This window comes from Mesorhizobium sp. M6A.T.Ce.TU.002.03.1.1 (assembly GCF_003997275.1).
Classification (GTDB): Bacteria; Pseudomonadota; Alphaproteobacteria; order Rhizobiales; family Rhizobiaceae; genus Mesorhizobium; species Mesorhizobium mediterraneum.
In genome coordinates, this window is the sequence record NZ_RZTI01000016.1 from 1 (window position 1) to 54838 (window position 54838).

The following is a 54838-nucleotide window of genomic DNA, read 5'->3' on the forward strand; positions in this document are numbered from 1 at the left end:
GACCGCCTACGGCGCCAGGTCGAGCGGCATCCTCATCGACACCGATTTCGCCAGCGGTCCGCTGCTGGCCATGGCCGATGCCGACCATGTGACGCAAGTGGCGGCCAATTTCCTCATCAACAGCCAGCACGCCTTGGCCGGCATCGCCGGCGACCGGCTGATCAAGGTCCGTACGTTTCGCAGCGACCACGGCAATCCCGGATTTTCGGTCGAGGACAACGGGCTGGGCGTGCCGGAAGCGATACGCTCCCGCATCTTCGAATCCTACTTCACCACCAAGCCGGTCGGCGTCGGCACCGGCATCGGCCTGTCGATCTCGAAATCGATCATCGAACGGCACAATGGCAATGTCTGGTTTGAGGAAGTTCTGCCGAGGGGCGCCCGTTTCGTCGTCCAGTTGCCGGCGATCGCCGCCGGCGCGGCCGCCGCCGGCGAAAGCCCGGCGCGCTCGAGCGGATTGCGTCATGCCCTGATCATCGACGACGAGCCGGATGTCGCGGCGTCGCTGTCCGACATTCTGGAGTTGATGGGCATCAAGTCGCGGGTCGTGCCGGCCTGGGCATCGGCCGCTGCGACCTTGAACGGCCATATGCCGCCAGACATCGTTTTTTCCGATCTGCGCATGCCCGGCATCAGCGGCATCGCCATCTATCGCGAGCTGCTCGCCGAAAAACCTGATCTGGCGCGGCGTTTCGTGCTGGTCACCGGCGATCTGATCGGTGCGAAAGCCGAAATCGAGGCGTTGCCTGCGCCGCAGCGGCCGCAGATCCTGGAAAAGCCGTTCAGCACACTGGACGTGCGCGGCGTGCTCTCGGCCATTGCCGAGCAGGCCGCCTTGGGCAGCTAGAACTTCGGACCGGTGGAAACCGGTTTTTGGAAAAATCCGATTCTCAACAAAGAGCTAGCGCCCGAAGAAAAAAGACTCCCGACCGACGATGCGGTGGGAGCCTGCCTGGAGCGCTGGAGGGTCGCTCGGGGGGCATCAAAAAACGTTCGGCGTATCGGTGGCTGGCGCGGCATTGGCGATCACGCGGACCGTGCGAGCCTTGTGGATGCCGGACTGCTCGGCGATGACGCGCAGGCAGTCCGCACTCTCGGCGCCCCAGGCCTGCCCTTTGCAGACAAAATCGATCTCCGGCATCGGCAGGCGCGCGGTCTTGGTCGTGGTCGGCGCGCCGTCGACGATGTTTGCCGGCGGGTTTAGTGAAGCGAAGGCTGGGCCAACGGTCGGCGCGAACGCCATGCCGACGAATGCGGCGGCGGCCAGCACCGCGAACAGCGCCATCGGATGGTCGTTGGCGCGTTGGCGCAGCGCCAGCTTTGGCCGGCGGTCGTTGCGCTCCGGCGCTTGCACACGGCGGTCATTGTAGGCAGTCTGGATTTTCGTATACATCGCCGTTCCCTTCGTTGATTTTCTTTTTCTGTTGAAACGAACGTACTCGCGCTTTGTAACAAGCCAACGATGACGCGCATCCGGCAATGTAACGGGCAAGAAACCGGTTTTTCGGCATCTTGGACAAAACCGGTTCGAGCATCGGCGGACATCGGAATTGCCCTGAAAACAGGCGAGCCCTGGGCTGTTTTTTCCATCTTCGGGAGCCATGTTTCCCACGCGGCTCTCATGGCTCAAGCCGAGATAAGACGTCTATGCGAACCTTGGCTAACACCCGGAATTTTCGAGATTTCTCAAGCCTTGAGCGTTTGGCTTCCGACAAACAACGTCGGAAGATTTCGTAGCAAGAACTTGACCAATTTCGACAAGCCATTGCAATTCAATGAAAAATATGCTTTTATTGAATGAGCATTCAACAAATGAGAGCTTTTATGAACCCGCACCTCCGCGACGTGGCGATCCCCAACAATTGGGACCGGCGGGGCCTGCCGGGTTGGAGTTATCATTCCGACGCCCTGCTCGAACTCGAGAAGGAATACGTCTTCCGCAACCATTGGCAGATCGCCGGCCACATCTCCGACCTGCCGAACGCCGGCGACTATCTGACCATGGACGTGGTCGGCGAGCGGGCGCTGATCGTGCGCGGCAAGGACGGCGTCGTCCGCGCCTTCAACAACATGTGCCGCCATCGCGGCAGCCGCGTCGTCGCCGATAGCCAAGGCACCTGCAAGAATGCTCTGGTCTGCCCTTTCCACGGCTGGGTCTATAATCTCGACGGCACACTGCGGGGCGCCGCCCGTCCGCGTTCTTTCCCCGATCTCGACAAGACTGAATTCGGCCTGATGCCGCTCGACCTCGAGATCTGGATGGGCCTCATCTTCATCCGCTTCCGCAAGGGTGGCCCGCAGTCGTCGGTAGCCGAGCTCCTGAAGCCGATCGAGGCCGAGATCGCCCACTATGGCGTCGCCGAGATGATGCCGTCCTGGGGCATCTGGACCCAGAAGAGCCCGGTCAACTGGAAGTCGGTGCGCGATGTCGACAATGAAGGCTACCACGTTGCCATGGCGCATCCGGCCTTGCAGGATCTTTACGGCGCGACCTATTTCGACGAGCCGTTCATCAACGGCGTGTCGCGTTCCTTCGCCACTTACAATCCGCATGCCGGACGGCGCTGGAGCGTCGGGCAATACATCAAGATCGCGCCCGAGGCGACGCGTCTGCCGGAACACCTGCGCAAGGCCTGGATCTATTACGGCATCTTCCCTAACAACGCGCTGTCGATCATGCCGGAATCCGTGCAGTTCTATCAGGAGTTTCCGCTATCGACCGGCGAGACGCTGCTGCGCGGCGCCATCTACCGCTACCCCGACGAGACCAGGGGGCAGGCAGCGGCACGCTATCTCGCCTACCGCATCGATCGGGACACCATGAACGAGGACGTGCAGCTTTCCGTGTGGTCCAACGAATCCATGCTATCGGAAGCCTTCGGCGGCTTCTATCTCTCCGACCTCGAATATGGCGTGCGCACCCACCACGACCATCTGCGCAAGCAAATCCCCGTGCTCGGGCTGGAAACGGCGCCGGAGGAAAAGGATATGTGGGCGCTCAACGACGCGCTGCGGTCGAAGTCGTAAAGGCGAGACGGAGAAGCTGCCGGCCATCTCCCCCCTTGCGGGGGAGATGGCCGGCAGGCCAGAGGGGGTCGCCCCACATAGAGCGCCAACCTCCATCTACCGCAGTAGGTCGCGTCCGGTCGAACCGACCCCCTCTGTCGCCTTCGGCGACATCTCCCCCTCAAGGGGGGAGATCGGCTGTCACCCTTGCCACACCCCTTCCTTCCGCAAATCGTCCACCGTGCGCGAAATGCCTTCGCGCAAGATCGACACCATATCGTCGATTTGCTCGCGAGTGATGATCAGTGGCGGCGACATCACACACATGTTGATCAGCGGCCGGACCAGCAGGCCAAGTTCATGGCAATGCGCATCGATCCGCTTGCCGACATCCTTGTCGAGCTGCAGCGGATCGTTGCTTTCGCGATCGGCGACGCATTCGACGCAAGCCATCAGCCCCAGGCCGCGCACTTCGCCGACCAGCGGCAACTCCTCCAGCGCCTTCAGTTGCGCCTGGAAGTAGGGCGCGACCTCGCGCGTATGGGCCAGCACGCTTTCTTCCAGGATATCGAGGTTCTTCAGCGCCACTGCACAACCGACCGGATGGCTGGTGTAGGTCAATCCATGGCCGAACATGGCGTCCGGATGGTTTGAGCGGCGCAGCTGCTCGAGAAGCCGTTCCGAGATGATGACGCCGCCAAGCGGGAAATAGCCTGACGTGACGCCCTTGGCAAAGGTGATCATATCAGGATCGATGCCGAACATATCGCCGGAAGCAAAGACATGGCCAAGCCGGCCGAAGGCGGTGACCACCTCGTCGGAAACATAGAGGATGTCGTTGTCGCGGCAGATTTGGCGGATGCGCTTGAGATACCCGTCAGGCGGCACGATGACGCCGCCGGACGCCTGCACCGGTTCGCCGACGAACGCGCCTATCCTGTCGGCGCCAACACGGCCGACAGTATCGCGGAATTCGTCGACCAGGACATCGGTGAAGGCTGAAATACTCATGCCGCGCGGACGGCGGAACGGATCGGGCGACGACAGCTTGACGACCAGATCGTCGGCGCCGTCCATCCAGTCGCGATCGCGCGGGCGCCCGTTGAGCGAGGCCGACAGATAGGTCGAGCCATGATAGGCGCCGCCCCTGCTCAGGATCAGCTTCTTTTCCGCGCGGCCGCGGACATTGTTGTAGAACTGCATGAAGCGCAGCGCCGTCTCAACGGCCGAAGAGCCGCCGGTGGTGAAGAAGACATGGCTGAGGTCGCCGGGCGCATAGCCGGCGATGCGCATGGCGAGTTCCGCCGACGGCGCGTTCATCGTGTACCACGGCGTGTTGTAGGACAGCGCCATCGCCTGATCGTACATCACCCGCGCCAATTCCTCACGGCGGTGGCCGATATTGACACACCACATGCCGGCCGGCCCGTCGATCAGCTTTTTGCCGGTGCCATCGGTGATGTAGATGCCGTCGCCCTCACCGATCAGGGCGCGCGCCTCTGCGCCGACCGAGCCGGCGAACGGCCAGGGCTGGACGAGGTGGCGCTTGGCCAGCTCGACGGCATCGCCAGACCCAGCCGTTTCAGTCGCCTTCAAATCTCTTGCAGCCGCCATCGTCGCCTCGCATCGTTTCATCGCAAATTTCATCGGACACAAAGCTCGGCGCCAAGCACCGGAAAAGCCGGCTTTCTTGGCTCCATTTTGAATGTCTGTTCAATCAACATTGCAGAAATAGCGCTTGATTTCAATCCACGGATGCGCGCATGATGAAAGAAAGCCGGCAAGCTCGGAGCGCGATCAGTGATTGCGCCCTGGGCATAAAATTGGGAACAAACAGCCGGTGCGCTAGCAATGGGACGCTGCATGGCAGGACAATCCGCGCCAGCAACCGAGATCACGCCCAGGGCCCTGCCCGAGGGCCCGCAATGACGGCGGCTGCAGAAGGATCGCCCACGTTTGGCATGACGCGGGCCAGGCGAAACGCCCTTCTGCAGTCCGAACCCGTCCAGGGCTTTGCCCTGATCAGCCCGACCTTTCTCTACGCGCTCGTGCTTCTGGTGCTGCCGATATTGGTCGTCGTCGCGCACTCCTTCTGGACGCAGAACTACCTCACCATCGATCGCACCATCACGCTGGAAAACTACCGAGTTGCGCTGACCGAGCCGATCTATCGCGACCTGCTCTGGCGCTCGCTCTACATCTCGCTGATGGTGAGCTTCTTCACGGTGGTCCTCGCCTATCCGATCGCCTACTTCATCTCGTTCCATGGCGGCCGCCACAAGAGCCTGTGGCTGTTCCTGATCACCATACCGTTCTGGACCAGCTATCTGCTGCGCGTGATGTCGTGGAAGGTCATCCTCGGCTACAATGGCGTGCTCAATTCCGGCCTGATGGGTCTTGGCGTCATCGACGAGCCGTCGACCGCGCTGCTTTACAATTCGAGCGCCGTCATCATCACGCTGACCCACGCCTGGGCGGCCTTCGCAATACTGCCGATCTTCGTCTCGCTGGAAAAAATCGACCGCACGCTGGTCGAGGCGGCCAAGGATCTCGGCGATGGTCCCATTCGCTCCTTTCTGCGCGTGACGCTGCCGCTGTCGGCGCCCGGCATCATCTCGGCGGCGCTGATCGTCATGATCCCGACCGTCGGCGACTATGTCACGCCGAAGCTTGTCGGCGGCAAGGACGGCGTCATGATCGCCAACGCCATCCAGGCGCAGTTCGGCAAGGCCTCCAACTGGCCGCTTGGCGCCGCGCTTTCGGTCACCACCATGCTGATCGTGACGCTGATGGCCGGCGCCACCGTGCTGATCATCCGCGCCGCCCAGAGGCTAGCACGATGACGGCTGGCACGATGAGGCTGGCGCGATGACGGCGATGCGGCGCTTCCTGGCCAGCGGCTGGCTGTCGACCTATGCGTTCCTCTATGTCGTTTTCCTCTACCTGCCGGTCATCTTCCTGCCGATCTTTTCGGTCAACAGCGCCGCGACGCCGAAATTCCCGCTCTCCGGCTTCACCCTCAAATGGTATGAGGACCTGCCACGCACGCCGGCGCTGCTTGACGCTGCCTGGAACAGCCTGGTCGTCGGTGTATCGGCTTCCATCCTCTCCACCGTGCTCGGCATTCTCGCCGCCCGCTCGATCACCCGTTATCGCTACCCCGGCCGCCGCGCCATCAACGGCCTGATCATGGCGCCGCTGGTGCTGCCCGAAATCATCGTCGCCATCTCTATGCTCCTGGTGATACTGCAACTGGGTTTGAGCCTGTCGCTGTTCACCATCGTGCTCGGCCACGTCCTGATCTGCATTCCTTATTCGATGACCGTGCTGACCGCCGGCTTCGAGGGCTTCGACCGCAGCCTGGAGGAAGCCTCCGCCGATCTCGGCGAGAGCGCCTTCGGCACCTTTAGACGGGTGACGCTGCCGATGGTGGCGCCGGCCATCATTTCCAGCCTGCTCGTCTGCTTCACCATCTCGCTCGATGAGTTCATCATCGCCTTCTTCCTGACCGGTACCGAAGCGACGCTGCCGATCTATATCTGGGGCCAGTTGCGCTTCGCCTCGAAGCTGCCTGGCGTGCTGGCGCTGGGCACGCTCTTGCTGGCTGCTTCCTTCCTGCTGATGACCATCGCTGAAATCCTGCGCCGCCGCGCGGCAAGACGCACCCAGAACGAGGGAGGCCTCCATGCCTAAGCCGCCTCAAGCCGAACGATCCCACCAAACCGAACGACCAATGATCGAGATTCGCAACGTCACCCGCAACTATGGGTCGTTCAAGGCGCTAGACGACGCCTCGCTGACCATCAAGGAGGGCGAATTCTTCTCGCTGCTCGGCCCGTCAGGCTGCGGCAAGACCACGTTGTTGCGCATGATCGCCGGCTTCGACAATCCGACCAGCGGCTTGATCTCGGTCGACGGTCAGTCGATGGAGGGCATCCCGGCCAATCGCCGGCCAACCAACATGGTGTTTCAGAGCTATGCGATCTTCCCGCATCTCAATGTCGAGCAGAACGTCGCCTATGGGCTGAAGCGGTTGGGGCTCGAACGGTCGGAAGAAAAGCGCCGCGTCGAAGAGGCGCTGGACCAGGTGTCGCTGACCGGCCTCGGCAAGCGCCTCGCCACCGAGCTGTCCGGCGGCCAGCGCCAGCGCGTGGCGCTGGCCCGCGCGCTGGTGATGCGGCCCAAGGTGCTGCTGCTCGACGAGCCGCTGTCGGCGCTGGACAAGAAGCTGCGCGAGCAGATGCAGGTCGAGCTGCGCCGCCTGCAGCAGGCGGTCGGCATCACCTTCGTCCTGGTCACGCACGACCAGTATGAGGCGCTGGCGATGTCGGACCGCATCGCCGTGATGTTCGGCGGCAGGATCGCGCAGGTCGCTTCGCCCAAGGAGATCTACCAGCGGCCGGTCAACCGTCAGGTCGCCGACTTCCTCGGCGGCATGAATTTCGTCAAGGCCGAGATCGTCGAGGAGAACGGCGCTTCGCTGGTCCTCGACACGCTGGGCTTCGGCCGCGTCAAAACCGACAAGCCTAGGGCTTTCGTCCGCAATGGCGGCGCTGCGACGCTCGGCATCCGGCCGGAGCGTCTGCGCGTGTTGTGGGACAACGCCACGGCGAAGTTCGAGGTGGCCGGCAAGGTGGTGGAGCGCCATTACTTCGGCGAGATCACGCACCTGATCGTTGAGATACCGGGATTGGAAAAGCCGCTTTCGGTGACCGAAACCAACGATTTCGGCGCCGACGACATACCGGTCGGCACCTCGATCCGCCTCGCCTACGATCCCGAGGCGCTGGTGGCGATGGCAGACTGAAGGCCCGAGATGATCTTTCGTGCAGCGATGCGCCCAGCCATAACAGCGCCCTCAATGTAGCCCGGGAATGACGGCGACAGTTCGGACGCGGCGAAATGCAGTGGCTGCGCGCCGGCAAGGATGATGCGTTCGGCATCGGTCGCCGTCGCATCGACGATAAGATCGCTGTAGCCGCCGCCGCTCCAGCGATCATGCGTCCAGTCGCGATAGCTGAAATCGAGCATGTCGGCGGCCTCCGTGCCGAGCGCATCCTTCAGCCTCGTCGTCACCTCGGCGCGCAATGCCGTGTCGCCGAGCTCACGCCAGCGCAGGGCCAGCGGCCCGCCGACGAAGACGACCAGCGCGGCATGGTCGTTGTCCTTGCTCACGTCGCAGGCAAACAGCCCTGGCAGGTCGCGCCACATCACCACGCCGCTCAGACCTCTTGCACGCCAGAAGGCGCTGGGATAGCGCACCAGCACTTTGATCACCGCGCCGCTTTGCCAGACACCGAGCGCCCTTCTCAGGCCAGCCGGCAGCGGCGGTGCAAAGTCCAGCTTCGAGGTCGTCATCGGCGGCACCGCGACCAGGGCCGACCGCGCTTCGACCACACCCATCGCCGAGGCGAGACGAACCCCTTCCGGCCCGTGCTCGATGGTTCCGACCGGCGTGTTCAGCCGCACGCGATCACCGAGGTCGCCGGCCAGATCGTCCGCCAGCGACTGCATGGTTTCACGCACGAAATATTGCAGCTCCGAAACCTCGTTGGTGATGCGACGGTCATTGTCGATCAGGTGCCACAGCGGCAGCTTTTCGAGCGCCTGGCACCACAAGCCCTCGATCATCGAACGGAAGGCCGCCTTGGCCTGGTCGGGATCAGGCTGACGGTCGAGCCATTCCGCGACGGTCAATCCGGCAATATCAGGCTCGTCCGGCGCGATCGCATTCATCCGGTCGCGAATCGCCATCGAGCCCAGGTAAGCTCGGTCGGCTTGCTGAGCGCTCATCCGCGGTTGCGTGATGAATTCCCCCTTTACATAGGTCTCAACCAGCGTCTTGCCGCGAGCCTCGACCAGCGCCATCAGTTCCGGCATGTCCTCGCACAGGAATTGGCCACCGCTGTCAACGCGCTCGCCGAGGCCGATCTCCATTGACTCAACCCGCCCGCCGACACGGTCGCGCGCTTCGAGCAGCAGGAAATCGACGCCGGCCTTCTTTAGTTCCAGCGCCGCCGACAGGCCGGTGAAACCGGCGCCGACGATGACGACATCGGTTCGTTCGATCCCGCTCTTCAATAGCCGGCCTTGATCTTCTCGAACTCCTCGATCATCCGCTGCTTGAACTCCGGCCCCACCGGCTGCTGGAACAAGGTCTTGTCGAGGAATTTGTCGAGATTGTCGAAGCCCCGCTCGGCCAGCAGCTTGGGCTCGATCGCTTCCATGCCGGCGCCGTTGCCATGACCATAGCCGAATGTCGTGACCATGTAGCCTGACACATCAGGCGCATTGACGGCGTTCAGGAAATCATAGGCGTGGTCGAGATTGCCCGGCGCGTCCTTCATCAGCACATAACCGCACACCCAGGTCGACAGGCCCTCCTTGGTGTTGCGGTTCATGGCGATCGGCACGCCTTGGCCCTTGAGCGTCACAAACGTCTCGTTCCAGCCCCAGGCCAGATCGACCTCGTTGCCGGAGAAGGCCTGATTGATGTCGGTATCGTCGGTCCAGTAGAAGCGGATGTTCTTGTGCACCTGGCGCAGGAAATCGGACGCCTCCTTGAACTGCGCATCGGTCATCTTGGTCCAGTCCTTCAACCCGATGACGAGGCTTGCCAGTGCATAGGCGTCGTCGACATTGTCGCCTATGGTGACGCGCCCTTTGAATTTCGGATCAGAGAAGATCCGCAGCGACTGCGCTTGTTCCGCCGTCACGTTGTCGGTGCGATAGAGCAGCGATGTGTTGCCCCAGTCGAAAGGCATGAACCAGGCCTTGCCGTCGGCGGCAGTAGTGAGATCCTTCATCGCCATGATGCCGGGATTGAGGTCTTTCCAGCCGGCGATGCGGCTGGTGTCGAGCGGCTGCAGCATGCCGGCCTCGCGCCACTTCACCACGCTTTGCGAGCAGGGGTGCGCAATGTCGGCCCTGAAGCCGGCCCGCATCTTCTGGAAGGCCTCGTCCTCGTCACCAAAGAAAGCGAAGGTCGGTTCAGTGCCGTATTTGACGACGTAGGCCGGATGGAGCAGCGGATCCTCGTAGCCCGACCAGTCGAACACGACGAGGTCGCCCCCGTCCGCCGCAACGGCGAGGGCAGCTGGGCCGATCGTGCATGCGGCAGCAACGGCAAGGCGGCGAAGCATGGAACCCATGGCGCGAAACTCCTCATCGTGGGAAGTGGCGCAGCGACGTTACGGAATTTCAGTGACCTTGGCGAGCCCGCCTGCCCGCCGGTTTGGTGGGCAGGCGAGATAGGTAAAACAAGCTCAATAGCCGGCTTTGATCTTCTCGAACTCGGCGATCATCTTGAGCTTGAGATCCGATGGAACCGGCGCCTGGAACAGCGTCTTGTCGATGAATTTCTGCACGTCGTCGTAGCCCTTTTCCTTCAGCACGGCCTGATCGACAGCGGCCATGCCCTTGGCGTTGGCCTGGCCATAGCCCCAGTCCTTGACCAGGATGTTGGCGACTTCCGGATCGTTGACGGCATTGAGATAATCATAGGCCTTGTCGGTATTCCCCGGCGCATCCTTGAACAGCACATAGCCGCAGACCCAGGTCGAAATCCCCTCTTCGGTATCCTTCTTGGCCTTGATCGGCACGCCGGCGGCGACCGACTGCACCGTCGCGTCGTTCCACGCCCAGGCAAGGTCGACCTCGCCGCCGCTCAACAGCTGGACGATATCGGTGGAATCGGTCCAGTAGGAGCGAACATTCTTGTGCACCTGGCGCAGGAAGTCCGACGCCTGCTTGAACTGGTCGTCGGTCATCTTTGTCCAGTCCTTGAGCCCGATCGCCAGCGAGGCCAGCGCATAGGCGTCGTCGACATTGTCGCCGATGGAAACCCTGCCCTTGAACTTGGGATTGGCCAAGGCCTTCAGCGACTGGACGTCCTTCTCATCGACCTTGTCGGAATTATAGGTCAGCTGCGAGTTGCCCCAGTCCCATGGCATGAACCAGGCCTTGCCGTCGGCGCTGGTAGCGAGATCCTTCATCGCCATGATACCGGGATTGAGGTCTTTCCAGGCCGATATCTTCGAGGTGTCGAGCGGCTGCAGCAGGCCCGCGTCGCGCCATTTCACCACGCTCTGCGAGCAGGGATGGCCGAGATCGGCCTTGAAGCCGGAGCGGGCTTTTTCGAACGCCTCGTCCTCGTCGCCGAAGAAGGTGAAGGTCGGCGAGTCGCCGTTCTTGTCGACATATTTCTGGTGGAAACCGGGATCCTCGTAGCCGGACCAGTCGAACACGACCAGGTCCTTGTCGGCAGCGATCGCAAGCCCTGCGACTGAGGCCGCCAAGGTTCCGGCTAGTGCCAATGTCAGTGTCAGCCGTCGGGTCATGGTCTTCATTGCTGTTCCATCCTCTTTTTGATTGTTTCATGCAGTCTTGTCGCTGCCGGCTGTTGGCCACGGATAATGCTTTGGAAATGCAGCCGACAGGAACTCGTTCGCCGCCTGCAGCGCGGTTTCGCGGGTGACGTCCTCGGTGCCCATCATCAGCCGCAGCCACAGACCCTCCAGCATGGCACTGAGCGCCAGCGCCATGACTTGCGGCTCGAAGGCATAGCCGCCGCTTTGCTTGAGCGTCGCGCAAAGATCGATGAAGACTTTCTGATAGGCCGCGTCGCGCGCGCCGCACAGCGCTTGATAAGTCGGGCGCGACTTTGCCTCGCCCCAGAAGGCGCACCAGGCGGCCAGCTTGCGCTTGTTGCAGATCGAGCGGTCGAAATCGGCGGCAACCAGAGCCTGCAACTGGCGGGCAGGATCGTCGCCAGCCTTGGTGAGGGCAGCGCGCCAGTGCGCGGCATATTCGTCGGCCATGTATGCTAACGTGGCGACGAGCAGCTTCTCCTTGCTCTCGAAGTGAAAGTTGACGATCCCGCGCGACAGGCCGGCGCCATCGGCGACATCGGCCATCGTCGTCTCCGAATAGCCGCGCTTGGCCAGCGAATCGATTGTCGCCTCGATCAGCTGCAGCTGCCTGACCTCCTTCGACGCCTTGCGACCGCGCTTTTCGGGCTCGTGTCTGCGCGCTGATTCGAGGAGGGCCTCCCTGGCCTCGGCTGTCTTCATGGGCGTGATGGTCTCCAGCATCGCCAGCTATCCAACCGGCTTTCGACCGCGAAGATGAGTGGGACGGTGCTCGCCGCTGTCAAGAACCTTCTGCATGGCTTCCCAGGTTCGTATGTTCTTGTCGACATAGGCCGCACCGACCGCAGCCACAACCGCCGGGTAGAGCGGGCCCTTGAGGCGCTTCAATTCCTCCCGCGCGACGTCGCGATACCAGGTCATGCACCGTGACGTCTGCAAAGCCTGCCCGGCGCATCGCCGCGGCATAGCGGGCCGGCGATGCCATGGCGAAGGACAGGCCTTCCGCGGCGACATAGGCCTTCATCTCAGGCGACGGCTCGCCGTCGCGCGAGATCATCCAGTTCGATGCCGCGAAGACACCGCCCGGCTTCAGCACGCGAAAGATTTCGGCAAACAAGGTTTCCTTGTCAGACACATGCAGCAGCGCATCCTTCGAGAAGACGACGTCGAAGGAACTGTCGGCGAAGGGCAACGGCCCGGGCGGCGTCTGGACGAAATTGGCGCGACCGGAAAGCCCGCGTGCGGCCGCCCTTTGCCTGGCCATCTCGATTACCGGCGGCTCGACATCGAAGCCTGTAACGTGGGCAGCGCCATGGCGCTCGAGCAGATGCAGCGTGATGCCGCCCGAGCCGCAACCTATGTCGAGGATCGTCTTGCCCTTGAGCGCAAGGCCCTCGACAACCCGGTCGACCTCATCCGGCCCGCCAGGCGACAGATAGCCGTCGCCCCACAGCGCCTCGAGGAAGCGGATGGCAGTGTCGTCATACTCCGGCTCGGCATCTACCGTTTCGATCATCAGACCTCAGTCCAAAGCCCATACCGAATGTTGGCAAAGCCTAGCGGATTAACGCGAAAACGCAACATCATTTGTTGAACATTCATTCAAAATGGCTGGACAATATGGCGACAGCCATGCCAGATTTCGCGCATTCGGGATCGATCACACGAAGCGGTCGGGCAGAAATGAAGGCTGAGCCAAGATGAAATCCTGGGATGCGATCGTCATCGGTGGCGGCCACAACGGTCTGGTCAATGCCTGCTACCTGCAGCGTGCCGGGCTCGACGTGCTGGTCGTCGAGAAGAACGGCTGGGTCGGCGGCGCCGCCACCAGCAGGGAATTGACGCCTGGCTTCCTCTATTCCAACTGCTCCTATGTCTGCTCGCTGTTTCGCCCCGAGATCATGCGCGACCTCGAACTGCCGCGCTTCGGCCTGCAGGTGATTTCCTACGAGGGCGGCGCGGTGTTCACCCGCGACGGCGACTACCTCGCCAACTACCGCGACCACGATGCCCACCGGCGCGAGTTCGCCCGCTTTTCCAGGCGCGACGCCGAAGCCTATGACCGTTACGCCCGCGACGTGACGCGGCAATGCCGCTTCATCCAGCCATTGCTGATGCGCACCGCGCCCGATCCGACCAGTTTACGGCCGCGCGATCTCGGCGAACTTCTGTATCTGGGCAGAAAGTTCGCCGGGCTCACGCCTGAGGAAATGGCGCTGACGCTGCGCTTCTGGACCATGTCGATCTCGGACTTCCTCGACGAATATTTCGAGACCGATGTCATCAAGGCGAATTTCGCGCTGTCCGGCATCATCGGCACTGCGCTCGGCCCGATGTCGCCCGGCACGGCCTATGTGCTGCTGCACCACTATATGGGAGAGGTCGACGGCTCGGTCGGCGCCTGGGGCTATGCGCGCGGCGGTATGGGCGCCGTCACCAAGGCGCTCGCCGCCTCCTTCCAGGCCTCCGGCGGCACCATCCGCACCGGCGCCGAGGTCGACCATGTGCTGATCCAGCGCGGCAGGGCCAAAGGCGTCATGCTGGCCGACGGCGAGGAGATTTATGGCAAGCTCGTCGTCTCCAACGCCGATGTGAAACGCACCTTCCTCAAGCTGGTCGAGGAAAAGGAGCTGCCCGACGTCTTCCTGCGCCGAGTCAGGAATTTTAGGATTCGCGGCTCGTCGGGCAAGGTCAATATCGCGCTGGATTCGCTGCCCGAATTCTCGGCGCTGCCGAAGGATTCGCCGGTCTATCGCGGCGATATGCATTTCACCGATTCGATGGAGCGCATGGAGCGCGCCTATGACGACTGGAAGGCCGGACGCTGGTCGGCCGACCCCTTCCTCGACATGGTGATTCCGACGACGCTCGACCCGACCATGGCGCCGCCCGGCAAGCATTTCATGAGCTGCTTCGTGCAGTACGCGCCACCGAAGGTGAACGGCCGCGACTGGACCGACGCCGACCGCGATGGTTTTGCCGAAAGCGTGATTTCGCAGATCGCCGAGTATTCGCCGGGCTTCCGCGACCGCATCGTCCATATGGAGGTGCGCACGCCGCGTGAGATCGAGGCCGAGGTCGGCCTCACCGAAGGCAATATCTTCCAGGGCGAGCTGACCTTCGACCAGCTGCTGTTCAACCGCCCGGTGCCGGGCTACGCGCAATACCGCTCGCCCGTCACGGGGCTCTATATGTGCGGGTCCTCGACCCATCCCGGCGGCGGCGTCATGGGCGCGCCCGGGCGCAATGCAGCGGCCGAAATCCTGCGCGACCTTGCCAAGCCGACTAAGCATATGAGCCCGGCCCATGACGTTATTTGATGTTGTTGTCATCGGCGGCGGCCACAACGGCCTCGTCGCCGCCGCCACGCTGGCGAAAGCCGGCCGCCAGGTGCTGGTGTTGGAAGCCGCCCGAGACGTCGGCGGCGCGGCGCGCACCGAGGAATTCGCGCCGGGTTTTCGCGTCTCCTCAATCGCTCACCTGCTGAACCGTCTTCACCCCGAAGTGGTGAAGACGCTGGAGTTGGAGAAGCACGGCCTGCAATTCGCGCGCGACGACTTCGTGCCGTCCGTGGCGCTGTCGAAAGACGGCCCGTCGCTTGTCCTGCACGGCGCCTATGGCGAGGTGCTGACCGGCGCCAGTTCCTCCGAGCAGACCGCCTGGAAGGAGCTGCGTGCGCAACTGCTGCGCTACGCCGGCATCCTGAAGCCGTTCCTTGCACGCCGGCCGCCCGACCTCGGCAGCATGTCGCTGCTTGAGACGGCATCGCTTGGTCAGACCGCGCTGGCATTGAAGAAGCTTGGTAAGGAGGATATGCGCGATTTCCTGCGCGTGCTGCTGATGAACGTTGCCGACCTGCTCGATGAGCAGCTTGCCGATATCAGGCTGAAGGGGCTGCTCGCCTTCGATGCCACGCTCGGCAGCCATCTCGGCCCGCGCTCGCCGACCTCGCTGCTCGGTCTCTACTTTCGGCTGGCAGGCGAGGCAGGCGGCACTGCCGGCGCGCAGGTTCTGCCAAAGGGCGGCATGGGTGCTGTCATTTCAGCCATCCGCGCAGCGGCGGAAAAGGCAGAGGTGACCATCCGCACGGCGACTCCGGTGGCAAGGATAATCGTCGAGAAAGGCTGCGCCGCCGGCGTTGTGCTGGCCAGCGGCGAGATGCTCCGCGCCAAGACGATCGTCTCCGCCATCAATCCGGCGACCACTTTTTTCGACCTTATCGGACCGCGCGAGATCGACACCGGCTTTGTCCGCAAAGTGAAGAACATCCGCATGAAGGGCGATGCGGCGAAGCTGCATCTGGCGCTTGACCGGCCGCCGCAATTCACCAGCGTCGATGCCGCCGGCCACAAGGGCCGTCTGGTGATGGCGCCCTCGCCCGATCATATCGAGCGCGCCTTCAATCCATCGAAGTACGGCGAGTTCTCGCCCGAGCCGGTGATGGAGATCACGCTGCCCAGCCTTGCCGACTCGTCGCTGGCGCCGGACGGCGCCTGTGTGCTGTCTGCGGTCGTGCAGTATGCGCCCTATGCGCTGAAAGAAGGCTGGAGCGTTGGCAAGCCGAAATTCCTCAAGGCGATCATGGCTCAATTGGAGACCTATGCGCCGGGAATCGGCAAGACTGTGCTTCATGCAAAGCTGCTGACACCGGCCGACATCGAGGCGCGCTACCGGATGCCGGGCGGTCACTGGCATCACGGTGAACTGCAGGCCGACCAGATGCTGATGTCGCGCCCCGTCTCCGGCTGGTCGGGCTACGACACGCCGATCGACGGGCTGTTCCTCGCCGGCGCCGGCTCGCATCCGGGCGGCGGCGTTTCCGGCGCGCCAGGGCTGAATGCCGCGCGGCGCATTATTGGCATGAAGGGGTAGGCATGAATACTCAATCGGCCAAGGCCGTGCTCTACGGCGCCCCCCTCTGTCCTGCCGGACATCTCCCCCACTTGGGGGGAGATTGGCCGTCATCCCGGCTTTCGCCAATCACCAACGCCCGAGGAACAAGAGGAGGCGCCCAAGCTGCCGATCTCCCTCCTCGTGGGGGAGATGTCCGGCAGGACAGAGGGGGGCGCGAAGGAATGCAGTCATGAATCAGCTACCTACCCTCGACGCCTCAGCAGCCCGCGCCGCAGCACAATCCCATTTCCGTACCTTGCGGCTCGGCACGCCGTTCCAGCCGCGCATCGACGCGCTGGCCAGGACCAATGACTGGTACAATTGGGCCGGCTACCGTGCCCCACATTCGCTGTGGGACGAGGAGCTCGAATATTTCGCCATCCGCAGCCAGGCGGCCCTGTTCGACATCTCGCCGATGACGAAATACCGCATCGCCGGGCCGGACGCCGAGGCCTTCCTCAATCGCGTCACGTTGCGCGACGTGACCAAGCTGAAGTCGGGCCGCGTCCACTACACCGCCTGGTGCGACGACGACGGTTTCGTCCTCGACGACGGCACGCTGTTCCGCCTGTCGCCAACACGGTTCCGGCTGTGCTCGCAGGAACGGCATCTGCCCTGGCTGCTGGATAGCGCCACAGGCTTCGACGTGACGGTCGAGGAAGAAACAGAGGCCGTCGCCGGTCTGGCGCTGCAAGGCCCAACCTCCTTTGCCGTGCTGCGCGATGCCGGTTTCGCCGGCGTCGAAAGGCTGAGGGTTTTTGATCTAGCCGAGTTCCCGCATGACCACGGCACCATCACCATCTCGCGAACCGGTTTCACCGGCGATCTCGGCTACGAACTGTTCGTGCCGGCCGACAAGGCGCTCAGCCTCTGGGACCGGCTGATACTGGCCGGCGAATTACGCGGCATCCGCGCCATCGGCTACACCGCGCTCAATCGCGCCCGGCTCGAAGCTGGGCTGATCGTTGCCAATGCGGATTTCACGACGTCCGAGCATGCCATTCGCGCCGACCGCTTGCGCATGCCGGACGAGATCGGTCTCGGCTTCATGGTCGACCTGCAAAAGGGTCATTTCAATGGCCGCCGCGCCATTCAAGGCGCGCGGGCGAAGAAGCGTCTTCGCCATGTGCTGGTCGGGCTTGAGATCGAGGGCAACATTCCCGCCGAACACGCCATCGTCTACTATCGGAAAAGCCAAGAGGTCGGGCTGGTCAGCGCCGCCATGTGGTCGCCTATGGCCAAGCGCAACATCGCCATCGCGTCGCTGGCGCGGCCGTTTGGCGACACGGTCGTCGACGACCTCTGGGTCGAGATCTACGCCATGCGCGAGTTGCAATACCAGAAGCTGATGAAGCGGGCCAAGGTGGTGCAGCGGCCCTTCATCAAGCTCGACCGCCGCACCGCCAGTCCACCGGCGGATTTTTGACCATGACGGATGAGGCAAACAAGCACGACGTCGATGCAGAAGCCAGCGAGCAGTGGGAGCTGGTCAACACGCCGCTCGGCGAAAAATGGTCGGGGCGCACGCGCTATGCCGCGGCCATGTTCTTCTACAAGCGCGGCGAGATGAGCGCCGAGACGCTCGAAGTCTACCGCATCTGCGCGCGGCTGGATTCGACGGATCCGCTGCCGATCATCCGCGATCGCGGCGTCGGCCAGGACTGGCTGAAGCGCATGAGCTTTGAATAGCTCGCCCCAGGGTGTGTTGAGATTCAGGTCAGGCCGCGCCGAGAATGTTGGTTTCCGAGAACCGGAGCGGAGCGTACTTAAAGTACGTGAGCCCGCGCATGACCCCGAAATCGAGATCGATTTCGGAAAGATCATGCGCAAAATCAAAGTTCTACAGCGTCCTTTGCGCGCCCAATAGGGCGCGCGGCGCTGTAGGTAAGCGCAGAAAACCGCCGTTCGCAGGCCGGCATCACCTGAATATCAGCAGACCCTACCCGATCGTCTTTTCCAGCATGCTGATCCAGTTGCGATAGGCGATCTTCTCGATCAGCGCGCGACCGAAGCCGCGCGCGGCGAGCGCATCGATGAGCTTCGGCAGGCCGGTGACATCGCCGATCACAGCCGGGATCATGGCGCCGTCGAAATCGGACCCGAGGCCGACGCCGTCTTCGCCCAGTGCTTGCAGCAGCGAATCGACATGGCGCGCCATGATGTCGAGACTGGTGTCGGCATTCATCCTGCCGTCTTCGCGCAAGAATCCGGTGGCGAAATTCAGCCCGACCATGCCGCCCGAGTCGCGGATCGCGCCGAGCTGCCAGTCGGTGAGGTTGCGGGAATGGCCGCAGATCGCATGGACATTGGAATGGGTCGCGACCAGCGGTGCGTCGCTGATCTCGGCGACGTCGCGAAACCCCTTTTCGTTGAGATGCGAAAGGTCAACCATGATGCCGAGCTGGTTGCAGGCCTTGACCAGCGCCTTGCCAGCATCTGTCAGGCCAGGTCCGGTGTCGGGTGTCGACGGAAAGCGGAACGGCACGCCGTGGCCGAAGGCGTTCGGGCGGCTCCAGACGATGCCGAGCGAGCGCAAGCCGGCGGCATACAGCACGTCGAGCATCGTCAGTTCGGGGTCGATCGCCTCGACGCCTTCGATATGGAACACCGCAGCGATCGATCCTTGCGCCATCGCGTTTCGCACGTCGCCGGCGCTGCGGCAAACGGTGAGCGCCGACGCCCGCTCCAGCCTGTACAGGATCGAGGCCATGGCGATGGTGGAATCGAGCGCGTCGGCATGGGAGAGTTCAGGCGGCAACGGCTCGTTGTCGCTGGGTGCCGGCGGCACCGCGCTGCGCCTGGATTTCTCAGCCGGCGGCGGGAAGATCGCGAACATGCCGCCGGCAAAGCCGCCCTTCTTCGCGCGGGGCAGGTCGATGTGGCCGCCCTGCGTCCCTTCGATGAACAGCTTTTCGACATCGGTGTCTTTCGACTGATAGAGCCGGAGCAGCGTATCGTTGTGGCCGTCGAAGACGGGGACGAGATCGGATTCGGTCATCAGGGAGCCATTCGGTTAAGGGGGTGTGCCTCAGACGCAGCCAGTCTGCAGGCGATATGCCTAATTAGGCAAGATGTGCGAACTGCGCAAATGCCAGAGACGTTATCCCGTTGTGGCCACCCGCTCTTCCACCGTCATCCCGCGCGCTCAGGTGGCCGAATTGAGCCGAACCTACTGTTTCAGCACGTCGGCCCATTCCTTGTGACGATGGAACTGGGCGTTGGCGAACGGGCATAGCGGGATGATCTTCTTGCCCGCCGCGCGCGCGTCCTCGACGGCGCGGGTGACGAGGCGAAGCCCGGCACCCTGGCCGCGAAATGCATCCGGCACCTCGGTGTGGTCGATGATGATCTGGTGCTCGCCGATCTTGGTGAAGGTCATCTCCGCCTCGGCGCCGTCCGGCCCGCGCAAGAGATAACGGCCCTTGGAGCCGCGGTCCTCCAGTTCGATCTCCGGCAATTGGTCAAGCATTGCTTACGCTCCTTCTACCGGCGTAGCGGACAGAAATCGCCGCGCCGCCTCGATCTCGTTCGACTGCACCTCATGGCCGCCGTCATGCCACTCCACTGTGACATCGGCGCCATCGGCGCGCAAATACGCCTCCAGCCGCGACGTCAGGTTGGGCGGGCAGATCGGATCGCGCCTGCCGGCGGTGACCAGGATGCGGCGGCCGGCAAGGCTGCCGTGCACCTGCGGCTCGAACGGGATCAGCGGATGCATCAGCACCGCCGCATCGAGAAGCGTCGGCGCAGCGAACACCACCGAGGCCAGGATGTTGGCGCCGTTGGAATAGCCGAGGCCAAGCACCGACGAGGGTTTTGCCGCCTCGACATGTGCCCTGATAAAACCCACCATCTTGTCCGTCGCCCGCGCCAGGTCGCCCATGTCGTAGACGCCCTCGCCGGTGCGGCGAAAGAAGCGTCCCGCACCGTGTTCCGAGACATCGCCGCGCGGCGAGATGATGGTCGCCTGCGGCGCGAGATCGCGCCCGAGCGACAGAAGCTGGCTCTCGTCGGCCCCGGTGCCGTGGAAGACGAAAAGCAGCGCGCTGCCCGGCGAACCGGGCAGCACCTTGTGGATGTAAGCGTCCTTGCTCATGGCCCTGTCCTCAGTCTTCGAGCTTCTGCAAATGCTGTTCGAGATAGGGCCTCAGATGCTGGTGCTGCGTCGGCAGCTTCAGCGCCTCACCGAGATGGGCCGTATCCTCGTCGCGGTCGAAGCCCGGCTCGTTGGTCGAGACCTCAAACAGCACGCCGCCAGGCGTGCGGAAATAGATCGCCCAGAAATAATCGCGATCGATCACCGGCGTCACCTGATAGCCGGTGTCCATCAGCGCCTTGCGCACTTCGAGTTGCTTGGCGCGGTTTTCGACGGCGAAGGCGACGTGGTGGACGGATCCCGCGCCGAGATCAGCAAAAGCAGCGCCCGGCAGCGCTTCGATATCGACGAAATTGGCGCCATTGCCGTTCTTCACTGCCAGCCGTTTTACGTTGCCGGATGTGTCGACTTCCTCATAGCCCATGAATTTCAGCAGCTCTTCTGTGGCGCCGCCATCCTTGAGTCTGAGCGACACTGAGTGAAACCCGCGGATCGCCTCGTCGGAGGGAATGCCAGCTTTCGCCCATGGCGCACGATGGTCGGCCTTGTTCTCGACCAGCGCAAACCCGTCGCCATCGGGACCGGCGAAGGCAAGCCGCTTCTCGCCGAATGTTTCTTCGCGCGACAGCCCCATGACGCCCTCATCGGCAAAACGCTTTTCCCAATAGGCGAGCGTGCCTTCGGGCACCGAATAGACCGTGGTGCCGACCTCGCCGACGCCGTGGCGGCCCTTGCCGATGTTGGGGAAGGGGAAATAGGTCATCACCGAGCCGGGCGTGCCGACCTCGTCGGCATAGTAGAGGTGGTAGACATCCGGCGCGTCGAAATTGACGGTTTTCTTGACCCGGCGCAGGCCAAGCTTTTTTGTGAAGAATTCATTGTTCTGGCGTGCATCCCTGGCCATCGAGGTGACATGATGCAGGCCCTTGATCTGGTCGAGCATTTTCCTGCTCCTTCCCTTGTCCTGTGCGGCCCATGCCGCGGTCCACGCCAATATGAGGACCCGCCAGCCGGCGGCAAAGGCCGCAAACGCAGAATAGACTGTGCTGGAAAAGTGAACAATAAGGCGATTTCTGTTCACTATTCAGAAAACCCGTCAGGCTTGCGTCATCGCCAAAATTCGGCTCCATGAGCGGCACGGACACATGATTGGGAAGGATACAGCGATTGGCCGAAAAAGGCAGACGCCAGAACATTCTCCTGATCACCTGCGACCAGTGGCGCGGCGATTGTCTGTCGGCTGTCGGTCATCCGGTGGTGCGGACCCCGAACGTCGACGCGCTCGCTGCCGAGGGCATACTGTTCAGAAAACATTATGGCGGGGCGGCGCCCTGCTCGCCGGCGCGCGCTTGCCTCTACACCGGCCTCTACCAGATGAACAACCGCGTCTGCCGCAACGGCACGCCGCTCGACGCCCGCCACGGCAACATCGCGCTCTCGGCGCGCAGCCTCGGCTATGATCCGACGCTGTTCGGCTATACCGACGTGTCGCCCGACCCGCGCGCTCTGGCGCCAGGCGACCCGCGGCTGAAAAGCTACGAAGGCGTGCTGCCCGGCTTCACCGTGCGCCAGCTCCTGCCGGAGCATCAGAAACCGTGGCTGTCCTGGCTCAAGGCGCGCGGCATCGATAGCGGCGCCGGCTTTCCCGATATCCATCGCCCAGCAGACGAGGCTGGAGGCAGGATCGAAAGCGCGGTGACCAGCGCACCGCCCGTCTATTCGAAGGACGAGACCCCAGCCGCTTTCCTGACCGGCGAATTCGTCCGCTGGCTTGGCGAACAGGAGCGCGACACACCGTGGTTTGCGCATCTCTCCTTCCTCAGCCCGCATCCGCCCTTCATCGTGCCGGAGCCTTACAATACGATGTATGATCCGGCCGACGGCACAGCCTTCAGCCGCGCCGCGAGCTGGCAGGCCGAGGCGGAGAGCCACCCCTACCTTGCCTATGATCTTGACCAGCAGCAGCGGGCAAAATTCCGCCCCGGCGCCGAAGGCAAGGTGCGCGATTGGGGCGACGACGATTTTCGCCGCATCCGCGCACTCTATTACGGCATGATCTCGGAGGTCGACGCGCAGCTTGGCCGCATCTGGCAGGCGGTCAAGGCGGCGGGTGCATGGGATGACACCATCATCGTGCTGACCTCGGACCACGCCGAGATGATGGGCGACCATTACATGCTGGGCAAGGGCGGCTTCTTCGACGGCAGTTTTCATATTCCGCTGATCATCCGCGACCCGCGTCGCCGCAATGCGGCCGGCGCCAGCGTCGACCGCTTCAGTGAGGCGGTGGACATAGCGCCGACATTGCTCGATCTGCTTGGCGAGGAAACGCCGCCGCATCTCGACGGACAATCGCTGAAGCCGTTCCTGGATGCCGGGGAGCCGGACAACTGGCGCGAGGCCGCGCATTGGGAGTTCGATTTCCGCTCGGTAGCCGACGGTGATGCCGAGCGCCACTTCGGCATCGGTCCGCGCCAGTGCAATCTGGCCGTCATCCGCACGGAAAAATTCAAATATGTACATTTCGGCGGCGGCCTGCCGCCACTGCTGTTCGACCTGGAGAAGGATCGAGACGAGCTAACCAATGTCGCTGGCGACCCGGCCTATTTGCCAGTCCGGCTGGAGCTTGCCGAAAGGCTGCTTGCCTGGCGGGCCGAACATCTCGACCAGTCGCTGGCGCTTGCCGAACTGACCGAGGATGGCGTTGCCGGCCACGTCGCAGGCCTGCCACCTTTCCAGTCATGAAAAGGCCCGCGCCGTTGCCGGCACGGGCCTTTTTCATCGTTGGAGCGAACTACCGCATGATCATGCGCTGTGTGTCGCGGTTTTGCGCATATGTAGCCTTGTCATAGGGGGCCTGCGCCTCGAGCTGCTCCTTGGTGAAGTTCGTGTAGAGATAGCGCTTGCCATCCTTGTCGGTCATGAATTTGAGGTTGTCCATGCCGATCGCCACCTCCTTCTCGCCAACGCCAAGGAAACCGCCGACGTCGATGATGACGGCGTCGACCTTCTTGTCGCCCGTCAGCACGACGTCACCAATTTCACCGACATTGACATCATTGGCGCCATAGACGGTGGTTCCAACCAGATCCTCGGACCGGATTTTGTCGACCGGCATTTCGGTCAGCGCCGACTTGTCGATCGCAGCGGTCTGCGTCTGGTCGGGGGCGGAGGCGTCAGGCGTTGCTGCAGCCGGAGCCTCGGCTGTCTTGTCCATTGGGGCCGGAGCAGCGGTGTCAGGCGTTGCCGCGGGGGCTTGCGCCGTCTTGTCCGCCGGTGCTGGAGCCGGAGTGACGGTAGGGGTGGTAGCTACCGGCGCCGCCGCGTCAGTGGATGCGGTAGTCACCGGGGCGGGATCATAAGGCCCGCGGTCGAACTCCGGCAACGCCTCCAGCCCCTCCTTCGTGGTCTCGGCCACCAGCCAGCGATCACCGTCCCTCTCCGCCCACTTGGCCTTGTCGAACTGATAGGCCACGTTCTTTTCGCCAACCTCAAGGAAGCCGCCGACGCCAATGATCAGCGACTCGGCCATGCCATCCTTGGCCAGGACGATGTCGTTCACGTCGCCGATGTTTTGAGCATCGTCGCCAGTGCCGTTGTAGACGGTTTCACCGATGATGTTGGTGGCAAGGTTCCCATCGGCGCGCTTCACGGGTTCGGCAGGAGCCGGTTCAGCCGGAGCCGCCGGAGCGTTCTGTGCGGTGGTATCGGTCGCGCCAGAAGGGGCTGGAGGAGCCGTGGCCGTGGTGTCGCTGGCCGCAGGAGCCGGATCATAGGGCTTGCGATCGAAGTCCGGCTGAGCCGTCAATTCATCCTTTGTGGTTTGGGCAATCAGCCAGCGGTCGCCATTGCGTTCGGCCCACTGCAGCTTGCTGTAGTCGAAAGTGACATTCTTGGCGCCGACGCCAAGAAAGCCGCCGACGCCGATGACGACGGATTTCGCCTGACCGTTTTCATCGAAGATGACATCACTGACATTGCCGATGTTCTCGGCATCGTCGGCTGTGCCATTATAGACAGATTCACCGATGATATTGGTTACCAAGCTGCCTTCGGCGCGCGGAATGGGAGCAGCCGGAGCGGTATCCTGGACTGCTGGATCCTGCGTCTGCGCCGGGGTTGTGGCCGTCTGCGCGTATGCGCCGGTCGCAATCAACGCTGCGAGTGCGGTGGTGGTTAAAAGGGTGCGGATCATTGTAATCTCCTCGTGCGTTATTTCGTTCACGCCACGGGCCGCCGGTGGGAGATTGGTCGCGGCGTTACATATTCACAACGTCGTGACCGCGCCGTTGTTCCGAAACCATGGCGAGCGTCGTGAAAAAACCCTCCGAACCGCGCCAATCAGGCAGTCGGCCGGTGAGATTCGCGCCTGTATTTTCGTTAGAGCTGCGGAACTTTTTTTCAGCCGCCCCGTTTCAGCCTGTGGCTGGGTCTGTCCTGGTCGATGATTACCCAATGGCTGACAAGAAAAAACGGAGCGGGGGGATGCGATTTGCGGCGGTGCTGAACCAGGAGGGCGGCACCTTGCGCACGATTGATCTTTCCGCGTTCACCGACCGGATGCGCCAGACATTGGAGGCAGCAGGTCACTCCATCGATATCGACATCGTTGCCGGCAATGACATAGTTAGAGCGCTGGACCGCATCGCTTCGAAGCACAGCATCGACATTGTTCTGGCCGGTGGCGGCGACGGCACCATTTCGGCCGCGGCGGCTCGGTTGATGGGCAAGAAGAAGGCACTTGCCATTTTGCCGGCTGGCACGATGAACCTGTTCGCGCGCGGGCTCGGCATCCCACAGACCCTTGACGCGGCAGTGAAATCCTTTGCCGACGGCGAGGTGATCGCAGTCGATATGGCAACCGCCAATGGCCAGCCATTCGTGCACCAGTTCTCGATCGGCATGCATGCCAGGATGGTTCAACTTCGCCAGACCATGGAGTTTGGCTCGCGGTTGGGAAAGATGCGGGCCTCGGCGAAGGCTGCCTGGGCGGCGATCAACAATCCGTCGGCAATGAAGGTGACGCTGACTATCGGCGAAGCCGAGATCGTGACGCGCACCACCGGCATCGGCATCACCAACAATCTGTTCGGTGAGGGTCATCTACCCTATGCCGACAATCCCGCCGGCGGCGTGCTCGGCATCTATGTCACGGTGGCGCGGCGGCGTGGCGAACTGATCAGGTTCCTCTTCGACATGGCGCGCGGCAAATGGCGCGACAGCGAGCACGTCGAAATCCACCAGGCCGACCGGGCCGTTTTGAAAGTCCACTCGGCAACCAAGAAATTCCGAGCCGTCATGGATGGCGAACTGGTCAGGCTTGACCGCGAAACGACGATCGAAATCCGTCCTGGTGCGCTGAACGTTCTCGTCCCGGCGCGCGCTGTCCAAGCGAAGGCCGCGTGATGCAGGCCGGCACAGTCGATCGGAAGGCTTCAGCCTTTGGGAATCTCGCCCTGTTCGTTCCTGGGAAGCTCGCCCTGTTCGGTTGTCGACGTCTTGTCTATCATGTTGCCGTAAATCTCCGCGATGCCCCAGGCGATAAACGCCAAAAGCAGTGCGGCGATCAAGATACGGAAAGTGTGCCACCCCCAGCGTCCCTGGCGGGCTTTGTCTTCAGGAACGATCTTGGGCATGATCGGCCTCCATGTTGTTTGGCGCAAGCATGTCGTTTGGCGCCGGCGCGCGCCGCTGGCAAAACGTGGTTGGGTAACGGTTCCTCAAGGCGAAGGTTCCGGTTTCAGAGCCAGGCAACTGGCCTAGCGCGAATGGCTGCAAGCCGATGCATTTGGGGGCCTTGTGGATAGCAGGGTAGTGAAAAAGCCGACTCTGCCGGTCGATGTGCTTGGCGCGGTTGGCGCCGCGGACCGGCTTGCCGTGCTCCACGGTCTCGATGCAATCGACACGACGGCCGATCCTGACTTCGACCGTATCAGCGCTCTTGCCGCCGCGGTGATGCAAGCACCTATCGCGCTCGTCACGCTGCTCGGTGTCGAGCGGCAATGGTTCAAGTCCTGTGTCGGCCTGGATGAGACCGAGGCCGCGACCGATACATCTTTCTGCGCCCACGCCATTGCCGCCGGCGACGAGCCGATGGTGGTGACCGATGCGAGCACGGATTCACGTTTCAACGCCAGCCCGCTGGTCACCGGCGAGCACCATGTCCGTTTCTATGCGGGTGCGGTGATTGTGGTAGCCGGCGCCCGGATCGGCACGCTCTGCGTGCTCGACCGCAAGCCGCGCGCGTCGCCGTCTACCGCCAAGCTCGAACAATTGACGGCGCTCGCCAGTCTCGCCGCCAGCCTGTTCGCATTGAAGGACGCCACCCGCAACGGCGCCAGCGCCGCTGCGGCGCTGGCGCGTGAGGAAAAGCGGCGCGCCATAGCGCTCGACGCCGCCTCGCTCGCTAGCTGGGCATGGGATATCCCCACCGATATGATCGAATGCGATGTCCGGCTGTCCGAGCTGTTCGACCTGCCGCGCTCGAATCGGCTAAGGGCGCGCGATATCCTTGCTGCCATCGACCCGCGCGATGTCTACCAGACCGAGACGCACTTTCGCGACGCGCTGGCCAGCGGTGACGACTATTTTGGCGAATACCGCGTCAAGGGCTTCAGTCCGCCGCGCTGGCTCGCTACGCGCGGCCGTGTCATCGAGCGCGACGGCGACGGCAAGCCGACGTTGATCTTCGGCGTCAATTACGACGTCACCGAACGCAAGCTCGGCGACGAGCGGCAACGGCTCTTGCTGCGCGAGCTGAACCATCGCGTCAAGAACACGCTGGCGACCGTGCAGGCACTGGCGACGCAAACCGTTCGCCATGCCCGCCAGCCGAGCGAGTTCCTCGAAGCCTTTAGCGCCAGGCTTCAGGCGCTAGGCGCCGCCCACAGCCTGCTGTCCGACCGCGAGTGGCGCGGCATCGGCATTCGCGAACTCGTGCAGATCGAGGTCAAGCCGTTCGACACCGCCCAACAGCCGCGCATGACGATCTCAGGCGCCGATCTCCTGCTTTCGCCCGACCAGGCGGTCGGGCTCGGCCTGATCCTGCATGAACTGGCCAACAACGCGCTGCAATACGGATCGCTGTCGGCGGCTGCGGGCAAGGTCGATCTCGACTGGAAGGCACAGGGCCGGAAAGGCGCACGGCGCCTTGTGCTGACCTGGCGCGAAAGCGGCGGGCCTGAAGTTGCCTCGCCCGAACGCCACGGCTTCGGCTCGATCCTGATCCGCCGCAGCCTGGCTAAGGTCATCTCCAGCGAAGTGACCCACGAATTCCGGCCGGAAGGCGTGTTTGCCGAAATATCGATGCCGCTGGAGGATCTGTCGAAGTGACGGCTCGACCCTGATCCCGAACCGAAGGTCCTGGTCAGCGAAAAGTGGGGTTCGGTTTTCGGATAAGATCATGGTCGAACAAGAAGAATCGCTTCGAGCTATTTCACTTCGCCGGCATCCGGATCGTCGGCATCGGACTTTATATTCTCGCGGTAGATGGCGTAGGCGGCGAGTGCGATCGCCGGACCGAGAATGGTGGCCAGGCCACCTTTCCCCTTGAGCAGCGTCGGCAGTATGGCGAGCGCAGCCGTGATGCCGACCGCCTTCATGTCGGCATTGCGCCTCCGCGCCCTGCGTCGGGCGCGCGCGCCGGCCGACAGCTGATAAATAAGCAGGAGGAACCCTGCGATCACCAGGAAGCCGATTCCGAAACCAAAGCAGGCTGCCATCGGCCCGTAGCGGCCCGCCACCCAAATATAGGCCGCTCCGACGAGGAAACCGAGGCCGCATAGTGCTGCAAGTGCCGCGAGCGCATAGACGATTGCAGCCGTGCGTGCGCGACGCACGGCTGCAACGGTTTCACCCGAGGCGAGGCCCGAGATCAGCGATGCCAGCATTCCCATCTGGGCTGAGGCTAGCGGCGCGCGAGAAGCGCGAACAGAAAGCCGACGCCGGCGGCGATCGCCAGCGACGTCACCGGCTTTTCGCGCACGCTCGCCGCCACTTGCGCTTCGAGGTCCTTGGCGTTGCTGCGCAGGGTGTCGAAGGCCGCTTCGCCCTGGGCGCGCAGTTGCTCGACGCCTTCGGTCGCGGCGCGGCGGGCCGTCCCGTAACCATGTTCGCCGGTCTTGGCCAATTGCTTGGTGAGTTTTTCGATATCGGCTTTCAATTGCCTGATGTCGGCCTCGAGATCCGAATTCGCCCGGCTTGCGTTCGCGGTCTTTCCTGCGGCAGTCGCCATTGCTTAACTCCTTGCGCTTGCTTGGTTTCAAACGCTCGATACACGCCAAGGTTCCGAAATCGGAACAAGGTCCATGAAAGGGTGTTTCCGCGTATGAGTCCAGCCCGATCCGAACATCTCAGGACCGGCGTCAGATCAGCAGCCGGCGTTCCTCGCTCAACCCTCCCAGCGCGAGTTAAACCTGCGGATCGTCTGTTGAAGGATCGAGATTCCGTCGTCTGCGACGGACGTGTTTTTTTACATAACAGAATGCCAAATAACTTTAGATGACAGGACACCAAATAGCGATCATGACTCCTCTGTTCCCTGCGCTTCCCCTTTTCCCTGCGCGCCACGGAGACATTGCCACGTGCCACCCCTGCTTGACGGATTGCGGATTCTTGTTTTGGAGGATGAATTCCTGATCGCCATGGATGTCGAGCAGCTTTGCCGCGACTATGGCGCCGGCGACGTGACCATCGCCCGCGATCTGGGTGAGATCGATCGCAAGAACGTTGCCTTGCGATTCGACGCAGCCATCGTCGATCTCATGCTGGGCGGCGCTTCGACGCTCGATTTCGCTTCGCGGCTGCGCGAATCGGGCGTGCCTTTCGTCTTCGCCTCGGGCTATTCCGACATGGACGAAATCAAGGTGTCCTTTCCCGATATCAGATTGGTCACAAAGCCCTATTCGGGAGACGATCTCGTGCAAGCAGTGGCGGCGGCGTGCGGGCGCGGACCTCCTGTTTGAGGGTCCGGAAACGGGGGCGCGGATTGCCGGGTCAGTGTTCAGGCGGCGTTCGACCCCGTCACCTGAGCCGAGATTGCGTCCGGGCCAAACTCGTCATCGCCGGAAATCTTCAGGATTTCCTGCAACCGCGTGCGGGCGCGGCTGACGCGGCTCTTGATCGTTCCGACCGCACAGCCGCAGATCTCGGCGGCTTCCTCGTAGGAAAAGCCCGAAGCGCCGATGAGGATGATGGCTTCGCGCTGGTCCTCGGGCAATTGCTCGAGCGCGCTACGAAAGTCCTTGAGGTCGAGTTGGCCGTGCTGGGCCGGATGGACGGCTAGCCTGGCCGTCATGATGCCATCGCTGTCCTGCACCTCGCGGCCGCGCTTGCGCATCTGCGAATAGAATTCATTGCGCAGGATGGTGAACAGCCATGCCTTGAGATTGGTGCCCGGCTCGAAGCTTTCATGCTTGTCCCAGGCCTTCACCAGCGTTTCCTGCACCAGATCGTCGGCCTTGTCGGCGTTTTGCGTCAACGATACGGCGAAGGCCCGCAGGCTCGGAATCGAGCCGAGCAGATCGGTCTTGAAGCTCTGGGAGACAGCCGCCATGCCTCAGTCCTTTTTCTGTGCAGGTTGGGCCCGTTCCAACTGGCTGAGCAATTGGGCGAAGCGATCCGGCACATTGTCGGAGACCAGCTCGTCGTAATATTGTTTGAGTTTGCGGCCGATTTCCGAATTTGGCCCGAGCGGGTCGCCGGAAGCAGCCCGGCGCCTGTTTGCAGCGCCAGCCGTGGTATTTTTCGTCATGTCTTCATTTCGCCCTTTGTTCCCAGCACCCGGCCGCCCCTAAACACAAGACGCAAAGCAAGCGGCCCCCTCGTCGGGTTGCCCCATCCCGACCTCAAACGCCGACCCATTATATTAGTTCCACAACCATCGGAACTTTTTCGGAAATCCGGCGTTTGTGTTTTCAGGGCTATTTTCGGGACTTGTAATCAGCTTAGCCTGCAATCTATGCATTTACGTCAGAGGGAGACGTCCGTCATGAGCCTATCCGCAACCATCGCTCCACACCTGCCGTTCCTGCGCCGCTTCTCGCGGGCGGTTTCCGGATCGCAGGAGAGTGGCGACGCGCTGGTCGCCGCGATGCTCGAAGCCATCATCGCCGACGTCGACATCTTTCCGAACGCGTCGAACGACCGCATCGCGCTCTACAAAGTCTTCGCCAGGCTGTTCACCTCGGTCGCCATCCGCGTTCCGCAAGAGCACCCGCAGTCGGCGTGGGAACAGCGCGCCGCCGCCAATCTGAACGCGATCTCACCGCGCCCCCGCCAGGCCTTCCTGCTGGTCGCCGTCGAAGGTTTCAGCGAAGACGAGGCGGCGGAGATTCTCGACGTCGACGATGAGGAGTTCTCCGAACTTCTCACCGAGGCCAGCAACGAGATTTCCCGCCAGGTGGCAACCGATGTGCTGATCATCGAGGACGAGCCGCTGATCGCCATGGACATCGAGCAAATGGTCGAAAGCCTGGGTCACCGCGTCGTCGGGACTGCGCGTACCCACGCCGAGGCGGTGGCTATGTTCGCAAAGACGCGGCCAAAAATGGTGCTGGCCGACATCCAGCTTGCCGACGGCAGCTCGGGCATCGAAGCGGTGAACGAAATCCTGTCGTCCACGCCGGTGCCGGTGATCTTCATCACCGCCTTTCCCGAACGTCTCCTGACCGGCGAGCGGCCGGAGCCGGCCTTCCTCGTCACCAAGCCGTTCAATCCGGAGATGGTCAAGGCCCTGATCAGCCAGGCGCTGTTCTTCGACCGGCATGCGAAAGCCGCTGCATAGGACCGGATAGGCCCAGCCTAGCGCCGCTCTGTTTTCCACAGATCAAACGACGCTGGCCCTTTGCGGCTGGCAAACGTCCTTTGCGCCTAGAACTTTCCCTGCTCGTGACGATTCAATTCGGGCCGGAAAGATTTCCAGGGATCGTCTTTTTCGGGAAATGGTGGAACAAACGGCAGCGAAAGGCGTTTTTGCCACACCATTCGAAGGAGATGGACCATGCTTTACTGGGCGCTCGTATTTCTCGTCGTCGCGATCATTGCAGGCGCTCTTGGTTTCGGCGGCATCGCCGGCACCTCTGCCGGTATAGCGCAGATATTGTTTTTCATCTTTCTCGCTTTCCTGATCATTTCGCTTATCGCGGGCTTGTTCAAACGGGCGTCGTGAACGCTAGGTGCGATCAGACACTGGGAGCCGCACCCCTCAAGCGGTTTCCAGCTACCGCCGGGCGGTGTCCTTCAACGGGACGTCGCTCGGCGGACCTGTTTTGGGAACCCATTTTTCCGTCATCCGTTCAGCCTGGACTGGGCGGGTGAAGTGCGATGCAATCCAGAGCCGGAGACATGAAAGACAGCGGACGAAGTGATGAGATCATCGCTTTGCATTCCGCTGAGAGTGGAATGCAGCTTGGCCGGGCCCTTCTCCATGCGCTGCACAATGCCGGCATCTCGGTTCTCTATCAGGATCGCGAGATGAAAACCGTCTGGGCCCGCAACATGCGCCCGCCATGGGCCTCCGATACGGCCGACAGCAACGGCAACCTGCCACTGGCGCAGGCGGAGCGTATCGGTGCGGCCAAACGCAACGTCATCGCATCCGGCAATCCCGAACATCTTGAGCTCAGCATTCCCGCCGACGATGGCGTTCGCTGGTTCCAAATATGGGTGGATGCCGATCACGACGACGGCGGCGCCGTGCAGGGCGTCGTCACCACCATGGTCGAAACGACCGAGCAGAAACGTCGCGAGCAGACCCTGAAGACGCTGCTGCGCGAGGTCAGCCACCGCTCGAAGAACCTTTTGGCCATCATCCAGAGCATCGCCACCCAGACCAGCCGTTATTCAGACACGCTCGGTGATTTCCTGACACGCTTTCGCGGCCGGCTGCAGTCGCTTGCCTCATCCCAGGATCTGGTGACCTCGTCCAACTGGCGGGGAGCGGCACTGCGCGAACTGGTGTCCGGTCAGGTTGGCCGCTATGGAGCCGACCCCTCGCGCAGCCTGCGTTTCCAGGGTGCAAATCCATACCTCAACCCCAATGCCGCCCTGCATATCGGCTTGGCCATGCACGAGCTAGCCGTCAATTCGGTCAGCTACGGCGCGCTGTCGCGAGCCGACGGATTCGTCGAGGTGACGGCCGATCTGACGGCTGCTTCCGCTGGTGAGACCGCCCTGTCGCTGACATGGGCCGAAGCCATCGGAGCCAACGACAATCAGCCCAGCGAGAAGCGTTTTGGCAGTGTCGCGCTCGAGCGCGTCGTCCCTGCGTCGCTGAACGGCACGGCGACACTTGAAATCACCAGGGACCGCCTCGAGTATCGCCTTATTGTTCCTCGCGGCAATTTCGAGACCGATTGAGCGGACAACAGCCGAGCCAAAGTGGACTGATACCGGCCGCCCCGGCTTTAACCACTTGTTCACCATAAAGTCCGATGCTGTTTTTCCCAGGCACCGCGACGCATGACGTTTTCGATCGCAGTTTGCTGCGCAGCACGGGAGGAGTGGCTTTGACGGTTGCCGACATCAACAGGCTGGAACAGGCCGCACGCGTTTCGATGGGCGGGTTTCAGGATCTCGAAGCATCCGCGATGCCATCGCCCCGTGCTTCCCTCCCGATCCCCGGCGTCGCCGCAATTGCGCTGGCCGCGGCGGTCGTCCTGGCCGCCGCGTTCCAGTTGATCTAGAGCATCGGAACCAAAGTGGCCGGCGGGTTGTGCTTGCCTCATGTTGACCTGTTTCTCGAATCAATCGCGGCCAGCCTGCATCGCAGGAACTTTGGCGAATGTGGCCCGTTTCTTATGGCGAGAGGACCGTCGCCATGGAACACATCGCTGCCGGTTGTTCGAACACAATGACCGAATGCCGCGAACTGCCCGCATCGGTGAGCGTGTTCGAAACCGCTCAGGAATGCACCGCCGAGCGTCCGTTCGCCCTGGGCGATGTACAAGGTCAGGCCCCGCGCGTAATTGCCAAATGCCTGCCCGTCGATCCGGCACTGGAGGATGATTACGACCAGATCGTCTGGAATATGCGTCCAGACGGTACGCTCGACGCTTCCGTTGAGATTTCCAACGTCGAGGTTGTTTCGAACGGCGCGCGCCCCGTAAAAGATTCTCTTAGCCAACAATAAAATCGAGCAGGCAAAACCCTTTTTCGCATGATAAGTGACGGGTGGAGCTACAAGTGAGGCCAAAGCGAGGAGTGACTCTATGCGGAAGATGATTATTGCCATGGTTGCCGTGGTCGCAGTCAGCGGTTGCAGCACCACCGAGCGGGATGTCGGCGTCGGCGCCGGTGTCGGCGCTTTGGCCGGCGGCCTGATTGACGGAGGCAAGGGTGCGCTCGTCGGCGCAGCCATCGGTGCCGGTTCCGGCTTGCTGGTGCGCAACCTGCGCAATGGCTATTGCCAGTACCGAGACAACCGTGGCCGTCTCTATACGGCTCGCTGCTGATCCGTTCAAACGCACGAGGCAATAGAAGCAGAGACCGGCTCGTCCGGTCTCTGCTTGCTTGCGCCTTCGAAAACGGTCGGTTTGCGGCAGCGTTTCAGCCCGACAGTGGAATCCTGATTTCCACGCTCAATCCGCCATCGTGAAAATCGCGATTGATCGTACCGCGCAATTCGCGTGTCACGTTCAAATCGATCAGCTTGGTGCCAAAACCGGTTTTGACAGGTGCTTCGAGCTTCTTCTGGCCAACTTCGCGCCAGTTGAGAACCAGCGTCCTGTCGCGCCTGCGACCTTCGACCGACCAGTCGACCTTGAGCGAGCCGACTGAGTTGCCGGTTTCGCCATATTTCAGTGCATTCGTCGCCAGTTCGTGAAAGGTCAGGCCGAGCGCTTGCGTTGTCGTCTCGTCGAGCAGCACCTCTGGCCCCGACAATATCCCCTCGGGAAGCTCCTTGCCGAACACCTGGCCAAGCTCGATGCGCAAGAGATCGCCGAGATCGGCCTTCTGCCAGCGCGAGCGCGTCAGCATGTCCTGGGAGGCCGCCATCGCTTGCAACCGGGCCGAAAAGGAGGAGGAGAACTCGTGGACGTCGGTGGCGTGCGACGCCGTCTGGCGCGCGATCGCCAGCACCCGCGTGATCGAGTTCTTGATGCGGTGCTTCATTTCCTGCAGCATCAGGTCTTTTTCGAGCAGGCTCTTTTCCGTCGTCTCGTGAAGCAGCGAGACCGCGTCATAGGCCCGCTCCTGATAGCGTGCCACCAGCGCGATGGTGCCTGCGAGCAACAGCCCGAACAGGCCAAGCATCACCGGAATGGCGCGCGAGGAGGGTTGCGAGAAGGCGATTGTCGGCCTGAACAGGATGGTCCACGGACGTCCGGCGATGGTGATCTTGCGGGAAGCCAGCAGCCTGTCGCCGAAGGTCGACACCGGCGGCGTTTCCGACTGGAACAAAAGATGGTCGGCATCCACCTTGCCGTCATAGATTTCGATGTTCACCGGCAGCAGCGGCGTCCGGCTGAGCGCGGTTTGGAACAGATCGCGGGCGCGGAAGGCCGCATAAAGAAAGCCTGATGTCGAGGATCTGGACGCATCGATGCCGTCCGGCGCGGTTTCGACGTTGAGCCGCACGAAAACCAGGAAGCCGGTGAAGGTTTGCGCAGCACCTGTCTCCTGGCCTAGCTGCACGCGCCCGGTCGCGTGCTGCTGGTCGTCGGCCATCGCCTTTTCGATCGCCTCGCGCCGCACCGGGTCGGTGAACATGTCGTAGCCGATGCTGGATTGATTGGAAGCGTCGAGCGGCTCGAACAGCATGATGGGCGTACGCCACGGCAATGTCGTATCCGGATAGACGGCATGGCTGGTGCCATAGTCGTGCAGGATGGCACGCTCGACCGCTGCCTCGTCGCCGGCTCTCGCCAGTCTGAGAAAGCCTATGCCGCGCAGGCCGGCGAAATTGTCGTTAATGCCAAGCGCATCGAAAAACGCCTTGAACTCGCCCCGCGAAATGCCGCCATTGCGAGCGTCGAACAGCGCCTGGGTCGATCGCAGCAGCGACAGATGCAGGTCAATGCGGCTATCGATCCGGTTGAGCGCGTCGTCCGCCGTCGCCTCGAACTTGATGCGCGCCGCTTCCTGCGTCGCGAAATAGGCGAATCCCGCCATTGTCAGGCTGATCAGCGCGACGGCGATGAAAGCGACGGTCGGGAAGAACTTCTTCAATTGCTGCTGCGGCCCTTGGACGGTTCCCGACCTTTATGGGCAAGTCCCCGCGCCAACACAATGGCGCGGCCAAACCATCATGACGGCTGGCATATCATGTCGCAGATATTTAGCCGGCTATTTAAAGCCTCAGGCTGCGATCTTCAGCGCACCTGGCCCCGGAATGGCACCGGGCGGACACTTCCCCAGGATGATCATGCCGAGCACCTCGTCCTGGGTCACGTCGCTGGTGCGCGCCGTGCCAACGACCTGACCGTTCTTCATCACGCAGACGCGGTCGGCAAGCTCGAACACATCGTGGATGTCGTGGCTGATCAGGAAGATGCCGATGCCGTCGGCCTTGAGCTGCATGACCAGTTCGCCGACCTGCGCCGTTTCCTGCGGCCCCAATGCCGCCGTCGGCTCATCCATGATCAGGATGCGGGCGTTGAACAGGATGGCGCGCGCGATCGCCACCGACTGCCGCTGGCCGCCCGAAAGCTTGACCACCGGTTCCTTGAAGCGCTGGAAGCGGGGATTGAGCCTGCCCATCACCTTGCGCGCCTCGGCCTCCATGGCGCCATCGTCGAGCGTGCCCCAGCCGGTCATCAGCTCGCGGCCGAGGAAGAGGTTGGCGGCGGCGTCGACATTGTCGGCGAGCGCCAGCGTCTGGTAGATCGTTTCGATGCCGTATTTCTTGGCATCGCGCGGATTGGAGATCGAGGCCTCCTCGCCATTGACGAATATCTGGCCCGAGTCGCGCTTGTAGGCGCCGGACAGGATCTTGATCAGCGTCGACTTCCCGGCACCGTTGTGGCCGAGCAGCGCCACCACCTCGCCCGGGAAAAGGTCGATCGACGCGTCGTCGACCGCGCGAATACCACCAAAGGCAATCGAGATGTTCCGCATATCGATCAACGGCGTGCCTGTGCGAGCAGTTGTGTCAACCATGATCGCTCTTCCCTAAACGCGCTTGCGGTAGACGGTGTCGAGCCAGACGGCGATCACCAGGACGGCGCCGACGACGACGCTCTGAAGCGGTGAATCGATGCCGAGCAACACCATGCCGGATTGCAATGACTGCATCAGAAGCGCGCCCAGCATGGCGCCGAGCACCGTGCCGGAGCCGCCGGCCAGCGACGTGCCGCCGATGACGGCTGCGGCGATGACCAGCAACTCGTCCAGCGTACCCAGCGCATTGGTCGAGGCATTGAGGCGAGCCGACGCAATCGCCGCGCTGATTGCGGCCAATATGCCCATGATCATGAACACCTTCATGGTCACCCAGCGCGTGTTGATGCCGGCGAGTTCCGCCGCTTCCGGGTTGCCGCCAATGGCAAAGACATAGCGGCCGAAACGGGTGCGCCTGGTGATGAAGGTCATGACGATGCCCACTGCGACCGCAATCAGCACCGGTATGGCGATGCCATGGGCGATGAACAGCCCGCCTTCGGGGACGGTGATGCCGTTCCGCTGCGCGTATTGGCGCACGATGCCGATTGGCCAGGGATAGGAATTGGCGATCCACACGGCGCCGAGGATGGCGGCGCAGGCGACAACACCAAGCAAGCTCTCCGCCCAGACGGGACGCAACGGAAACTTGAACCGCTTGCGCTGCGACCGGCCGTTGAGCAGCATGAAAGCAACGGCCACACAGGCGAGAACGCCGACGATCCAGCTTGCGGTTGCCCCGATCGAGCCACGCGGCCCGCCACCCATGAGCTGGAAGGTAGCGTCGAGCGGCGCGACGGTGCGCCCGCTCGTCATCAGCCACGCCATGCCACGCCAGATCAGCAAGCCGCCCAGCGTCACGATGAAGGCCGGAACCTCGAGATAAGCGATGATGAAGCCCTGGAGCGCGCCTATCATGAGGCCGAGCACCACACCGGCAGCCAATGCGATAATCCATATCCAGGGATTTCCCACCTGGAGCCCCATGACGCGGATCAGGAATTCGGCCTGCGCCACGCCCATCACCATGCCGATCACGCCTTCGACGGAGCCCACCGAAAGATCGATGTTGCGCATCACGATGACCAGCACCATGCCGGTCGCCATGATCGCCACCGAGGAGGTCTGCACCGACAGGTTCCAGAGATTGCGCGGCGTGAGGAAAAGCCCACCCGACAGGATGTGAATTCCAACCCAGATGACCAGCAGAGCGCCGACCATGCCGAGCATGCGTATATCGAGCTCGGTTGCCTTGAGGAACCGTCCGATGGCGCTGAGCTCGGATTCGCGCGCCCGGTCTTCGGCCGTGTGGGCGACCGGTGGGTTGGATGCCGTGTCGGTCATGATGTCCTCCGACCGGGTTGCCGTCTGGCGCGGATGCCGGAACAGAATGCTATTTGCTTTCCACGGTCATTTGAAGCGGAAAGCCTCTCGAAAAACGCCGCGGCCTGACAGCCGCGGCGTTCGTTTCCTTGCGAAATGATCCAGATCAGTTGCAGGCCGCAACGCTGCCCGCGGCGACACCCGCGCAGACTTCGTCCTTCTTGATCCAGCCGGCGTCGATGACGACGTTGAGATTGTCCTTGGTGATGGCAATCGGCGTCAGGAACAGCGACTTGACGGCATTGCCGCCCGGCGTGGTGAAGTCCTTGACGCCCGCAATGTCGGTCATCTGCTTGCCATCGGCAAGCTGCGAGGCGATCTCGGCGGCGTTCTTGCCGAGCTCTCGCGCGTCCTTCCACACCGATACGGTCTGTGTGCCGAGCGCAATGCGGTTCAGCGCTGCATGGTCGCCGTCCTGGCCGGACACCGGGACGGATCCGGCCAAGCCTTGCGCCGTCAGCGCCGCGACGACGCCACCGGCGGTGCCGTCATTGGCGGCAACCACCGCATCGACCTTGTTGTCGTTGGCGGTCAGGAACTGTTCCATGTTCTTCTGGGCGTTGGCGGGAAGCCAGCCGTCGGTATACGCCTCGCCGACATTTTTGATCTTGCCGCTGTCGATGGCATCCTTGAGCACTTCCATGGAGCCGGCGAACAGGAAATCGGCATTCGGATCGGCGCCCGAGCCCTTGATGAAGACGTAGTTGCCTTCCGGCGCCACCTTGAACACTTCGCGGGCCTGCATGCGGCCGACTTCCTGGTTGTCGAAGGTCAGATAGAACACGTCCTTGTTCTCGATCAACCGGTCATAGCCGACGACCGGAATGCCTTCGTCCAGCGCCTTTTGCACCGCCGGCCCGATGGCCGACGCATCTTGCGCAAGGATGATCAGCGCGTTGGCGCCCTGCGAGATCAAGCTCTCGACATCGGTCAGCTGCTTGCCGGGATTGGACTGCGCATCGGCGGAAATATACTTGTCGCCGGCAGCCTCGATCGCCGTCTTCATGGCGGCTTCGTCGGTCTTCCAGCGCTCTTCCTGGAAGTTCGACCACGAAACGCCAATGACCTTGTCCTTCGCCTGTGCGACCGACGCGAGCGTCAGCGACATGGCGACCCCCGCCAGGATGGCGGCTGCGAATCTCTTCATGATAGTCCTCCCTGCGCCGCGTACGGCGCGACCAAACTGGCCCGAAGGCCGACACAAAGGCTCTATTTTTTCGAGCCTCGAAAAAATACTGGTCCAACGCCGAAGCGCTGTCAACATCATTTCTGATGGATTTTGATGTCCCTGCCGACTTTTTTCGAGCCCCGGAATAAACAATGACAGGGCCTTCTGCTTCTGCCAGTATTTGTTGGACGCTGCCGACGGCTTCCGGTTCATGAGCGGCCGCGGCAAGAGGGAGGAAGCAAAAGAATGTCGGTTGGAATCCGTCATGACGATTTGCGTCGGCGCAACCGGGCGATGGTGATTTCGGCCGTACGCCGGGCAGGCCAGCCGTCGCGAACCGAGATCGCCGCGACCACCGGCCTCAGCCATTCGACCATATCGGCGATCTCTTCCGACCTCATCCAGGAAGGCATCCTGACCGAGAGCAAGGCGAGCGAGACGGTTTCGCTGAAACGCGGCCGGCCGCAGGTCGGCCTCAGCCTCAATCCGGAAGCGGCAGCGGTGTTGGCCGTCGTGTTGTCGCTGAATTTCCTCTCGGTCGCCGTCATCGATTATGCCGGACAAGTGGTCGCCGAGGAACAGCGCCGGCTGGACACGCTGACCATGTCGCGCAACGAGCTGATCGACGAATGTGTCGCCATCGTCCGGCGCCGGCTCGAAGATCCCGATCTCGATGTCCAAAGCGTCGCCCGCATCGCGCTGGCGATCCAGGGCATCACCGATTCCCATGCGCGCGCCATGTTGTGGTCGCCGATCACGCCGCAGACGAACATTGCCTTCGCCGACATTCTGGAACGTGAGTTCGGCATCCCGGCCATCATGGAGAACGACTGCAACATGATGGCCGTGGCGCTGCGCTGGCGCGACCCGGATCGCTACCGCGACGATTTCATCGCCATCCTGCTCTCCCACGGCATCGGCATGGGGCTGGTGCTGAAGGGCGAACTGTTCACCGGCACCCATTCCTCAGGCGGCGAATTCGGCCACATGATCCACCGGCCGGGCGGCGCGCTTTGCCGCTGCGGGCGGCGCGGCTGCGTCGAGGCCTATGCCGGCAACTACGCCATCTGGCGCAATGCAAGGCAGTTGAGCGAGAACGCCGAGCCGGTCGCCGATGTCAGCGACGCCGAGATGCGGGCACTGGCGGCCCGGGCGCGCCAGACGGACGGACCGGAGCGCGAAGCCTACCGCAAGGCCGGCGAAGCGCTCGGCTTCGGGCTCGGCAGCCTGTTCGCGTTGATCGATCCGGCGCCGGTCGCCATGGTCGGCGCCAGCGCTGCCGCTTTCGACCTGATCGAGCCGGCCCTGCGCGAGGCCATCGCTCAGACCGCCGGCGGTCAGCATTCGGGTTCGATTTCCTTCGACACCGAGCCGAACGAGCTGCCGCTGATCCGCGAAGGCTGCGCCATGCGAGCGCTGAGCTTCGTCGACCAGGAGATTTTCGCGCCGGGCGCGCAAGGGAAGTCCGGCACGGCCAGGAAGCACGTGGCCTGAACGGAAGAACGCAGCTTGAATTTAGGCAGTCTGTTCAGTCTTCCCTGATCGCATAGCCCGCGCCGCGGATGGTGCGGATGACATCGGGCATGCGACCATTGTTGACCGCCTTGCGCAGCCGGCCGACATGGACGTCCACCGTGCGCTCGTCGATGTAGATCGTCTCGCCCCAGACATTGTCGAGCAACTGGCTGCGCGAGAACACCCGACCCGGGTGCCGCATCATGAATTCGAGCAGCCGGAATTCGGTCGGCCCGAGCCGGATCTCGCTCTTCTTGCGATAGACCCTGTGCGATTCGCGATCGAGCATGATGTCACCGACCTTCAGCACGCTGGACAGCACTTCGGGCTTGGCGCGGCGCAGCAGCGCCTTGACCCTGGCCATGAATTCCGGTGTCGAGAACGGCTTGACCAGATAGTCGTCGGCCCCGGTCGAGAGGCCGCGCACCCGGTCGCTTTCCTCGCCGCGCGCGGTCAGCATGATGATCGGCAGCCGCTCGGTTTCGGGACGCACCCGAAGGCGACGGCAAAGCTCGATGCCCGAAACCGCCGGCACCATCCAGTCGAGCACCAGAAGATCGGGCACGTTTTCCTGAAGCCGGATTTCGGCCTCGTCGCCGCGCGTCACCACCTCGACCTGATAGCCTTCGGATTCCAGATTGTAGCGAAGGAGGACGCCCAGCGGCTCTTCGTCCTCCACCACCATGATGCGCGGCGCGATCATCGGCCGGTTACCCCTGTCATGTCGCCGACGCCGACATCGTCGTTTCGTCGAGCTTCGGTCGATCCGCCGGCAATTGCTGCCCGGTCACGACATAGTAGGCGTTTTCGGCGATGTTGGTGACATGATCGCCGATACGCTCGAGATTCTTGGCGCAGAACAGAAGATGCGTGCAGGCGGTGATGTTGCGCGGGTCCTCCATCATGTAGGTCAGGAGTTCGCGAAAAACCGCCGTGTATTTCACGTCGATCTTCTCGTCGGCGGCGCGCAGCTCTTTCAACGCGCCGGCGTTGCGCGACACATAGTGCTCGACCACGCCGCGGAGCTGCTCGAGAACGAGATCCGCCATCGCGTCGATACCGTGCGAGAGATTACGCGGCGTGGCGCTCTGACCGACGGCGTTGACCCGCTTGGCTATGTTCTTGGCCAGGTCGCCGATGCGCTCGAGATCGCCGGCCATCCGGATTGCGCCAACCACGGCGCGCAGATCTTGCGCCATCGGCTGCCGCTTGGCGATCAGCGTGATCGCGCTGTCGTCGAGTTCACGCTGCCGCGCATCCATGATGGCGTCATCCGAGACGACGCGCTGCGCCATCGCATTGTCTGACGCGAGCAACGCGCGGATCGACGCTGCGACCATCGCGGCGGCGAGCTCGTCCATGTCGCGGATCAGCCTGTCGATGTGCTCCAATTCCTCGTCGAAAGATGCGACGGTATGTTCACCCATGATACTGTCCTCGTGCTCGAAATTCGCCGGACCGCTTAGCCGAACCGGCCGGTGATGTAGTCTTGGGTGCGCTTGTCGTCGGGGTTGGTGAACATCTTATCGGTCGCGCCCTCCTCGACCAGATAGCCGAGATGGAACATCGCCGTGCGCTGCGACACGCGCGCTGCCTGCTGCATCGAATGGGTGACGATGACGATCGTGTAGTTCTGGCGCAGTTCGTCAATCAGTTCCTCGACACGGGCGGTGGCGATCGGATCGAGCGCAGAACACGGCTCGTCCATCAGGATCACTTCCGGTGACACAGCGATGGCGCGCGCAATGCACAGACGCTGCTGTTGGCCACCGGAAAGGCCAGTGCCCGACTCGAGCAGGCGATCCTTGACCTCGTTGAACAGGCCGGCCTTCTTCAGGCTCGATTCGACGATGCCGTCCAACTCCGCCTTGCTCCTGGCCAGACCGTGAATGCGCGGACCGTAGGCGACGTTTTCGTAGATCGACTTCGGAAACGGGTTCGGCTTCTGGAACACCATGCCGACGCGAGCTCGCAGCTCGACGACATCGATTTTCGGGTCGTAGACATCCTCGTTGTCGAGCGTGATCTTGCCGCTTACCCGCGCGATGTCGATCGTGTCGTTCATTCGATTCAAGCAACGCAGAAAGGTCGACTTGCCGCAGCCCGATGGGCCGATCAACGCCGTCACCTGGTTCTCGCGGACATCGAGATCCACGTCGAACAGAGCTCGCTTCTCGCCGTAATGAACGGAGACCTTTTCGCCCTTCATCTTGATCGAAGGCTCGTTGGTTCCGCTACTCAGTTTCTGCTCGACGCTGGCTTCCGTCATGATGTTCATATCCTCTACTCCTTACCAGCGCCGCTCGAAGCGCCTGCGCAGTATCACCGCGATGGCATTCATGATGACCAAAAACACCAGCAAAATCAAAATCGCCGCCGAAGTCTTCTGCTGGAACCCCGCTTCAGGAAAATCGGCCCACATGAATATCTGCACCGGCAGGATCGTCGCGGGATCGGTGAAGCCACCGGGAATGTCGACGATGAAGGCGACCATGCCGATCATCAGCAACGGCGCGGTTTCACCCAGCGCATGCGCCATTCCGAGGATGGTGCCGGTCATGATACCCGGCATCGCCAGCGGCAGGACGTGATGGAATACGGTCTGGACCTTGGACGCTCCGATGCCAAGCGCCGCCTCGCGGATCGACGGTGGCACGGCGCGCAGCGAAGCGCGTGAGGCGATAATGATGATCGGCAGGGTCATCAGCGCCAGCACCATGCCGCCGACCACCGGGGCCGAGCGCGGCAGGCCGAAGAAATTCAGGAATACGGCAAGTCCAAGCAGGCCGAAGACGATCGAAGGCACCGCCGCCAGATTGTTGATATTCACTTCGATGATCGTCGTCAGCCGGTTCTTGGGCGCAAATTCCTCAAGATAGATCGCCGCCGAAACGCCGATCGGGAAGGCGATGGCGAGCGTTACGATCATGGTCAGGAACGATCCGACGACCGCGCCCCAGATACCAGCCAGTTCCGGCTCGCGGCTTGCGCCGGTGAAGAAGAAGATCGAGTTGAACCGGCTTTCGATCAGGCCGGCGCTCTTCAGCGTATCGAGCCAGACGATCACCTTGTCCGAAATCTTTCGCGATGCTTCCGGCGTGTCGATGACCCGCAGGAATGCCTGGCCGCTCGCGGCTGGCGCCGTGCTGTCCAGCGCCTCGATCACCGTGCCCTTTGCGACCGCCGTTCCGTTGGCCCCAGGCGACAGCGCGGTCAGCTTGACCGTGCCGCCATTGAACGCGACCAGCAGCGACGACGCGCCGCTCGTCAGCGTGAGCATGCCGTTTTCGCCCTCGGTCGCACCATGGCCGCGCGCCAACGCCAGCATGGCATCGTCGCCGAAGGTCAGATCGATGTCGCCGCTGCTTTGCGAAGGCGTGACGCTTGTCGAAATCGCCTCGTCCGAACCGACGTCGGCAAGCAAACCCTTGAGATAAAGGTCGGCAAAATCGTCAAGTGGAACCGCGTAGTCCACAGTTCCTCCGAGCATCCCCGGATCAGCAGCGATATCTTTGCGCAGGAACACGCCTGTGCCCGTGGAAATCAGTCCGCGCAGCAGGCGCTTGTCCTGACGGCTCGTCACATCCGGAAATTTTGCCGTAAGCGCTTCCTGGGCGATGGCGTCGTAGTTGACGGCGTCGAGTTTCGCCGGGTCTACCTTGGCCGCCGAAAGATCGATCGGCAGCGTCAGATAGTTCTGCCGCAGCGCCGGGATCGCCTGGGTGACGATCGTCGACAAGAGCAGCACAAGGAACAAGCCGGCCAACGCGACGGCTGCGGCGCCAAGCCATTTGAACCACGTTTCCGCGCGGTAACGGCCCTTCAGCCGTGCCTTCGCGGCATCGTCGGTATGAATGCTGACCGGCCGTCTGCCGGCGCCGAATGACGCGATCGCATCAGTCATATTGCTCTCGGTATTTCTGGACGACGCGCAAAGCGACGATGTTGAGGGTAAGCGTGATGCAGAACAACACCAGGCCGAGCGCGAAGGCTGCAAGCGTCTTGGCGCTGTCGAATTCCTGATCGCCCACAAGCAGCGTCACGATCTGCACCGTCACTGTTGTGACCGCTTCGAGCGGGTTGGCCGTGAGGTTTGCCGCCAGCCCTGCGGCCATGACCACGATCATTGTTTCACCGATCGCGCGGCTGACTGCGAGCAGCATCGCCGAAACGATGCCCGGAAGGGCCGCCGGAAGGATCACCTTGCGGATGGTTTCAGACTTGGTCGCGCCGAGGCCGGCGGAACCGTCCCTCAGGGATTGCGGAACGGCGTTGATCACATCGTCGGAAAGCGAGGAAACAAAGGGAATGATCATGATGCCCATGACCACGCCTGCGGCGAGCGCGGATTCTGACGCAACGTTGAGACCCAGGCTTTCGCCCAGACCACGGAAGTAGGGCGCAACCGTCAGCGCAGCGAAGAAACCGTAGACGACGGTCGGAATGCCAGCAAGGATTTCCAATACCGGCTTTGCGACCGCGCGGACGCTTTTGGAGGCGTAATCCGAAAGATAGATCGCAGCCATCAGCCCGATAGGCGCAGCTACCAGCATGGCAATGAAGGTGATGAGCAACGTGCCGGCAAAGAGCGGCACCATGCCAAAAATGTCCTGGTTGACCGCTCCGGCTTCCGCTCCGGCGCCGGTGAAGGCGCTCTGCGGCGACCAATGTGTGCCGAACAGGAATTTATAGAGCGGCACCTGTTGGAAGAACCGCAAGGATTCGAAGATGAGCGACAAGACGATACCGATCGTCGTCAGGATCGCGACCGCCGAACAGGTAATCAAGAATGCGCGAAGAACGCGCTCGACAACGTGGCGCGCTCGGTAGGCCTGCGCGATGCGCGAATAGGCCCAGTAAAATCCGGACGCGGAAAGCATGAGCGCGACGGCCCAGATGATCCAGCTGCTGGTCGTATGGATCGATTTGTAGACGGCCGCGGCCGCCTCTTTCGTGGGATCGGCGAAGCCGACAAGCCCGCCAAATGCCATCGCACGAGCGTCGCGGATGAAAGCTTCGACCTGCGGAACGCCCATTCCCGACAGCTCGGCGGAGAAGCGGTCGGCGATGATCGACGATTCAATTCCCGGCGTAACCATCGACCACAACACGATCGCAAGCAGCGCGGGACCGGCAGCAAAAAGCGCCAGAAACATGCCATGTTGGCCAGGCAGCGAATGCAACCGCGCGACGTCGCCATTGACACTGGCGATGGCGCGTGTCCGACCTATCCAATAGGCCGCAGCAGCCAGAACTAAGAGAAGAACAACGAGATAACCGACCATGATTCAGGACGTCCCCTCGACCGCCGGCCATTCACCGGCTCAAAGCACGGGACGTTAGTCCCGCGCTTTGTGCTTTAGAGCATGAGGGTCAGAGCGGATATTTGCCCGGACCCCGAAAAAAATCAGGAGCCCATGCCCTTCAGGGCCTTGGCGTTTTCGGCCCACGTGGCGCGCTCGGCGTCCGGCAGCGGGATCAGGCCCTTGTCGGCCAGATAACCCTCAGGACCCCATGCACCCTCCGAGGTATACTCGGCGATGAACTCTTGCATGCCGGGGATAACGCCGACATGCTCTTTCTTGGCATAGATGTAGAGCGAGCGGGAAACGCCGTACTTGCCGGATGCGATGTTCTCGAAGGTCGGCTCGACGCCGTCGACCTTGTGGCCCTGCAGCTTGTCGGCATTCTGGTCAAGGAACGAGAAACCAAAGATGCCGAAGGCATTGGGGTTGGCTTCCAACTTCTGGACAATCAGATTGTCGTTTTCGCCGGCCTCGACAAAAGCGCCGTCTTCGCGGATTTCGCCGCAGCCCTTTTCATTAGCCGCCTTCACTTCTTCCTGGCAGGCCGCATCCATGACGAGTTCAACGAACGCGTCGCGCGTGCCAGACGTGGGCGGCGGGCCAAGCACTTCGATCTTTGTCGCGGGAAGCGACGCATCGACATCCGACCAGTTCTTGTAGGGGTTGGCGACGACCTTTCCGTCAACTGCGACATTCTTGGCGAGCGCCTTGAAAACCTGTTCCTTGGTCAGATCAACGACAGTCCCTGCCTTCGAGTTGGCGAGCACGATGCCGTCAAAGCCGACCTTGATCTCGACCGGCGTCACGCCGTTTGCCTTGCAGGTTTTAAGCTCGCTGTCCTTGATGGCGCGCGAGGCATTGGTGAAGTCGGCGGTATTTTCGCCGACGCCCTGGCAAAACAGCTTCATGCCGCCGCCGGTGCCGGTCGATTCGACGACCGGGGTCTTGATCTGTCCGCTCTGGCCGAGCTTTTCGGCGACAGCCGTCGTGAAGGGGAACACTGTGGACGAACCGACGATTTGAATCTGGTCGCGCGCGGCGGCATAACCAGCCGACGCGGCGAGCGCAAGCGCCGCGGCCGACGCCGTAAGGAGGAATTTCTTCATGTGGCCTGCTCCTGTTCGGAATATGGTCTCTCGGCGCCATTCCTTCGGCGCCCGCTGAGGCCAATAGCCCCCGATTATAACAGTCGCATGACAGTTTGATGTCAGCCCGATAACGCCGCACAGCCATGTCGAAAGGGAAGCGCCGCGGATCTCGCCGGCACAGCCGTGGTTTGCCGCTAGAATCAGCAGCTTGCACGGTTTCCAGCCGGCATTTCCTCGGACAGGCGGTGCAAATTTGCGTCGAAAAAGAAAATCCGGACGGGAGCGCGTTGCATGCGGCCAAAGGAGGTCATGGCCGCGCCATCGCCGAAACAGGTCCGTTGGGGTAAATCTGATCCTGTTTCTTGCCGGCGGTCGCTGCTCCCGCCCGTAACTGGAGGGGCGGAACTCGAATGTGCTTATTGTCCCAACCCGGCGCACGCTTTGGTATGGTGCGATCGCACCATAGTCTCGTCCGCAATGCGTCGCCGAATCTCAGCTGAATTTCTTGCAGCCTGACCGGATGCCTATCCCGCGTTGCGCTGGATTTCGCCGTCCGCGCCGAGCCAGCGCTCGACCTTTTCGAGCAAGGCCCTGGGGCTGATGGGCTTGGGCAGGTAATCGTCCATGCCCGCCTCCAGGCACCGTTCGCGATCACTCTTCAGCGCGTGCGCGGTGACGCCGACGATCGGGACGTGCGTGCCGGTCTCTTCTTCCAGCCGCCGAATAGCGGCGGTCGCGTCGTGGCCGTTCATCTCAGGCATCGAAACATCCATCAGGATCATGCGCGGATTGAGCCTGCCGAAGGCATCGAGCGCCTTGCGGCCATTGCCGACGATCTCGAAGCCGTAGCCGGTTTGGCCGAGAATCTGAGTGAAAACCATTTGGTTCACCTCGTTGTCCTCGGCAACGAGGACATCCAGCCGATGCCCGGTGCGGGGACGAACCGGTGGCGGCTGCAGCAGCGCCCGCCCGGACGCGGCTCCGTATACGGGCAGCGGCGGTTGCACCGGCGATGACTGCGCCATGTCGTTCTCGGAACCGCCGGCCGGCGGCTCGTCGGTGGAATGTGTCCCACAAGCATTAACGTTCCGCTAACCTTAACGGACCGTGACCAGTGCATCGGATTTGGAATTCGCTCGTTGCGCCGCTCCAAGCTGGGGCGAATTCGCATTCGCCACACTGCAGCGCCGCGCCTCGTTTCGGGCGCGCTACGGACGCTGCGGCCCTTTGATTTTGCCCGCGATATTCCGACGGTTGCCGCTAGAACCGAAGCGGCGTTACAATCCCGCAAGGGTGTTGCCGATGTTGGGACGGATTCTGCCTTTTTTGCTGTGCCCGATGCTGCTGTTCGGGAGCGGCTGCTCGCGCAGCTATGACGGCACCGTCGTCATTCCAAGGCCGCTCGATGTCCGGCGGTTCTGGGACAGGCCGCCGCAGCAGGCGCAAGCCGAACAGCCGCAGTTGCAGACCGATGTCTTTCCTGTCGCGCCCGAAACGCCGACAAGAGCCGCGGTCCGCAGAACCAACACCCCCGTGGCGCCGAGAAGGCAAATCACCAGGATTTCCAAAGATCCGCCGACGCCGTCATCCGAGCCGGCAAAACCGCTCACCTGCAGGAATGTCAGCCAACCCGGAAAACGGGTCCGCATGGTCTGCGAATAGCCGACCGGCATTCAAACGGTGATCTAAATTAAGCTCCACGGGGTCAGTTTTCGGGGAAGAAAGCCGGTCCGACCACCCTTACCGGCCGCGTTGCGGTCAATTTTTCGATCGACTGATGCTGGGCGGCGCCCTTGGCTTCGGCAGTGGGAGCCCCGAGATCCGGAGCTTTGGCATCGGGTCCGAGAATTTCCGCAACGGCGCCAAGATCCGGCTTTGTCGTCGGCAATGGAATGATGGCGTTGGCCATGTTGGCGGGTGTTACCGTCCGCGCCCTGAGTTCGGCGACCCGCCGGGAATACCGCTTGACGCTACAAGCCTTGAAATTGGCGTCGTCGCGGTACCGGAAAGCGGCCGCAAGCTCCGTATAGGGTTTTCGCGTCTCGAGAGCGACCATCGCCTCGGTCTCGAGGCTGGCATCCTCCAGCGTATAGAGGTCGACACCGGGATCGTCGCAAATGTAGCGGCACTGATCGACGGTCTCCTTCAGATCGTCTCTTTTGGCGAACTGCGATTTTGGCGCGGGGAAGAAATATCCGTCCGACAGGCGCACGCAAAACAGCATCGGGCTGCCAGCATATTTCAGGCCAGCGGACTGGGTTTTGGCTGCCGAACGCTGGTCCTGCTGCTGCTCTTTCTGCCGATTCTGTTGCTTGGCGGTGGGCGCGCAGCCCAGGGCGGCGAACCTGGCCCGCAGGCCGGCTGTATTCCTGCCCGCATTCGATGCGGCCGCGATCTGGCGTTGCACCTCTGCCTTGCTCCTGACGAGATCGGCACAAGGGTTGAAGAAGAACCCGACCAGCGAACTTTTGGCCGAACATTGGCGCTGTTTCTCCAACCGTTGGATCGCAACAAGCTGCCGGCGAAACTGCGCAAGCTGCGGGCTCGACCCGCCGCCGCGTTCGGCCGAACGCATTTGGCTTTTGATCGCGCTGCAACTATCCGCGTATGAAGAGGAAGTGCCGAGCATAAATGCCGTCACCAATACCGGCACAAGAAACATGTCAGACCAGAAGCGTGTCATTGGAGCGACCATTGCCATTGTTTCTGCCGATAACCTGGAACCGCATTCTTTGTTGATGGTGAATAAGGGTTCTCTAATGAGCACCACCTAATTCCAGCGAGATTGCAGTTTCAAGAGACTTTAATACTAGTGTATTACATGTATTCGCGTAAATTCAATATTGCACTTTTGTTTCAAGATTGAGACGAAACCAAAAACAACGCCGGCTACCCGCGCCACTGCCGAAAATTTGACCTGACTGGCAGGTTTCAGACTCCTCGATCGACCGGTGAATCCCCGATCAATCCGGCGTAACCGGCAGTTTCGCACTGAAACCTTTGTCCCGTCTTCGGCGTTAAATGGCCATTGCAGCCGCGCGTCCCTTTGGATGCACAAAGGACGCTGATTTGGCGCATGGTCCTTTCCGGTCTTGGGCCATGCGCCGGGCGGTCAAAAGGAGACTCGCATGTCGATTCACTTCACTGTCTCGGGCCTGACCAGAAATCTGTTTCATTCGCTTGGACTGGACCATGAGCGCGCGCCGAGACCTCTCAGTCCTGAGCAAAATCTTTTGCTGGAATGCTATCTGTCCGGCCAGATTCCGGAATCGGCCTGGAGCGACTACGTCTTCGAGACACCGGAATTGGCACGCCATGTCAACGCGAGGCGCGGGCAGCACTAGTGCATGTCGCCCAAAAGTGCGCAGCGGTTTTGGGATAACGACATGCATAAAAACAAAGGCTTAAAGCGCGTCGATTGAATCCGTTTCAACGCGACGCGCTTTAACATCTCGTACCGGATTTCGGCCCGATCGCTTTGGGATGGCGCCACCGGACTACGCGTGGCTGAATGCGCCCGCCCGGAAACGAGCGGGCTTTTGCTTGGGGTGACGCCCGATTACTGTTTGGGCGAGCTGAATTGCAGGGTGAAGATGTTGCCTGCAATCCCTTGGGCGAGCGCCGGCGAAAAGCTCAGCGGCAAGCAGTCTTCCACGGCGGCGATCGCGGCATCGACAAAGGATTGCCGTGCCTTCGCGTCGCCGGTCACGTTGATGGCAGCCGGCCTGGGCGGGCCGATCAGCGTGCCATTGCGCTTGAAGCTGAAGCTCAACGTGACGGTTGAATTCCCGGCATCTGCCGGCGGGGTCCAGCACGCCTGGATCGCAGCCCCGACATCATCCATGGTGTTGAGCGATGCGGCATTCGATTGACAGGTGGCGCCTGCCAATACCGCGCCCGCAATCACCCACAGCCCTGCAGCGCGTTTCATTGCAAGTCCTCGTCCTTCCGCCTTGCCCGCACAGCGATATGGTACGGACAATGGTGACGATGACAATATGTTTTGCGAAGGCTTGATGCCCGGCAATTCGCGAAGTCAGGCCGCAGTTTCCCGGGCGAAATGGCCCTTGAGAGCAAAAAGGCCGGCACATGGCCGACCTTTCCTTTTCACCTCGCCCGCGCCAGTACATCCGTGGTCACGGATTGGGGGTGAATTGCCGATCGGTAGATAGGGCTTTGGTTAACAAATCCTTAGCTGGCGGGCTGCTCACCGACGCGTCCTGGCCAACCTTGATCGGCGTTTTCGTGATGAATGCGGAAAGTCGTTTTTAAAACCAGCACAGACTATTAATCGTTGTGCACCAACATGTTGGCGCGTGAGACATATCGAAGTAACTATCGTATTCTGGAAGTCGTTTTATGGCCGTGCTTGGCGCCCTCCCTCCCGACGTTCTCTGTCGACCAATTCGCGAAGCTGATTGGGAAGGGGTGGTTGACTGCCTGTGCCGGGGCTTTCCGAAGCGTGACCGGAATTACTGGATACAGGCGCTGACCCGTTTGTCGCAGCGGCCTGCCGTCGCCGAGTTCCCACAATACGGCTTGGCTTTGGAGAAGGCTGGTCGGATCGTTGGCGTTGTGCTGACCCTATATACCCGTTATCGCGGGCAGGAAGGGGACGAAGTCCGCTGCAACCTTTCAAGCTGGTCCGTCGACGCGGAATCCCGTCCCTATGGCGCCAAATTGGTTACGACGATTCTCAAGCAAAGGGACGTGACGTACACGAATATTTCGCCGGCGCCCGCGACATTAAAGGCTAACTGGGCGCTCGGCTTTCGCCCCTTTTCCACCGGACAATTCGCCTTCTTGCCGGCTTTGAATTCAGTGCCGCAGTCATATCGCGTGCTCGAGGCTCGTCCCGATCTTGCGGAAATGGCGATGCTGCCCGACAGTGAGAGATACATACTCTCGGAACACTCCGCGCTGGGCTGCATGTCATTGATTTGCATTTGCGACGGCGTGGCGTTTCCTTTCGTATTGATGCCGCGCCGAATATTGCGCGGTCTTGTCCCGTGCTATCAGGTCATCTATTGCCGCTCCCTCGCGGATTTGAGCCGGTGCGCCGGCGCTGTGGGGCGCTTTCTCTTGCGAAGCGGCATCCTGCTTTGCGTCGTCGACGCCAAGGAGCCGATTGCAGGTCTGCACGGGCGGTACCGCCACAACAGGGGGCTGAAATATTTCAAGGGCCCCAAACCACCCTCGCTTGGAGATCTGACGTTCACCGAGCTTGTGATATTCGGTCCCTGAACGACAAGCGCAACAACCTGTTGGGCTCTGGCGATGCCGAAAGTGAACCCCCGCCTTGGGCGAGGGTTCCATTTTTGAAGCTACGATCTGCTACTGAACAGGGGCGGTCTGAGCTGGCGGGGTTGCGGGTGCCGGCGTCATCGTGTCGGCTGGAGGTGGCGGCAATTGGCCAGCGGTCGTCGCCTGCGTTCCTCCTGATTGAGTTTGGTCACACGCCGCCAGGGCAGCAAGCGCCAAACCGAACGCGGCGAATAAAGGTAGTTTGCGGGTCATGTACAGTCCCTTCCATGGACGCCACCCGCGCGGCCCCATCATCGGGACCTATGCCCCCAGGTCAACCGTCGCTTCTTCGTCGACGCTTCAAACATTCTTACGTCCAGTAAAAGGCAGGGCTTTCGCCCTCTGTTTTAGGTCGGCTTAGGAAGCAACCGTTAGAGCGAAAGCCTCACGCCTCGGCCTGTGACTTCACATAGGCGATATAGCCGCGCACGTCGCTGGCCGGCTCCGCGTAGGCCTTGCCGAGCTTCTTCTCGATCGCCGCCATATATTCCTTTGCCCATTGGGGCAGCGCGTAGTCGATGACGGCGAGGAATTCCAGCGTCGCCGCCAGGCGGATGTCGGCGATCGATGGGTTCTTGCCGCCGATGAACGGCTTGCCGTTCCTGAAGAAGGAGTGAAAGACCTCCAGCGGCTCGGCAATTGCGGCCGCCGCGGCCTTCTGGGCTTCCGATTTCCTGTCAGGGTGGGCGTCGCTGTGGCCGACCTCGCCGGCATATTGCGGAAAATTCAGCGCAGGATAGGTGGCGCGCGCCACATAGGGGTAAAGCGTGCCGATCAGATAGAACATGGCGCTGTCGATCATTGCCCGCTTGGCCGGCGCCTTGGGATACAATTTCTCCAGCCCATGCTTGTTGGCGAGATACTGCATGATGGCGCAGCTCTCCCACAACACGCCTCTCGGCAAGCCCTTGTCCTCGATCATCGGCGTCAGATGGGCTGGGTTTCGCGCCATGTATTCAGGCGAGCGCGTGTGGCCCCATACGTCGGTCTCGGAATGATCTAGCCCCGCCGCCCGTGCAAACACCCGAACGCTCATGTTATTGACGCTCGGCTTCAGCATGCTGAGCGTCAGCGCGGACTTTTTCGCTGATTTCGCTATGGCCTTCCGCGCGGACTTCGCGGATGCCTTGGCTGCAGGTTTTGCGGGGGCTTTCGTTGCCGACTTGGCGGAAGCTTTCGACGTTTTGGCTGCAGGCTTTGTCGCTGCCTTGGCAACTGGTTTTGTGGCGGCCTTGGCAGCCGGCTTCGTCGCACTCTTCGTTGTCGTCTTTGCCATTGTGTTCCTCCCTCGGGGTGCTGTCGTCAGTATGGATTTTTCGGCGCCCGATCGTCCGACAAGGTGGCGCGTGAGCGCTCGACAAGCGCCTGGATCGCGTCGGCAAGATGCACCTCGGCTATTGCGTAGTCGCCGCGCCCAACGCGGATTTTGTGCGCCTGCATCAGAACGTCGGCGTGGGTGAAGCCCGCCGGCGGCTCGAAACGGTAGGAGGCGAGCTCGATCAGCAGGCCGAGCGGATCCTCGAAATAGATCGAATCCATAAAACCGCGATCCTTGACGCCGCTATGCTTGATGGCGCGCTCGTCGAGCCGGGCGACCGCCTGCAGAAAGGTAACGCGCGACACCGCAAACGCGATGTGATGGACGCAGCCCGGATCGGTCGGCGTGCGCCGTTTCTCCGGCGTGCGGCTCTCATCGGTGAAGATGGTGATCAGCCGGCCGTCGCCCGGATCGAAATAGAGGTGGCTTTCGCTGGCCTTGTCGAGGTTGGGCTGCTCGAAGATGAAAGGCATGCCAAGCACGCCTTCCCAGAAGTCGATGGAGGTCTGGCGCCCGGCGCCGACCAGCGTGATGTGATGGACGCCCTGCGATTGCAGTTTCTGCATTGGCCCTCTCTCCCTACGATCTCCTCGTCCCCAGGACGAGCGTCGATCTATTCGCTGCGCGACAGATTCGTCCCGGCGGCGTTCTGCGCACCGTCCTGGACCCTTGGCCCTTCGGTTACATGAAGCGATGCTAATTCAATTGAGGGCGCCGCACCAGAAGCGACGGCTCCGGCTTTGACCGACGGCGATACCCGTGTACGCAAATTTGAAATCCTTGGTACGCCCAAGGGGAATCGAACCCCTGTTCCCGCCGTGAGAGGGCGGTGTCCTGACCGCTAGACGATGGGCGCGTTCAAGAACCGGCGATATAGGCTGACGGCTGGGAAAAAGCAACTGGCCTTCGGACAGTCTCTAGTGCCGGGAAAATATCCGTTGCAGGCTTACCGTTTTGGCTGGATCAAGTCCCAGAGATTTCCGTGGAGATCGGCGAAAACCGCTACAGTGCCATAGGCCTCGTGTCGGGGCGCCTCACGGAATTCGACGCCCTTTTCGAGCATCAGCGCGTGGTCGCGGGCAAAGTCGTCGGTTTCGAGGAACAGAAAGACCCGGCCGCCGGTCTGGTTGCCGATGCAGCTTGCTTGCAAGTCGCCCGACGCTTCTGCCAGAAGCAGCCGCGCGCCGTGTCGGTCTGCCGGCGCCACCGTGACCCAGCGCTTGCCGCCGCCAAGATCAACGTCTTCGGTGAGTACAAAGCCCAGCTTGCCGACATACCAGGCGATCGCCTCGTC

General features: G+C 62.1%; 58 protein-coding genes, 1 tRNA gene and 1 pseudogene (1 of these 60 cut by a window edge). 25 read left to right on the top strand and 35 right to left on the bottom strand.

Annotated features, from left to right (window positions below; translation table 11 throughout):
• A partial coding sequence (locus tag EOC93_RS07500; RefSeq protein ID WP_127204255.1) for an ATP-binding protein occupies nt 1-847 on the top strand: 847 nt, incomplete at its 5' end.
• Between the two features lie 135 nt (nt 848-982).
• Here EOC93_RS07500 and EOC93_RS07505 read toward each other — a convergent pair.
• A complete protein-coding gene (locus EOC93_RS07505) occupies nt 983-1393 on the bottom strand; it encodes a hypothetical protein (RefSeq protein WP_095487107.1) in 411 nt (136 codons plus the stop codon).
• A gap of 69 nt (nt 1394-1462) precedes the next feature.
• Here EOC93_RS07505 and EOC93_RS07510 point away from each other — a divergent pair, with 69 nt between their 5' ends.
• Entirely contained in the window at nt 1463-1801 is a 339-nt protein-coding gene (locus EOC93_RS07510; RefSeq protein WP_127204256.1) for a hypothetical protein, read from the top strand.
• Nucleotides 1802-1824: 23 nt separating this feature from the next.
• On the top strand, nt 1825-3027 hold the full coding sequence (locus tag EOC93_RS07515) for an aromatic ring-hydroxylating dioxygenase subunit alpha (RefSeq protein WP_127204257.1): 1203 nt from the start codon (nt 1825-1827) through the stop codon (nt 3025-3027).
• A 180-nt stretch (nt 3028-3207) separates the two neighbouring features.
• On the opposite strand, the gene EOC93_RS07520 is transcribed toward EOC93_RS07515, so the two are convergent.
• Together EOC93_RS07520 and EOC93_RS07525 are read right to left on the bottom strand one after the other, a co-directional pair.
• The gene (locus EOC93_RS07520; protein ID WP_127204258.1) at nt 3208-4620 is read right to left on the bottom strand and encodes an aminotransferase; all 1413 of its coding nucleotides are present in this window, start codon (nt 4618-4620) and stop codon (nt 3208-3210) included.
• Between the two features lie 29 nt (nt 4621-4649).
• Nucleotides 4650-4871 carry a hypothetical protein gene (locus EOC93_RS07525; protein ID WP_127204259.1) on the bottom strand — a complete coding sequence of 74 codons (222 nt, stop codon included), beginning with the start codon at nt 4869-4871 and terminating at the stop codon, nt 4650-4652.
• Between the two features lie 60 nt (nt 4872-4931).
• On the opposite strand from EOC93_RS07525, the gene EOC93_RS07530 reads away from it, so the two are divergent.
• From EOC93_RS07530 to EOC93_RS07540, 3 genes are read left to right on the top strand one after another with little or no spacing between them, the layout of a single operon-like run.
• Nucleotides 4932-5849: an ABC transporter permease gene (locus EOC93_RS07530; protein WP_127204260.1), complete on the top strand. Its 918-nt coding sequence runs from the start codon at nt 4932-4934 to the stop codon at nt 5847-5849.
• A gap of 25 nt (nt 5850-5874) precedes the next feature.
• On the top strand, nt 5875-6699 hold the full coding sequence (locus tag EOC93_RS07535) for an ABC transporter permease (protein WP_095487113.1): 825 nt from the start codon (nt 5875-5877) through the stop codon (nt 6697-6699).
• A gap of 40 nt (nt 6700-6739) precedes the next feature.
• The gene (locus EOC93_RS07540) at nt 6740-7813 is read left to right on the top strand and encodes an ABC transporter ATP-binding protein (protein WP_127204261.1); all 1074 of its coding nucleotides are present in this window, start codon (nt 6740-6742) and stop codon (nt 7811-7813) included.
• Here the strand turns inward: EOC93_RS07540 and EOC93_RS07545 are convergent.
• The 5 genes from EOC93_RS07545 to EOC93_RS07565 form a co-directional block, all read right to left on the bottom strand.
• The gene (locus EOC93_RS07545) at nt 7777-9087 is read right to left on the bottom strand and encodes a flavin monoamine oxidase family protein (protein ID WP_127204262.1); all 1311 of its coding nucleotides are present in this window, start codon (nt 9085-9087) and stop codon (nt 7777-7779) included. The genes EOC93_RS07540 and EOC93_RS07545 overlap by 37 nt on opposite strands.
• On the bottom strand, nt 9084-10157 hold the full coding sequence (locus tag EOC93_RS07550; RefSeq protein WP_127204263.1) for an extracellular solute-binding protein: 1074 nt from the start codon (nt 10155-10157) through the stop codon (nt 9084-9086). The genes EOC93_RS07545 and EOC93_RS07550 overlap by 4 nt, the downstream gene beginning before the upstream one ends.
• A gap of 114 nt (nt 10158-10271) precedes the next feature.
• A complete protein-coding gene (locus EOC93_RS07555) occupies nt 10272-11354 on the bottom strand; it encodes an ABC transporter substrate-binding protein (RefSeq protein WP_095487120.1) in 1083 nt (360 codons plus the stop codon).
• 27 nt (nt 11355-11381) lie between these two features.
• On the bottom strand, nt 11382-12098 hold the full coding sequence (betI, locus tag EOC93_RS07560) for a transcriptional regulator BetI (RefSeq protein WP_126104641.1): 717 nt from the start codon (nt 12096-12098) through the stop codon (nt 11382-11384).
• Between the two features lie 58 nt (nt 12099-12156).
• The gene (locus EOC93_RS07565) at nt 12157-12891 is read right to left on the bottom strand and encodes a class I SAM-dependent methyltransferase (RefSeq protein WP_245461393.1); all 735 of its coding nucleotides are present in this window, start codon (nt 12889-12891) and stop codon (nt 12157-12159) included.
• A gap of 184 nt (nt 12892-13075) precedes the next feature.
• Here EOC93_RS07565 and EOC93_RS07570 point away from each other — a divergent pair, with 184 nt between their 5' ends.
• The 4 genes from EOC93_RS07570 (at nt 13076) to EOC93_RS07590 (ending at nt 17957) form a co-directional block, all read left to right on the top strand.
• Entirely contained in the window at nt 13076-14695 is a 1620-nt protein-coding gene (locus EOC93_RS07570) for an NAD(P)/FAD-dependent oxidoreductase (RefSeq protein ID WP_127204264.1), read from the top strand.
• Complete coding sequence (locus EOC93_RS07575) at nt 14682-16247, top strand: NAD(P)/FAD-dependent oxidoreductase (protein WP_127204265.1); 1566 nt, start codon at nt 14682-14684, stop codon at nt 16245-16247. The genes EOC93_RS07570 and EOC93_RS07575 overlap by 14 nt, the downstream gene beginning before the upstream one ends.
• A gap of 211 nt (nt 16248-16458) precedes the next feature.
• A complete protein-coding gene (locus EOC93_RS07585) occupies nt 16459-17694 on the top strand; it encodes an aminomethyltransferase family protein (RefSeq protein ID WP_127204266.1) in 1236 nt (411 codons plus the stop codon).
• 2 nt (nt 17695-17696) lie between these two features.
• A complete protein-coding gene (locus EOC93_RS07590) occupies nt 17697-17957 on the top strand; it encodes a hypothetical protein (protein WP_095487132.1) in 261 nt (86 codons plus the stop codon).
• 250 nt (nt 17958-18207) lie between these two features.
• Here the strand turns inward: EOC93_RS07590 and EOC93_RS07595 are convergent, their stop codons facing one another.
• The 4 genes from EOC93_RS07595 to EOC93_RS07610 all read right to left on the bottom strand — a co-directional run bounded on the left by EOC93_RS07595 (nt 18208) and on the right by EOC93_RS07610 (nt 21307).
• Nucleotides 18208-19266, bottom strand: coding sequence for a dipeptidase (locus EOC93_RS07595; RefSeq protein ID WP_127204267.1), 1059 nt, complete (start codon nt 19264-19266; stop codon nt 18208-18210).
• Between the two features lie 171 nt (nt 19267-19437).
• Complete coding sequence (locus EOC93_RS07600) at nt 19438-19737, bottom strand: GNAT family N-acetyltransferase (RefSeq protein ID WP_029348700.1); 300 nt, start codon at nt 19735-19737, stop codon at nt 19438-19440.
• A gap of 3 nt (nt 19738-19740) precedes the next feature.
• On the bottom strand, nt 19741-20364 hold the full coding sequence (locus EOC93_RS07605; RefSeq protein WP_127204268.1) for an alpha/beta hydrolase: 624 nt from the start codon (nt 20362-20364) through the stop codon (nt 19741-19743).
• A gap of 10 nt (nt 20365-20374) precedes the next feature.
• A complete protein-coding gene (locus EOC93_RS07610) occupies nt 20375-21307 on the bottom strand; it encodes a VOC family protein (protein ID WP_095487140.1) in 933 nt (310 codons plus the stop codon).
• Nucleotides 21308-21531: 224 nt separating this feature from the next.
• Here EOC93_RS07610 and EOC93_RS07615 point away from each other — a divergent pair, with 224 nt between their 5' ends.
• Nucleotides 21532-23109, top strand: coding sequence for an alkaline phosphatase family protein (locus tag EOC93_RS07615; RefSeq protein ID WP_127204269.1), 1578 nt, complete (start codon nt 21532-21534; stop codon nt 23107-23109).
• 49 nt (nt 23110-23158) lie between these two features.
• Here EOC93_RS07615 and EOC93_RS07620 read toward each other — a convergent pair whose 3' ends face one another.
• Complete coding sequence (locus EOC93_RS07620; protein ID WP_127204270.1) at nt 23159-24559, bottom strand: PRC-barrel domain-containing protein; 1401 nt, start codon at nt 24557-24559, stop codon at nt 23159-23161.
• A 290-nt stretch (nt 24560-24849) separates the two neighbouring features.
• Here EOC93_RS07620 and EOC93_RS07625 point away from each other — a divergent pair, with 290 nt between their 5' ends.
• Nucleotides 24850-25770: a diacylglycerol kinase family protein gene (locus EOC93_RS07625; RefSeq protein ID WP_126104630.1), complete on the top strand. Its 921-nt coding sequence runs from the start codon at nt 24850-24852 to the stop codon at nt 25768-25770.
• A gap of 29 nt (nt 25771-25799) precedes the next feature.
• Here EOC93_RS07625 and EOC93_RS07630 read toward each other — a convergent pair whose 3' ends face one another.
• A complete protein-coding gene (locus tag EOC93_RS07630; RefSeq protein ID WP_095487148.1) occupies nt 25800-26000 on the bottom strand; it encodes a hypothetical protein in 201 nt (66 codons plus the stop codon).
• A 178-nt stretch (nt 26001-26178) separates the two neighbouring features.
• Here EOC93_RS07630 and EOC93_RS07635 point away from each other — a divergent pair, with 178 nt between their 5' ends.
• The gene (locus EOC93_RS07635) at nt 26179-27696 is read left to right on the top strand and encodes an HWE histidine kinase domain-containing protein (RefSeq protein WP_245458149.1); all 1518 of its coding nucleotides are present in this window, start codon (nt 26179-26181) and stop codon (nt 27694-27696) included.
• Between the two features lie 98 nt (nt 27697-27794).
• Here EOC93_RS07635 and EOC93_RS07640 read toward each other — a convergent pair whose 3' ends face one another.
• Both EOC93_RS07640 and EOC93_RS07645 read right to left on the bottom strand, forming a co-directional pair.
• Complete coding sequence (locus tag EOC93_RS07640) at nt 27795-28259, bottom strand: hypothetical protein (RefSeq protein WP_127204271.1); 465 nt, start codon at nt 28257-28259, stop codon at nt 27795-27797.
• Between the two features lie 11 nt (nt 28260-28270).
• Nucleotides 28271-28597: a DUF883 family protein gene (locus EOC93_RS07645; RefSeq protein WP_095487154.1), complete on the bottom strand. Its 327-nt coding sequence runs from the start codon at nt 28595-28597 to the stop codon at nt 28271-28273.
• A 349-nt stretch (nt 28598-28946) separates the two neighbouring features.
• Between EOC93_RS07645 and EOC93_RS07650 the strand changes: the two genes are divergently transcribed.
• Nucleotides 28947-29327 (top strand): response regulator, encoded by a 381-nt coding sequence (locus tag EOC93_RS07650; protein WP_126104627.1) that lies wholly within the window; start codon nt 28947-28949, stop codon nt 29325-29327.
• A 38-nt stretch (nt 29328-29365) separates the two neighbouring features.
• Here EOC93_RS07650 and EOC93_RS07655 read toward each other — a convergent pair whose 3' ends face one another.
• Both EOC93_RS07655 and EOC93_RS07660 read right to left on the bottom strand, forming a co-directional pair.
• Nucleotides 29366-29917, bottom strand: coding sequence for an RNA polymerase sigma factor (locus EOC93_RS07655; protein ID WP_029348707.1), 552 nt, complete (start codon nt 29915-29917; stop codon nt 29366-29368).
• Nucleotides 29918-29920: 3 nt separating this feature from the next.
• Complete coding sequence (locus EOC93_RS07660) at nt 29921-30115, bottom strand: NepR family anti-sigma factor (protein ID WP_095487158.1); 195 nt, start codon at nt 30113-30115, stop codon at nt 29921-29923.
• Between the two features lie 237 nt (nt 30116-30352).
• Here EOC93_RS07660 and EOC93_RS07665 point away from each other — a divergent pair, with 237 nt between their 5' ends.
• The 6 genes from EOC93_RS07665 to EOC93_RS07685 all read left to right on the top strand — a co-directional run bounded on the left by EOC93_RS07665 (nt 30353) and on the right by EOC93_RS07685 (nt 33815).
• A complete protein-coding gene (locus tag EOC93_RS07665) occupies nt 30353-31147 on the top strand; it encodes a response regulator (protein ID WP_095487160.1) in 795 nt (264 codons plus the stop codon).
• 216 nt (nt 31148-31363) lie between these two features.
• Nucleotides 31364-31531: a DUF1328 domain-containing protein gene (locus EOC93_RS07670; protein ID WP_023797107.1), complete on the top strand. Its 168-nt coding sequence runs from the start codon at nt 31364-31366 to the stop codon at nt 31529-31531.
• 155 nt (nt 31532-31686) lie between these two features.
• Complete coding sequence (locus tag EOC93_RS07675) at nt 31687-32721, top strand: sensor histidine kinase (RefSeq protein WP_095487162.1); 1035 nt, start codon at nt 31687-31689, stop codon at nt 32719-32721.
• Nucleotides 32722-32864: 143 nt separating this feature from the next.
• Nucleotides 32865-33047 carry a hypothetical protein gene (locus tag EOC93_RS34020; RefSeq protein ID WP_245461396.1) on the top strand — a complete coding sequence of 61 codons (183 nt, stop codon included), beginning with the start codon at nt 32865-32867 and terminating at the stop codon, nt 33045-33047.
• 134 nt (nt 33048-33181) lie between these two features.
• Entirely contained in the window at nt 33182-33493 is a 312-nt protein-coding gene (locus EOC93_RS07680) for a hypothetical protein (RefSeq protein WP_127204272.1), read from the top strand.
• Between the two features lie 79 nt (nt 33494-33572).
• Nucleotides 33573-33815, top strand: coding sequence for a YMGG-like glycine zipper-containing protein (locus EOC93_RS07685; RefSeq protein ID WP_095487166.1), 243 nt, complete (start codon nt 33573-33575; stop codon nt 33813-33815).
• A 94-nt stretch (nt 33816-33909) separates the two neighbouring features.
• Here EOC93_RS07685 and EOC93_RS07690 read toward each other — a convergent pair whose 3' ends face one another.
• From EOC93_RS07690 to xylF, 4 genes are all read right to left on the bottom strand, one after another.
• Nucleotides 33910-35532, bottom strand: coding sequence for a CHASE domain-containing protein (locus EOC93_RS07690; protein WP_127204273.1), 1623 nt, complete (start codon nt 35530-35532; stop codon nt 33910-33912).
• A 129-nt stretch (nt 35533-35661) separates the two neighbouring features.
• Nucleotides 35662-36462 carry an ATP-binding cassette domain-containing protein gene (locus EOC93_RS07695; RefSeq protein ID WP_095487170.1) on the bottom strand — a complete coding sequence of 267 codons (801 nt, stop codon included), beginning with the start codon at nt 36460-36462 and terminating at the stop codon, nt 35662-35664.
• Nucleotides 36463-36474: 12 nt separating this feature from the next.
• Entirely contained in the window at nt 36475-37806 is a 1332-nt protein-coding gene (locus EOC93_RS07700) for a sugar ABC transporter permease (protein WP_127204274.1), read from the bottom strand.
• A 145-nt stretch (nt 37807-37951) separates the two neighbouring features.
• The gene (gene xylF / locus EOC93_RS07705) at nt 37952-38992 is read right to left on the bottom strand and encodes a D-xylose ABC transporter substrate-binding protein (RefSeq protein ID WP_095487174.1); all 1041 of its coding nucleotides are present in this window, start codon (nt 38990-38992) and stop codon (nt 37952-37954) included.
• Nucleotides 38993-39259: 267 nt separating this feature from the next.
• Between xylF and EOC93_RS07710 the strand changes: the two genes are divergently transcribed.
• On the top strand, nt 39260-40507 hold the full coding sequence (locus tag EOC93_RS07710) for an ROK family protein (RefSeq protein WP_127204275.1): 1248 nt from the start codon (nt 39260-39262) through the stop codon (nt 40505-40507).
• A gap of 34 nt (nt 40508-40541) precedes the next feature.
• Here the strand turns inward: EOC93_RS07710 and phoB are convergent, their stop codons facing one another.
• The 7 genes and pseudogenes from phoB to EOC93_RS07745 all read right to left on the bottom strand — a co-directional run.
• The gene (gene phoB, locus EOC93_RS07715; protein WP_031254097.1) at nt 40542-41231 is read right to left on the bottom strand and encodes a phosphate regulon transcriptional regulator PhoB; all 690 of its coding nucleotides are present in this window, start codon (nt 41229-41231) and stop codon (nt 40542-40544) included.
• Between the two features lie 16 nt (nt 41232-41247).
• A complete protein-coding gene (phoU, locus tag EOC93_RS07720) occupies nt 41248-41955 on the bottom strand; it encodes a phosphate signaling complex protein PhoU (protein ID WP_095487178.1) in 708 nt (235 codons plus the stop codon).
• A 35-nt stretch (nt 41956-41990) separates the two neighbouring features.
• Nucleotides 41991-42806 (bottom strand): phosphate ABC transporter ATP-binding protein PstB, encoded by an 816-nt coding sequence (pstB, locus tag EOC93_RS07725; RefSeq protein WP_095487180.1) that lies wholly within the window; start codon nt 42804-42806, stop codon nt 41991-41993.
• 12 nt (nt 42807-42818) lie between these two features.
• The gene (gene pstA / locus EOC93_RS07730; RefSeq protein WP_126104621.1) at nt 42819-44432 is read right to left on the bottom strand and encodes a phosphate ABC transporter permease PstA; all 1614 of its coding nucleotides are present in this window, start codon (nt 44430-44432) and stop codon (nt 42819-42821) included.
• A complete protein-coding gene (gene pstC, locus EOC93_RS07735) occupies nt 44425-45813 on the bottom strand; it encodes a phosphate ABC transporter permease subunit PstC (protein WP_127204276.1) in 1389 nt (462 codons plus the stop codon). The genes pstA and pstC overlap by 8 nt, the downstream gene beginning before the upstream one ends.
• 122 nt (nt 45814-45935) lie before the next feature.
• Nucleotides 45936-46940 carry a PstS family phosphate ABC transporter substrate-binding protein gene (locus tag EOC93_RS07740; protein ID WP_127204277.1) on the bottom strand — a complete coding sequence of 335 codons (1005 nt, stop codon included), beginning with the start codon at nt 46938-46940 and terminating at the stop codon, nt 45936-45938.
• A gap of 506 nt (nt 46941-47446) precedes the next feature.
• A pseudogene (locus EOC93_RS07745) lies at nt 47447-47890 on the bottom strand (response regulator); the annotation flags it as partial.
• Nucleotides 47891-48224: 334 nt separating this feature from the next.
• Here EOC93_RS07745 and EOC93_RS07750 point away from each other — a divergent pair.
• A complete protein-coding gene (locus EOC93_RS07750) occupies nt 48225-48584 on the top strand; it encodes a hypothetical protein (RefSeq protein WP_127204278.1) in 360 nt (119 codons plus the stop codon).
• Nucleotides 48585-48627: 43 nt separating this feature from the next.
• Here the strand turns inward: EOC93_RS07750 and EOC93_RS07755 are convergent, their stop codons facing one another.
• Nucleotides 48628-49329, bottom strand: coding sequence for a DUF2865 domain-containing protein (locus EOC93_RS07755; RefSeq protein ID WP_245458148.1), 702 nt, complete (start codon nt 49327-49329; stop codon nt 48628-48630).
• A gap of 34 nt (nt 49330-49363) precedes the next feature.
• Here EOC93_RS07755 and EOC93_RS34670 point away from each other — a divergent pair, with 34 nt between their 5' ends.
• Both EOC93_RS34670 and EOC93_RS07760 read left to right on the top strand, forming a co-directional pair.
• Nucleotides 49364-49696 (top strand): hypothetical protein, encoded by a 333-nt coding sequence (locus tag EOC93_RS34670; protein WP_245461394.1) that lies wholly within the window; start codon nt 49364-49366, stop codon nt 49694-49696.
• Between the two features lie 354 nt (nt 49697-50050).
• Entirely contained in the window at nt 50051-50266 is a 216-nt protein-coding gene (locus EOC93_RS07760) for a hypothetical protein (RefSeq protein ID WP_126104617.1), read from the top strand.
• 215 nt (nt 50267-50481) lie between these two features.
• Here EOC93_RS07760 and EOC93_RS07765 read toward each other — a convergent pair whose 3' ends face one another.
• Nucleotides 50482-50949 carry a hypothetical protein gene (locus EOC93_RS07765; protein WP_348627591.1) on the bottom strand — a complete coding sequence of 156 codons (468 nt, stop codon included), beginning with the start codon at nt 50947-50949 and terminating at the stop codon, nt 50482-50484.
• A 332-nt stretch (nt 50950-51281) separates the two neighbouring features.
• Here EOC93_RS07765 and EOC93_RS07770 point away from each other — a divergent pair, with 332 nt between their 5' ends.
• A complete protein-coding gene (locus EOC93_RS07770) occupies nt 51282-52166 on the top strand; it encodes a hypothetical protein (protein ID WP_245329979.1) in 885 nt (294 codons plus the stop codon).
• 445 nt (nt 52167-52611) lie between these two features.
• Here EOC93_RS07770 and EOC93_RS07775 read toward each other — a convergent pair whose 3' ends face one another.
• From EOC93_RS07775 to EOC93_RS07790, 4 genes are all read right to left on the bottom strand, one after another.
• The gene (locus tag EOC93_RS07775) at nt 52612-53502 is read right to left on the bottom strand and encodes a glutathione S-transferase family protein (protein WP_127204279.1); all 891 of its coding nucleotides are present in this window, start codon (nt 53500-53502) and stop codon (nt 52612-52614) included.
• Nucleotides 53503-53528: 26 nt separating this feature from the next.
• Nucleotides 53529-54110: a VOC family protein gene (locus EOC93_RS07780; RefSeq protein ID WP_127204280.1), complete on the bottom strand. Its 582-nt coding sequence runs from the start codon at nt 54108-54110 to the stop codon at nt 53529-53531.
• Between the two features lie 215 nt (nt 54111-54325).
• Nucleotides 54326-54400 (bottom strand) — tRNA-Glu (locus EOC93_RS07785).
• Between the two features lie 90 nt (nt 54401-54490).
• On the bottom strand, nt 54491-54838 hold the 3' portion of the coding sequence (locus EOC93_RS07790) for a VOC family protein (RefSeq protein ID WP_127204281.1). It continues 60 nt past the right edge of the window; 348 of the gene's 408 nt are visible here — the last part of the coding sequence; the start codon falls outside the window, past its right edge; it ends in the stop codon at nt 54491-54493.

Excerpts from the sequence above, each read along its gene's own strand:
- EOC93_RS07505 (WP_095487107.1), bottom strand. The coding sequence starts at position 1,393 with ATGTATACGAAAATCCAGACTGCCTACAATGACCGCCGTGTGCAAGCG.
- EOC93_RS07510 (WP_127204256.1), top strand. The coding sequence starts at position 1,463 with ATGACGCGCATCCGGCAATGTAACGGGCAAGAAACCGGTTTTTCGGCA.
- EOC93_RS07515 (WP_127204257.1), top strand. The coding sequence starts at position 1,825 with ATGAACCCGCACCTCCGCGACGTGGCGATCCCCAACAATTGGGACCGG.
- EOC93_RS07520 (WP_127204258.1), bottom strand. The coding sequence starts at position 4,620 with ATGGCGGCTGCAAGAGATTTGAAGGCGACTGAAACGGCTGGGTCTGGC.
- EOC93_RS07525 (WP_127204259.1), bottom strand. The coding sequence starts at position 4,871 with ATGCAGCGTCCCATTGCTAGCGCACCGGCTGTTTGTTCCCAATTTTAT.
- EOC93_RS07530 (WP_127204260.1), top strand. The coding sequence starts at position 4,932 with ATGACGGCGGCTGCAGAAGGATCGCCCACGTTTGGCATGACGCGGGCC.
- EOC93_RS07535 (WP_095487113.1), top strand. The coding sequence starts at position 5,875 with ATGACGGCGATGCGGCGCTTCCTGGCCAGCGGCTGGCTGTCGACCTAT.
- EOC93_RS07540 (WP_127204261.1), top strand. The coding sequence starts at position 6,740 with ATGATCGAGATTCGCAACGTCACCCGCAACTATGGGTCGTTCAAGGCG.
- EOC93_RS07550 (WP_127204263.1), bottom strand. The coding sequence starts at position 10,157 with ATGGGTTCCATGCTTCGCCGCCTTGCCGTTGCTGCCGCATGCACGATC.
- EOC93_RS07555 (WP_095487120.1), bottom strand. The coding sequence starts at position 11,354 with ATGAAGACCATGACCCGACGGCTGACACTGACATTGGCACTAGCCGGA.
- betI (WP_126104641.1), bottom strand. The coding sequence starts at position 12,098 with ATGCTGGAGACCATCACGCCCATGAAGACAGCCGAGGCCAGGGAGGCC.
- EOC93_RS07565 (WP_245461393.1), bottom strand. The coding sequence starts at position 12,891 with ATGATCGAAACGGTAGATGCCGAGCCGGAGTATGACGACACTGCCATC.
- EOC93_RS07570 (WP_127204264.1), top strand. The coding sequence starts at position 13,076 with ATGAAATCCTGGGATGCGATCGTCATCGGTGGCGGCCACAACGGTCTG.
- EOC93_RS07575 (WP_127204265.1), top strand. The coding sequence starts at position 14,682 with ATGACGTTATTTGATGTTGTTGTCATCGGCGGCGGCCACAACGGCCTC.
- EOC93_RS07585 (WP_127204266.1), top strand. The coding sequence starts at position 16,459 with ATGAATCAGCTACCTACCCTCGACGCCTCAGCAGCCCGCGCCGCAGCA.
- EOC93_RS07590 (WP_095487132.1), top strand. The coding sequence starts at position 17,697 with ATGACGGATGAGGCAAACAAGCACGACGTCGATGCAGAAGCCAGCGAG.
- EOC93_RS07595 (WP_127204267.1), bottom strand. The coding sequence starts at position 19,266 with ATGACCGAATCCGATCTCGTCCCCGTCTTCGACGGCCACAACGATACG.
- EOC93_RS07600 (WP_029348700.1), bottom strand. The coding sequence starts at position 19,737 with ATGCTTGACCAATTGCCGGAGATCGAACTGGAGGACCGCGGCTCCAAG.
- EOC93_RS07605 (WP_127204268.1), bottom strand. The coding sequence starts at position 20,364 with ATGAGCAAGGACGCTTACATCCACAAGGTGCTGCCCGGTTCGCCGGGC.
- EOC93_RS07610 (WP_095487140.1), bottom strand. The coding sequence starts at position 21,307 with ATGCTCGACCAGATCAAGGGCCTGCATCATGTCACCTCGATGGCCAGG.
- EOC93_RS07620 (WP_127204270.1), bottom strand. The coding sequence starts at position 24,559 with ATGATCCGCACCCTTTTAACCACCACCGCACTCGCAGCGTTGATTGCG.
- EOC93_RS07625 (WP_126104630.1), top strand. The coding sequence starts at position 24,850 with ATGCGATTTGCGGCGGTGCTGAACCAGGAGGGCGGCACCTTGCGCACG.
- EOC93_RS07630 (WP_095487148.1), bottom strand. The coding sequence starts at position 26,000 with ATGCCCAAGATCGTTCCTGAAGACAAAGCCCGCCAGGGACGCTGGGGG.
- EOC93_RS07640 (WP_127204271.1), bottom strand. The coding sequence starts at position 28,259 with ATGGGAATGCTGGCATCGCTGATCTCGGGCCTCGCCTCGGGTGAAACC.
- EOC93_RS07645 (WP_095487154.1), bottom strand. The coding sequence starts at position 28,597 with ATGGCGACTGCCGCAGGAAAGACCGCGAACGCAAGCCGGGCGAATTCG.
- EOC93_RS07655 (WP_029348707.1), bottom strand. The coding sequence starts at position 29,917 with ATGGCGGCTGTCTCCCAGAGCTTCAAGACCGATCTGCTCGGCTCGATT.
- EOC93_RS07660 (WP_095487158.1), bottom strand. The coding sequence starts at position 30,115 with ATGACGAAAAATACCACGGCTGGCGCTGCAAACAGGCGCCGGGCTGCT.
- EOC93_RS07665 (WP_095487160.1), top strand. The coding sequence starts at position 30,353 with ATGAGCCTATCCGCAACCATCGCTCCACACCTGCCGTTCCTGCGCCGC.
- EOC93_RS07670 (WP_023797107.1), top strand. The coding sequence starts at position 31,364 with ATGCTTTACTGGGCGCTCGTATTTCTCGTCGTCGCGATCATTGCAGGC.
- EOC93_RS07675 (WP_095487162.1), top strand. The coding sequence starts at position 31,687 with ATGCAATCCAGAGCCGGAGACATGAAAGACAGCGGACGAAGTGATGAG.
- EOC93_RS07680 (WP_127204272.1), top strand. The coding sequence starts at position 33,182 with ATGGAACACATCGCTGCCGGTTGTTCGAACACAATGACCGAATGCCGC.
- EOC93_RS07685 (WP_095487166.1), top strand. The coding sequence starts at position 33,573 with ATGCGGAAGATGATTATTGCCATGGTTGCCGTGGTCGCAGTCAGCGGT.
- EOC93_RS07695 (WP_095487170.1), bottom strand. The coding sequence starts at position 36,462 with ATGGTTGACACAACTGCTCGCACAGGCACGCCGTTGATCGATATGCGG.
- EOC93_RS07700 (WP_127204274.1), bottom strand. The coding sequence starts at position 37,806 with ATGACCGACACGGCATCCAACCCACCGGTCGCCCACACGGCCGAAGAC.
- xylF (WP_095487174.1), bottom strand. The coding sequence starts at position 38,992 with ATGAAGAGATTCGCAGCCGCCATCCTGGCGGGGGTCGCCATGTCGCTG.
- EOC93_RS07710 (WP_127204275.1), top strand. The coding sequence starts at position 39,260 with ATGTCGGTTGGAATCCGTCATGACGATTTGCGTCGGCGCAACCGGGCG.
- phoB (WP_031254097.1), bottom strand. The coding sequence starts at position 41,231 with ATGATCGCGCCGCGCATCATGGTGGTGGAGGACGAAGAGCCGCTGGGC.
- phoU (WP_095487178.1), bottom strand. The coding sequence starts at position 41,955 with ATGGGTGAACATACCGTCGCATCTTTCGACGAGGAATTGGAGCACATC.
- pstB (WP_095487180.1), bottom strand. The coding sequence starts at position 42,806 with ATGAACATCATGACGGAAGCCAGCGTCGAGCAGAAACTGAGTAGCGGA.
- pstA (WP_126104621.1), bottom strand. The coding sequence starts at position 44,432 with ATGACTGATGCGATCGCGTCATTCGGCGCCGGCAGACGGCCGGTCAGC.
- pstC (WP_127204276.1), bottom strand. The coding sequence starts at position 45,813 with ATGGTCGGTTATCTCGTTGTTCTTCTCTTAGTTCTGGCTGCTGCGGCC.
- EOC93_RS07740 (WP_127204277.1), bottom strand. The coding sequence starts at position 46,940 with ATGAAGAAATTCCTCCTTACGGCGTCGGCCGCGGCGCTTGCGCTCGCC.
- EOC93_RS07750 (WP_127204278.1), top strand. The coding sequence starts at position 48,225 with ATGTTGGGACGGATTCTGCCTTTTTTGCTGTGCCCGATGCTGCTGTTC.
- EOC93_RS07760 (WP_126104617.1), top strand. The coding sequence starts at position 50,051 with ATGTCGATTCACTTCACTGTCTCGGGCCTGACCAGAAATCTGTTTCAT.
- EOC93_RS07770 (WP_245329979.1), top strand. The coding sequence starts at position 51,282 with ATGGCCGTGCTTGGCGCCCTCCCTCCCGACGTTCTCTGTCGACCAATT.
- EOC93_RS07775 (WP_127204279.1), bottom strand. The coding sequence starts at position 53,502 with ATGGCAAAGACGACAACGAAGAGTGCGACGAAGCCGGCTGCCAAGGCC.
- EOC93_RS07780 (WP_127204280.1), bottom strand. The coding sequence starts at position 54,110 with ATGCAGAAACTGCAATCGCAGGGCGTCCATCACATCACGCTGGTCGGC.